General features: G+C 67.7%; 49 protein-coding genes and 4 tRNA genes (1 of these 53 running past the window's edge). 27 read left to right on the plus strand and 26 right to left on the minus strand.

All coding sequences use genetic code 11. The annotated features are described in order from the left end of the window. Positions 1–280: 280 nt before the first annotated feature. Positions 281–643: a sterol carrier family protein gene (locus AB0M45_RS06755; protein WP_364324108.1), complete on the plus strand. Its 363-nt coding sequence runs from the start codon at positions 281–283 to the stop codon at positions 641–643. Between the two features lie 17 nt (positions 644–660). Here AB0M45_RS06755 and AB0M45_RS06760 read toward each other — a convergent pair whose 3' ends face one another. Beyond that, positions 661–1,929 (minus strand): ABC transporter permease, encoded by a 1,269-nt coding sequence (locus AB0M45_RS06760; RefSeq protein ID WP_364324110.1) that lies wholly within the window; start codon positions 1,927–1,929, stop codon positions 661–663. Between the two features lie 216 nt (positions 1,930–2,145). Here AB0M45_RS06760 and purF point away from each other — a divergent pair, with 216 nt between their 5' ends. Continuing rightward, positions 2,146–3,738, plus strand: a complete 1,593-nt coding sequence (purF, locus tag AB0M45_RS06765; protein WP_364323701.1) for an amidophosphoribosyltransferase — start codon at positions 2,146–2,148, stop codon at positions 3,736–3,738. A 251-nt stretch (positions 3,739–3,989) separates the two neighbouring features. Here purF and AB0M45_RS06770 read toward each other — a convergent pair whose 3' ends face one another. Genes AB0M45_RS06770 through AB0M45_RS06790 form a run of 5 tightly spaced genes read right to left on the minus strand, consistent with a single transcriptional unit; the run spans position 3,990 to position 5,870 of the window. Next, positions 3,990–4,379: a hypothetical protein gene (locus tag AB0M45_RS06770; RefSeq protein ID WP_364323703.1), complete on the minus strand. Its 390-nt coding sequence runs from the start codon at positions 4,377–4,379 to the stop codon at positions 3,990–3,992. Continuing rightward, the gene (locus AB0M45_RS06775) at positions 4,376–4,954 is read right to left on the minus strand and encodes a hypothetical protein (protein WP_364323705.1); all 579 of its coding nucleotides are present in this window, start codon (positions 4,952–4,954) and stop codon (positions 4,376–4,378) included. Before AB0M45_RS06775 ends, AB0M45_RS06770 begins: the two co-directional genes overlap by 4 nt. A gap of 12 nt (positions 4,955–4,966) precedes the next feature. After that, positions 4,967–5,176 (minus strand): hypothetical protein, encoded by a 210-nt coding sequence (locus tag AB0M45_RS06780; protein ID WP_364323707.1) that lies wholly within the window; start codon positions 5,174–5,176, stop codon positions 4,967–4,969. A gap of 5 nt (positions 5,177–5,181) precedes the next feature. Further along, entirely contained in the window at positions 5,182–5,682 is a 501-nt protein-coding gene (locus tag AB0M45_RS06785; RefSeq protein ID WP_364323709.1) for a DNA-directed RNA polymerase subunit beta, read from the minus strand. 5 nt (positions 5,683–5,687) lie between these two features. Continuing rightward, on the minus strand, positions 5,688–5,870 hold the full coding sequence (locus AB0M45_RS06790) for a hypothetical protein (protein WP_364323711.1): 183 nt from the start codon (positions 5,868–5,870) through the stop codon (positions 5,688–5,690). A 683-nt stretch (positions 5,871–6,553) separates the two neighbouring features. On the opposite strand from AB0M45_RS06790, the gene AB0M45_RS06795 reads away from it, so the two are divergent. The 5 genes from AB0M45_RS06795 (at position 6,554) to purM (ending at position 13,141) form a co-directional block, all read left to right on the plus strand. Further along, entirely contained in the window at positions 6,554–8,086 is a 1,533-nt protein-coding gene (locus tag AB0M45_RS06795; RefSeq protein WP_364324112.1) for an ABC transporter substrate-binding protein, read from the plus strand. Between the two features lie 119 nt (positions 8,087–8,205). Further along, positions 8,206–9,216 (plus strand): ABC transporter permease, encoded by a 1,011-nt coding sequence (locus tag AB0M45_RS06800; RefSeq protein ID WP_364324114.1) that lies wholly within the window; start codon positions 8,206–8,208, stop codon positions 9,214–9,216. Positions 9,217–9,299: 83 nt separating this feature from the next. Then, a complete protein-coding gene (locus AB0M45_RS06805) occupies positions 9,300–10,250 on the plus strand; it encodes an ABC transporter permease (protein ID WP_364324116.1) in 951 nt (316 codons plus the stop codon). After that, positions 10,243–11,934 carry an ABC transporter ATP-binding protein gene (locus AB0M45_RS06810; protein ID WP_364323713.1) on the plus strand — a complete coding sequence of 564 codons (1,692 nt, stop codon included), beginning with the start codon at positions 10,243–10,245 and terminating at the stop codon, positions 11,932–11,934. Before AB0M45_RS06805 ends, AB0M45_RS06810 begins: the two co-directional genes overlap by 8 nt. A 130-nt stretch (positions 11,935–12,064) precedes the next feature. Next, complete coding sequence (purM, locus tag AB0M45_RS06815) at positions 12,065–13,141, plus strand: phosphoribosylformylglycinamidine cyclo-ligase (protein ID WP_364323715.1); 1,077 nt, start codon at positions 12,065–12,067, stop codon at positions 13,139–13,141. A 149-nt stretch (positions 13,142–13,290) separates the two neighbouring features. On the opposite strand, the gene AB0M45_RS06820 is transcribed toward purM, so the two are convergent. The 4 genes from AB0M45_RS06820 to AB0M45_RS06835 form a co-directional block, all read right to left on the minus strand. Further along, on the minus strand, positions 13,291–13,503 hold the full coding sequence (locus AB0M45_RS06820) for a DUF3073 domain-containing protein (RefSeq protein WP_039794982.1): 213 nt from the start codon (positions 13,501–13,503) through the stop codon (positions 13,291–13,293). 174 nt (positions 13,504–13,677) lie between these two features. Continuing rightward, complete coding sequence (locus AB0M45_RS06825) at positions 13,678–14,631, minus strand: asparaginase (protein ID WP_364323718.1); 954 nt, start codon at positions 14,629–14,631, stop codon at positions 13,678–13,680. After that, the gene (locus AB0M45_RS06830; protein ID WP_364323720.1) at positions 14,628–15,416 is read right to left on the minus strand and encodes an MOSC domain-containing protein; all 789 of its coding nucleotides are present in this window, start codon (positions 15,414–15,416) and stop codon (positions 14,628–14,630) included. Before AB0M45_RS06830 ends, AB0M45_RS06825 begins: the two co-directional genes overlap by 4 nt. A gap of 101 nt (positions 15,417–15,517) precedes the next feature. Then, the gene (locus AB0M45_RS06835; protein ID WP_364323722.1) at positions 15,518–16,633 is read right to left on the minus strand and encodes a folate-binding protein; all 1,116 of its coding nucleotides are present in this window, start codon (positions 16,631–16,633) and stop codon (positions 15,518–15,520) included. 305 nt (positions 16,634–16,938) lie between these two features. Between AB0M45_RS06835 and AB0M45_RS06840 the strand changes: the two genes are divergently transcribed. The 5 genes from AB0M45_RS06840 (at position 16,939) to cydC (ending at position 24,736) form a co-directional block, all read left to right on the plus strand. Then, entirely contained in the window at positions 16,939–17,859 is a 921-nt protein-coding gene (locus AB0M45_RS06840) for an aminodeoxychorismate lyase (RefSeq protein ID WP_364323724.1), read from the plus strand. A 349-nt stretch (positions 17,860–18,208) separates the two neighbouring features. Continuing rightward, the gene (locus AB0M45_RS06845; RefSeq protein WP_364323726.1) at positions 18,209–19,702 is read left to right on the plus strand and encodes a cytochrome ubiquinol oxidase subunit I; all 1,494 of its coding nucleotides are present in this window, start codon (positions 18,209–18,211) and stop codon (positions 19,700–19,702) included. Positions 19,703–19,711: 9 nt separating this feature from the next. Then, positions 19,712–20,743, plus strand: coding sequence for a cytochrome d ubiquinol oxidase subunit II (gene cydB / locus AB0M45_RS06850; RefSeq protein ID WP_364323728.1), 1,032 nt, complete (start codon positions 19,712–19,714; stop codon positions 20,741–20,743). 4 nt (positions 20,744–20,747) lie between these two features. After that, positions 20,748–22,796, plus strand: coding sequence for an ATP-binding cassette domain-containing protein (locus AB0M45_RS06855; RefSeq protein WP_364323730.1), 2,049 nt, complete (start codon positions 20,748–20,750; stop codon positions 22,794–22,796). Continuing rightward, on the plus strand, positions 22,793–24,736 hold the full coding sequence (gene cydC / locus AB0M45_RS06860; RefSeq protein ID WP_364323732.1) for a thiol reductant ABC exporter subunit CydC: 1,944 nt from the start codon (positions 22,793–22,795) through the stop codon (positions 24,734–24,736). Before AB0M45_RS06855 ends, cydC begins: the two co-directional genes overlap by 4 nt. A 394-nt stretch (positions 24,737–25,130) precedes the next feature. Here cydC and AB0M45_RS06865 read toward each other — a convergent pair whose 3' ends face one another. The 6 genes from AB0M45_RS06865 to AB0M45_RS06890 all read right to left on the minus strand — a co-directional run bounded on the left by AB0M45_RS06865 (position 25,131) and on the right by AB0M45_RS06890 (position 29,319). Then, complete coding sequence (locus tag AB0M45_RS06865) at positions 25,131–25,838, minus strand: FABP family protein (protein ID WP_364323734.1); 708 nt, start codon at positions 25,836–25,838, stop codon at positions 25,131–25,133. A 188-nt stretch (positions 25,839–26,026) separates the two neighbouring features. Continuing rightward, positions 26,027–26,332 (minus strand): DUF1416 domain-containing protein, encoded by a 306-nt coding sequence (locus AB0M45_RS06870; RefSeq protein ID WP_040773727.1) that lies wholly within the window; start codon positions 26,330–26,332, stop codon positions 26,027–26,029. Positions 26,333–26,337: 5 nt separating this feature from the next. Beyond that, the gene (locus AB0M45_RS06875) at positions 26,338–27,171 is read right to left on the minus strand and encodes a sulfurtransferase (RefSeq protein ID WP_364323737.1); all 834 of its coding nucleotides are present in this window, start codon (positions 27,169–27,171) and stop codon (positions 26,338–26,340) included. Positions 27,172–27,201: 30 nt separating this feature from the next. Then, positions 27,202–27,765 carry a DUF4395 domain-containing protein gene (locus AB0M45_RS06880; RefSeq protein ID WP_364323739.1) on the minus strand — a complete coding sequence of 188 codons (564 nt, stop codon included), beginning with the start codon at positions 27,763–27,765 and terminating at the stop codon, positions 27,202–27,204. Between the two features lie 313 nt (positions 27,766–28,078). Continuing rightward, positions 28,079–28,522: a thioredoxin family protein gene (locus AB0M45_RS06885; protein WP_364323741.1), complete on the minus strand. Its 444-nt coding sequence runs from the start codon at positions 28,520–28,522 to the stop codon at positions 28,079–28,081. Continuing rightward, positions 28,519–29,319: an LmeA family phospholipid-binding protein gene (locus AB0M45_RS06890; RefSeq protein WP_364323743.1), complete on the minus strand. Its 801-nt coding sequence runs from the start codon at positions 29,317–29,319 to the stop codon at positions 28,519–28,521. The genes AB0M45_RS06885 and AB0M45_RS06890 overlap by 4 nt, the downstream gene beginning before the upstream one ends. 294 nt (positions 29,320–29,613) lie before the next feature. On the opposite strand from AB0M45_RS06890, the gene AB0M45_RS06895 reads away from it, so the two are divergent. The 6 genes from AB0M45_RS06895 to pstB all read left to right on the plus strand — a co-directional run bounded on the left by AB0M45_RS06895 (position 29,614) and on the right by pstB (position 35,549). Beyond that, positions 29,614–30,378: a response regulator transcription factor gene (locus tag AB0M45_RS06895; RefSeq protein ID WP_364323745.1), complete on the plus strand. Its 765-nt coding sequence runs from the start codon at positions 29,614–29,616 to the stop codon at positions 30,376–30,378. Positions 30,379–30,516: 138 nt separating this feature from the next. Then, positions 30,517–31,437: a mycothiol synthase gene (gene mshD / locus AB0M45_RS06900; protein ID WP_364323747.1), complete on the plus strand. Its 921-nt coding sequence runs from the start codon at positions 30,517–30,519 to the stop codon at positions 31,435–31,437. Positions 31,438–31,678: 241 nt separating this feature from the next. Next, positions 31,679–32,791 carry a phosphate ABC transporter substrate-binding protein PstS gene (gene pstS / locus AB0M45_RS06905; protein WP_364323749.1) on the plus strand — a complete coding sequence of 371 codons (1,113 nt, stop codon included), beginning with the start codon at positions 31,679–31,681 and terminating at the stop codon, positions 32,789–32,791. Between the two features lie 88 nt (positions 32,792–32,879). After that, a complete protein-coding gene (gene pstC, locus AB0M45_RS06910; protein ID WP_364324118.1) occupies positions 32,880–33,848 on the plus strand; it encodes a phosphate ABC transporter permease subunit PstC in 969 nt (322 codons plus the stop codon). After that, a complete protein-coding gene (gene pstA, locus AB0M45_RS06915; protein WP_364323751.1) occupies positions 33,848–34,750 on the plus strand; it encodes a phosphate ABC transporter permease PstA in 903 nt (300 codons plus the stop codon). The genes pstC and pstA overlap by 1 nt, the downstream gene beginning before the upstream one ends. Positions 34,751–34,772: 22 nt before the next feature. Next, positions 34,773–35,549 carry a phosphate ABC transporter ATP-binding protein PstB gene (gene pstB, locus AB0M45_RS06920; RefSeq protein WP_364323753.1) on the plus strand — a complete coding sequence of 259 codons (777 nt, stop codon included), beginning with the start codon at positions 34,773–34,775 and terminating at the stop codon, positions 35,547–35,549. 268 nt (positions 35,550–35,817) lie between these two features. Here the strand turns inward: pstB and phoU are convergent, their stop codons facing one another. From phoU to AB0M45_RS06955, 7 genes are all read right to left on the minus strand, one after another. After that, a complete protein-coding gene (gene phoU / locus AB0M45_RS06925; protein WP_364323755.1) occupies positions 35,818–36,480 on the minus strand; it encodes a phosphate signaling complex protein PhoU in 663 nt (220 codons plus the stop codon). Between the two features lie 11 nt (positions 36,481–36,491). Further along, positions 36,492–36,971 carry a hypothetical protein gene (locus AB0M45_RS06930; protein WP_364323757.1) on the minus strand — a complete coding sequence of 160 codons (480 nt, stop codon included), beginning with the start codon at positions 36,969–36,971 and terminating at the stop codon, positions 36,492–36,494. Between the two features lie 210 nt (positions 36,972–37,181). Beyond that, entirely contained in the window at positions 37,182–38,945 is a 1,764-nt protein-coding gene (locus AB0M45_RS06935) for an LCP family protein (RefSeq protein ID WP_364323759.1), read from the minus strand. A gap of 773 nt (positions 38,946–39,718) precedes the next feature. Beyond that, positions 39,719–40,861 (minus strand): tRNA dihydrouridine synthase DusB, encoded by a 1,143-nt coding sequence (dusB, locus tag AB0M45_RS06940; RefSeq protein WP_364324120.1) that lies wholly within the window; start codon positions 40,859–40,861, stop codon positions 39,719–39,721. A 173-nt stretch (positions 40,862–41,034) separates the two neighbouring features. After that, complete coding sequence (locus AB0M45_RS06945; RefSeq protein WP_364323761.1) at positions 41,035–42,006, minus strand: acyl-ACP desaturase; 972 nt, start codon at positions 42,004–42,006, stop codon at positions 41,035–41,037. Between the two features lie 907 nt (positions 42,007–42,913). Continuing rightward, positions 42,914–42,986: transfer RNA gene (locus AB0M45_RS06950), tRNA-Lys, on the minus strand. Between the two features lie 189 nt (positions 42,987–43,175). Further along, positions 43,176–43,577 carry a hypothetical protein gene (locus AB0M45_RS06955; protein WP_364323763.1) on the minus strand — a complete coding sequence of 134 codons (402 nt, stop codon included), beginning with the start codon at positions 43,575–43,577 and terminating at the stop codon, positions 43,176–43,178. A 262-nt stretch (positions 43,578–43,839) separates the two neighbouring features. Between AB0M45_RS06955 and AB0M45_RS06960 the strand changes: the two genes are divergently transcribed. From AB0M45_RS06960 to AB0M45_RS06990, 7 genes are all read left to right on the plus strand, one after another. Further along, on the plus strand, positions 43,840–44,505 hold the full coding sequence (locus AB0M45_RS06960) for a TetR/AcrR family transcriptional regulator (protein WP_040773768.1): 666 nt from the start codon (positions 43,840–43,842) through the stop codon (positions 44,503–44,505). Between the two features lie 94 nt (positions 44,506–44,599). After that, positions 44,600–44,672 (plus strand) — tRNA-Glu (locus AB0M45_RS06965). 29 nt (positions 44,673–44,701) lie between these two features. After that, positions 44,702–44,775, plus strand: a tRNA-Asp gene (locus tag AB0M45_RS06970). A gap of 57 nt (positions 44,776–44,832) precedes the next feature. Further along, positions 44,833–44,906 (plus strand) — tRNA-Phe (locus tag AB0M45_RS06975). 412 nt (positions 44,907–45,318) lie between these two features. Next, complete coding sequence (locus AB0M45_RS06980; RefSeq protein WP_364323766.1) at positions 45,319–45,996, plus strand: GAP family protein; 678 nt, start codon at positions 45,319–45,321, stop codon at positions 45,994–45,996. A gap of 94 nt (positions 45,997–46,090) precedes the next feature. Next, a complete protein-coding gene (locus AB0M45_RS06985) occupies positions 46,091–46,273 on the plus strand; it encodes a hypothetical protein (protein WP_364323768.1) in 183 nt (60 codons plus the stop codon). A gap of 307 nt (positions 46,274–46,580) precedes the next feature. Beyond that, a complete protein-coding gene (locus AB0M45_RS06990; protein WP_364323770.1) occupies positions 46,581–47,300 on the plus strand; it encodes a polyprenol monophosphomannose synthase in 720 nt (239 codons plus the stop codon). A gap of 93 nt (positions 47,301–47,393) precedes the next feature. Here AB0M45_RS06990 and AB0M45_RS06995 read toward each other — a convergent pair whose 3' ends face one another. Both AB0M45_RS06995 and AB0M45_RS07000 read right to left on the minus strand, forming a co-directional pair. Then, positions 47,394–48,812, minus strand: coding sequence for an HAD-IB family hydrolase (locus AB0M45_RS06995; protein ID WP_364323772.1), 1,419 nt, complete (start codon positions 48,810–48,812; stop codon positions 47,394–47,396). Next, positions 48,809–51,277, minus strand: a complete 2,469-nt coding sequence (locus AB0M45_RS07000; RefSeq protein ID WP_364323774.1) for a glycerol-3-phosphate 1-O-acyltransferase — start codon at positions 51,275–51,277, stop codon at positions 48,809–48,811. The genes AB0M45_RS06995 and AB0M45_RS07000 overlap by 4 nt, the downstream gene beginning before the upstream one ends. Positions 51,278–51,665: 388 nt before the next feature. Between AB0M45_RS07000 and AB0M45_RS07005 the strand changes: the two genes are divergently transcribed. Continuing rightward, positions 51,666–52,976, plus strand: a complete 1,311-nt coding sequence (locus tag AB0M45_RS07005) for a salicylate synthase (RefSeq protein WP_364323776.1) — start codon at positions 51,666–51,668, stop codon at positions 52,974–52,976. Between the two features lie 65 nt (positions 52,977–53,041). Here AB0M45_RS07005 and AB0M45_RS07010 read toward each other — a convergent pair whose 3' ends face one another. Next, positions 53,042–54,661 (minus strand): AMP-binding protein, encoded by a 1,620-nt coding sequence (locus AB0M45_RS07010; RefSeq protein ID WP_364323778.1) that lies wholly within the window; start codon positions 54,659–54,661, stop codon positions 53,042–53,044. A gap of 133 nt (positions 54,662–54,794) precedes the next feature. On the opposite strand from AB0M45_RS07010, the gene AB0M45_RS07015 reads away from it, so the two are divergent. After that, on the plus strand, positions 54,795–57,671 hold the 5' portion of the coding sequence (locus AB0M45_RS07015; protein WP_364323780.1) for an amino acid adenylation domain-containing protein. 666 nt of this gene lie beyond the right edge of the window; the window shows 2,877 of its 3,543 coding nt (coding positions 1–2,877); it begins with the start codon at positions 54,795–54,797; its stop codon lies beyond the right edge, outside the window.

Consider the following 57,671-nt stretch of genomic DNA (forward strand, 5'->3'; position numbering starts at 1 on the left):
CGGGAAGAAGCAGCGGGGCAGGGGGCCGAGCCTCCTTGGCCATCGAGTGCAGCCGCGATGAAAACCATCCCTGCCCCGCTCGCACACCCCGATCAATCCGGACGACCGGAGGCACAAGAAGAAGGTAGGGCCGCGTGACCGTTTCGCCTACAGTCGCCCGGATCTTGCGCATCTTTCCCAGAGTGTGGTGCCGGGCAACTGTGCTGAGTGCTGGCCTCGGGTGTCGGGAGCGGAAAGTAAGGTCTGCTGCGTGGCGCGAGGGGCGGTTGATCCAGCGGAGATGCGGGCGGCGGTGGCGGCGGTGAGCGAGTGGCTGCGCGACGAGTCGGCGGGCGCGCCGGCGCGGACCGAACTCGCGGCGGCGGTGCGAACCACGGCGCGTTCGCTGGCGGCCTCGGCGCCGGGGCACTCGGTGGAGGTCCGGGTACCGCCATTCGTCGCGGTTCAGTGCATCGAGGGCCCTCGGCACACCAGGGGCACCCCGCCGAACGTGGTGGAGACCGATCCGCGCACTTGGCTGTTGCTGGCCACCGGCCTGCTCGACTTCGACGCCGCGGTCGACTCGGGTGCGGTCAGCGCATCCGGCACCCGCGCGGCCGAAATAGGTCACTGGCTGCCGATCGCCCGCGCCGCGACCGACTGACGTCCGCCGCGGGCCGCTCACGCTCGGACGCGGTTGCGCCGCTCCAGCCCCTTGCGGTCGTAGAAGCGGGTGACCACCGCGCCGAACACCAGCCCGATCGCGAGCCCGAGCACCGCCATCCACACCCCGCGGGTGAGCCCGGCGTCGAAGTTCGCGTCGAAGTACAGAATCGACCGCACGCCGAGGAACACCTGGTGCATGGGCTCGAACGAGGCCAGCCAGCCGAAGTACCGCGGCGTCGCCTCGATCGGCACGGTGCCGCCGGAGGACGGCAGGCCGAGGATGACGAACAGGATCAGGTTCACCAGCAGCCCCGCCGACCCGATCGCCGCCAGCATGGACAGCCCGGTCACGCCCACCGCGGTCATGGCCAGCACGCTGTAGAGGAACAGCGCGAGCGGATTGCCGATGGGCATGTCCAGCAGCGTGCCGACGATCAGGAACACCCCGGCGACGATGTTCGCCGCCAGCACGAACACGCCCCACTTGATCAGCAGCGTCGTGAACCGCGAGATCGGCGTCGGCGGATAGTGCACATACCACGGCCCGTACTCGGTGGGCACGAAACCGAGCTGAGCGTCGATCATGGTGTGGATGACCATCGCGCCGATCACTCCGGCCAGCAGCAACAGCAGCGCGTAGAAGAACGCGGTGAGGCCTTGACCGCTGCCGTCGGGCAACGGGTGGTACTGCTGCACGACCACCTGGACCGGCGAGGCGAGCGCGACCCTGGTCGCGCCGGACAGTTCGGGTGCGGGCGGGCCGCCGGGCCGCGGCGCCAGCTGCGCGCTGACCTGATCGGTCAGCTGCCTGCCGACCTGCTTGTTCACCTCGGTCAGCGCCTGGTCACCGATCCGGAGCACGATCTGGGTGCCGAACGCGCCCGTGCGTGGGTTCGTCTGCAGCGTGATGATGGGACGCTGGATGTCACCCGGTATGACGCTGCCCACACCGAGAATGCCGAGAACCTTGCTGAAATCGCTCGGGATGACGATCGCGCCGTAGACCTGCCCGGACTGCATCTGCCGCTCCGCCTCGCTGATGCTGATCACCCGCAGGTCGACCTTGTCGGACGGCACGCGTTGCACCAGCGCTTCGGTGATCTGATTGCCGAAGTTCACCTGCCTGCGCTCGTCCCCGCTGCCGATGACGTCCCCGACGTCCTGGTTGACCAGGGCGACGGGGAAATCGTGCAGGTTCTTCTCCGGATCGACGACGTAGTCGAGGTACATGATGCCCAGCAGCGCGGTCAGCAGGGGCAGCACGGCGAGGGGGAGCAGCACCATACGAGGCCAAGGCCTGCGATCCTGGGGCGTGTCCGACCCCGGCTTGCGCGCGTCATCCGTAGTCGTCACGTTGCGCACGGTAACAGCTGACGGTGGCGAAAATCCGTAGCTTCGGTCATCCCCAATTGCTGCTCGGATGCGGTGGCGGTGCGAAGGCACGGGCGTGCACCCGTAGAATGAAATCTGCCCCCAGCCCGCCCGAACAGGGAGCAAACGGTGACCAACGCCGAACTGCCGGTCGACAGCACTTCCGCCACCTCGTTTTCCGCCCCCGACGCCGACGAGAACGAGCCGCGCGAGGAGTGCGGTGTCTTCGGAGTCTGGGCGCCGAGCGAGGAAGTGGCCAAGCTCACGTACTACGGCCTGTACGCGTTGCAGCACCGTGGGCAAGAGGCGGCGGGCATCGCGGTGTCGGACGGCTCACAGATCCTCGTCTTCAAGGATCTCGGTCTGGTCAGCCAGGTATTCGACGAGCAGACCCTGGCCGCCATGCCCGGTCACATCGCCGTCGGCCACTGTCGCTACTCCACCACCGGCGGAGTGACCTGGGAGAACGCCCAGCCCATCTTCCGTACCACCGCGGTCGGTTCCGGACTAGCCTTGGGGCACAACGGAAATCTCGTCAATACCGCCGAATTGGCCGGTCGTGCACGGGAACTCGGTCTGCTCGGCGCTTCGGTCCGCGGTGGCCGTCCGCAGCCCGCCGCGGCGACTTCCGACTCCGACGTGGTCACGGCCCTGCTCGCGCACGCCGCGGCCGATTCCAGCATCGAGCAGGCCGCGATGGAGCTGCTGCCCACGCTGAAGGGCGCGTTCTGCCTGACCTTCATGGACGAGCACACCCTCTACGCGGCGCGCGACCCGCACGGCGTGCGCCCGCTGTGCCTGGGCAGGCTGGAGCGTGGCTGGGTCGTTGCCAGTGAGACCGCCGCGCTGGACATCGTCGGCGCCGCGTTCGTCCGGGAGATCGAGCCCGGCGAACTGCTGGCGATCGACGCCGACGGCGTGCGTTCGATGCGCTTCGCCAACCCAGAGCCCAAGGGCTGCGTCTTCGAGTACGTGTATCTGGCCCGGCCGGACAGCACTATCGCGGGCCGGTCGGTGCACGCGACCCGGGTGGAGATCGGCCGCCGCCTGGCGAAGGAGCATCCGGTCGAGGCGGATCTGGTGATCCCGGTCCCCGAATCGGGCACGCCGGCCGCCGTCGGTTACGCGCAGGGGTCGGGGGTGCCCTACGGCCAAGGCCTGATGAAGAACGCCTATGTGGGGCGCACGTTCATCCAGCCGAGCCAGACCATCCGCCAGCTGGGCATCCGGCTGAAGCTCAACCCGCTGCGCGAGGTCATCCGCGGCAAGCGCCTGATCGTCGTGGATGACTCGATCGTGCGCGGCAACACCCAGCGCGCACTGGTCCGCATGCTGCGCGAGGCGGGCGCGCTGGAGATCCACGTGCGGATCGCCTCGCCGCCGGTGAAATGGCCGTGCTTCTACGGCATCGACTTCGCCTCCCGCGCGGAACTGATCGCCAACGGCGCCGGTACCGAGGACGATGTCGCGGACATGGTCGAGGGGGTGCGCCGGTCGATCGGCGCCGACAGCCTCGGCTACATCTCCATCGAGGGCATGATCGCCGCGACCGAGCAGCCGCGCTCCCGGCTGTGCTCGGCGTGCTTCGACGGCGACTATCCGATCCCGCTGCCCACCGAGGCGGCCATCGGGAAGAACGTGCTCGAGGGCATGCTGACCGGCCAGTCCGAGTCGGTGCTGTTGAGCGAGAACGCGAATGCGAGCGCGCTGAGCCGTCCGTGAACGGGGACGGTCGCTGAGCAGCTCCTCGGCATGCCGTGCTGAACCGCTCTCGAGCGGCGGCGCGGTGGTTTCGTGCTGGTGCACGCAACAAGGCGCGGATCACATCGGCAACCGGGAGAACCGCAGCACCGCAGGAGAATTCGTCGCCCACTATTCGCCGCAGTATCGCCTGCGGCGGACGGTAGGGATCAGGGGTGCAAACCCGGGACTGACGAAGCCCCACCCGTAGCGGATTCGGGTGGAGCTTCTGATCAGGCCGCGAGCGGTCCGGCTGACACTCGCCGGCCGTCGCGGGTGTTCACAGTGACGTGCGGCATGTCGCTGCCGTACGCGCGGATTACCGCGAACGCCAAACCGTCCTCCCCGATCGGTGCGACATGTTCCTCGAGCGAGGAAGCCACCGACAGGGAAACCGCATCGTGGGCAGCGAGACCGAGGACCGCGAACCAGCCCTCACCGGATCGGTCGGCAGTTGCGGACCGGAACCTGGTTCCGAGTCGCTGCAACGGCTCCCAGTTCGGGGTGTGTTCGTGCCGGGGTTCGGTGGGCCGGGCTGCGCCGAACGTGGTTCCGTGCGTCGCCCAATGGTCGCCGTCGGGGTGGACGAACACGATGTAGCGGCCGTGGCTGCCGTCGATCACGACAGCAGCGATGTCGTCGCGGATGACGGCGCTGACCGGGGTGCGATCCCGGTCAGCATCCGCGAGGGCATCGAGGGCCACGGTGACCGCTGGATGGTCCAGAGTGTCCATTGGTCATTCCCTTCCCGTGGTGTCAGCAGATCGCCGAGATGGTCGAGCTGTTGTCGCTGCCGCGGTCCCAGTTTGCCGTTGAACGCGTTCACGATCACCTGTGTATGGAACCCGTACAGGACTCCGGCACTCGAGCAGGACGCGGAGTACAGCGTTTCGACATCCGGGTCGGTCGAGGTGTCCGTGCGTTCGGCCTGCACGTACCGTTTCCCGTGGGAGGCATCGTAACGCCACAGCTTGGTCGTGACGCTGCGCAGCGAGGGCCGACCGGTGCAGTGCACCTTGAACCCGTACGAGATCGATGCGATCGAGTTGTGGCCGTTCTTGCGGGGTTCGATGGCGTGCGGGAAGCACACCACCTCGTCCTTGGAGGTGGGGACAGGTTCGGCGTGGGCGACGGTGGCGGTGCCCAACATCAGGCTGCCGGTGAGCAGGGCAGTGCGGATGGCGGTGGCGATGGCCATTGTTTCCTCCCGTTAGTCGATTTTCGATCGTTCGTGCTCGTAGCGGACCTGTTCCCACAGCGAGCGCGGCATGAGGTCGACGCACTCACCCAGCGTTGGCGGGATGCGGAATCGGATGCTCGAACCGTCCGCGCGTTGCACCAGCAGCACACGGATCACCTCCGCCTCCACCCGCCACACCACGGTCTCGCCGTTCAGTTCCGTAATGCGCCGCTCGGCCATGCGGGTTACCTCCGCCGCCCTGGTCGCGCACGCACGCCGGCACGGATGGCCTCGATTGCCGCCAGCCCGGACGGCCGGTAGGAATCGCGTGGGGCCTGCGCCCACAGCCGAAACCCCACAGCCCCAGCATCATCGGCAGGGGAGGGCAGCGCGATCTGCGCTCCGATCGGAGACAAGGTCGCGTTGAGCCGGAACAACTCGGTGAACAGCGGCATCTCATCGCGGACGTCCGGCCTGATCAGGAATGTCCATCGCTTCGACCGTGGATGCGAGATGATCGGCCCAGCCGGTGCGGCCTGGTTCAGATGGTTCTTCACCAGCGCGCCGAGCTGCGCGGGCACGGTGATCGCGCCGACGCTGCCGGATAGCACGAAGATTCGGCCCATCTGCGGGTCTATCCGTGCGGGCAGCCCGCACACCCGCTGGTAGAACTGGCACCGGGACACCGGAGTGTCCGCCAGGACCACGGTGTCATCGTCCGCCAGATCTGTTGTCCTGTCCGTCATTCGAGTCACCACCGATCACGTGGCAGCCGCTTCCGGTCGATACCGGTGGTGTCGCCGATGGTGATCAGGTAGTCGCGTGGGATGCCGAGCCGGTCGTCCAGCACCTCGGTGCCGACCCACTTGCACCCGCCGGGAATGTTGCGATCGTGCGGCCCGATCCGGCCGTCCTCGAAAGGGGCGAGCCGCAAGCAATGCTGGGTATCAGGACACCGCACACGCGATAGCGGCCCATTCGGCGTTTCATCGCTTGTCGCCCACTGCCCGACCCCCGACAGCCGGACTGCGCTGACCCGTTGAGTTAGGCGCTTATCGGATTCGGCAACCCGATCGTCCTCAGCATGTACGTGGCGCGGCAACGCCGTGAAATCATCACCGATACCGTCGTCGTCCCGACCCACAGTCAAACCCCTCCCTGCTCGCCAATTGGAAAGGCGCCCGGCGCAGGGGATTTCACCCGCCAGTTGGGGTGAAGACGCTGGCGGTGGGTGTCGGCCGGTGCTTCGGTCGGTGACCCATGGGTACAGTTTTGGACTGTCGCGCACTGCGATGTGGCGTACTCGAGACATCGCCTCTCGCGGTCTCTGGCAATTCTGGACGTACGACCGGTTTTTTCCGCCGCGTCATCGACGCGACGCATAACCCCTGCTGACGACGCGGCTATTTTTCTTCGAAAACGTAACGTGCCGAAAATGCTTCGTAGGTACGGTGCCGATCAGATCGGAAGTTCACCCGTGTCCGTACCGGGCCTGCGATCCAGGGGAACGCGGTGCGGCGCTCGAGAAGTGGGGCCGTGATGAGGAATTCGAGGAGTGGGCGGCGGACCGGGGCGCGAACCATCGCGGCCGTCGGCCTAGTGGCGTTGGCCGCATCAATGGTGGCGGGCTGCGGTTCCGGAAGAACCGGTGACGGTGGCGGCGCAGGATTGGTGGCGGGCACCACCGACAAGATCTTCTCGCTCGACCCGGCGGCCGCCTATGACAACGGGTCGCTGGTCGCCGAGACGCAGATCTACCAGTACCTGCTCAACTTCGCTCCCAGCGACGCGACCCCACGGCCGGACGCGGCGCAGAAGTGCGAGTTCACCGCGCCGACGGTGTACACGTGCACCCTGAAAGAGGGCCTGAAGTTCGCCAATGGCAACCCGTTGACCGCGACCAGCGTCAAGTTCTCCTTCGACCGGATGCTGCGGATCAACGATCCGAACGGCCCCGCGTCGCTGCTCGGCAACCTGGAGAAGACCGACGTCGTCGACCCGCGCACCGTCGCGTTCACGCTGAAGGTCGCCAACGACCAGACCTTCCCGGCGATTCTGCCCACCCAGGCCGGACCGATCGTCGACGAGAAGGTGTACGCGCCCGACACGGTGATGGCGGACGATGAGGTGGTACGGGCCAAGGGCTACTCCGGCCCGTACACCATCGCGAGCTACGACAAGAACAAGCTGGTGGAGTACCAGGCGTTCGCCGACTACAACGGCATTCTCGGCACCCCGAAAACCAAGACGGTGTCGACCAAGTACTACGCCACCGCCGACAATATGAAGCTGGACCTGCAGAACGGGTCGCTCGACGTCGGATACCGGTCCTTCACGCCCACCGACGTCGAATCATTGCGGGGCGACAACAAGGTCACCGTGCATGAGGGTCCCGGTGGCGAGCTGCGCTACATCGTGTTCAACCTGAACACCATGCCGGGTGGTACGCCGGAGCAGAAGCTGGCCGTCCGCAAGGCCGTCGCCGCCACCGTCGACCGGGCCGCGCTCGCCGACGGCGTCTACAAGAACACCTATCTGCCCGCGTATTCGTCCGTGCCGCACGGCATGCCGGGCGCGGCGGAGCCGTTCAAGGACATCTACGGTGCCAAGCCGAACAAGGATCGGGCCGCGAAGTTCCTCGCCGACGCCGGTGTCGCGACGCCGGTCGAGCTGAACCTGCAATACAACCCGGACCACTACGGCTCCAGCAGCTCCGAGGAATACGCGGCGATCAAGTCGCAGCTGGAAGCCACCGGCCTGTTCCTGGTCAACCTGCAATCCACCGAGTGGGTCACCTACCAGCGGGAACGTGCGCGCGACGCGTACCCGCTCTACCAGTTCGGTTGGTTCCCGGATTTCCCGGACCCGGACAACTACCTCAGCCCGTTCTTCGGGCCGAACAACTTCCTGCAGTCGCATTTCGAGGACCCGGGCATCTCCGCGCAGCTGATCGCCGAGGCGACCCAGCCGGACAAGGACAAGCGGATGGAGCAGATCAGGCAGGTACAGCGTGACCTGGCGCAGAACTTCCTGCCGATCGTTCCGCTGTTGTCCGGCAAGCAGATCGCGGTCTCGGCCAATGACGTGCAGGGCGTCGAGCAGACGCTCGACTCGTCGTTCAAGTTCCGCTATACGGTGCTGAGCAAGTGAGTTCCGGCGACACTGCCGGGCCCGGGACGACAACAGCGCCGGATACGGCGCAGGCCCGGGTCCGGCGCTTCGGGTTGCCGCGAACCGTCAAGGGCGGCGATGACTCTCGGTACCTTGCGCTGCTGCGCTATCTGGGCGTGCGCCTGCTGCTGATTCCGGTGACCGCGTTGATCCTCGTGACGGTTGTGTTCTTCCTGATGCGCGTGGTCGGCGACCCGATCAGCGCCGCGATGGGCGGGCGCATGACGCAGGAGCAGATCGAGGCGCGAAAGGAGGCGGCCGGGTTGAACCGGCCGATCCTGGCCCAGTACTGGGATTACCTCTCCGGGCTCATGCGGGGGGACCTCGGTCGCTCCCAGGACAACCGGGAGATCAGCGAGGTCGTCGTCACCTATGGCGCCGCATCGCTGGAACTGGTGTGCTGGGCGCTGGTCGTCGCGTTTGCGATCGGTGTACCGCTCGGCAGACATGCCGCTACTCACCGGGATTCGGCCGCCGACACCGGGCTGCGGTTGCTGGCCATCCTGTTCTACGCCGCGCCGGTGTTCTTCGTCGGCTTGCTGCTGAAGCTGGTGTTCGCGGTGGAGCTGGGCTGGTTGCCGGTGGCGGGCCGGGCCAGTACCAACGTCGAACTCCAGCTCCAGCATGTTTCGCCCAAGACCAACATCATGGTGATCGACGCGATCCTCTACGGCGATAACGAATATCTGGTCGACGTGCTGAAACACGCCGTGCTGCCGGCGATCGCGCTCGGCTTGCTGACCGCGGGCATCTTCCTGCGGCTGGTGCGGATCAACCTGATCCAGACGCTGCGCGCGGACTACGTGGACGCCGCACGGGCGCGCGGCCTGTCCCGCCGGGTCGTGACCGGACGACATGCCTTCCGCAACGCGATGATCCCGATCGTCACGGTGATGGGCATGCAGATCGCCATGATGCTCGGCGCCTCGGTGCTCACCGAGACGACGTTCGAATGGAAAGGGCTCGGCTACCAGCTCGCGTCGTATCTGTCGGCGCGGGATTTCATCGCCGTGCAGGGCATCGTCGCGTTCATCGCGCTCATCGTGGCGGTGATGAGTTTCGTGGTGGACGTCCTGGTGGCGCTGATCGATCCGAGGGTGAGGTTCTGATGACCGCTCCGGAACTGCTGAACGAACCGGTGCTCGCGCCGCCGGTGCCGCGCCGGGGCGTGCCCGGCCTGCGGCTGTTCTCGATGACCGCGGGATTGCAGCGCGCGACGCTCATCCTCGGGCTCGGCCTGGTCGGCGTCTTCGTGCTCGCCGCGCTCTTCGCCCCGCTGATCGCGCCGTACGGATTCGCCCAGAGCGCCGCCGACGGCGTCGATTTCGCCCGTCAGCAGGCGCCGTCGGCCGAGCACTGGTTCGGCACCTCGGTGCGTGGGGAAGACGTGTTCTCCAGGGTGATCTACGGTGCGCGCACCGCACTGTGGGTGATCGCGATCTCGCTGGTGCTTTCCCTGCTGATCGGTGTGCCGCTCGGGTTGCTGTCCGGCTATATCGGCCGCTGGCCGGACCGGGTGCTCGTGCTGTTCATGGACGCGATGTACGCCTTCCCGACGCTGCTGCTGGCGATCGTGGTGTCCATCGTGGTCGCGGGTGGCCGCTCGACAAGTCTGGGCGGTGTGCTGTCCGCCGCGGTGGCGATCACGGCGGTGTTCGTGCCGCAATACTTCCGGGTGGTGCGCAATGCCACGGTGGCGGTGAAGCAGGAGCCGTACGTCGACGCCGCGCGGGTGACCGGCGCGTCGACGTCGCGAATCCTGTTCCGGCACATCCTCGCCAACGTCACCCAGTCGCTGCCGGTGATCGTCACGTTGAACGGATCGGAGGCCATCCTCACCCTGGCCGGCCTGGGTTTCCTCGGTTTCGGCATCGAACCGACCCAAGCAGCGGAGTGGGGCTTCGACCTGAACAAGGCGCTGCCGGACGTATCCAACGGCATCTGGTGGACCGGCATCTTCCCTGGTGTCGCCATCGTGCTCGTCGTGCTCGGCATGACGCTGGTCGGTGAGAGCCTCAACGAAGTGCTCAACCCGATCCTGCGCACCCGTCGGGCCGCCGCACCGAGTGCCGCCGCCGAGCAGCCCGAAACCGTTCCGGGCGCGCACGACGGAGTCGGCGGGAAGGACACCACCAATGCCTGAGTCATCCACGGCGGAGCGAGACCGCCCTGCCCTGTCGATCGAATCGCTGTCGGTCACCTTCGCCACCGACGCGGGGCCCGTGCACGCGGCCACCGACGTGTCCTACGAGGTCTATCCCGGCGAAGTACTGGCCATCGTCGGCGAATCCGGCTCCGGGAAGTCGGTGAGCTCGCGGACCGCGATGGGGTTGTTGCCGCAGACCGCCTCGGTACGCGGCCTTGTCACCCTGGGAACCGAACGGATCACCGGGATGAGCGAGCGGCAGCTCACCGCTGTGCGTGGCGGCGCGATCTCGATGGTGTTCCAGGAGCCGGGTCTGGCGCTCGACCCGTTGTTCACGGTGGGCTTCCAGATCGGCGAGGCGCTGCGGGCACACACCGATCTGGGCAAGAAGGCCGCCAAGGCGCGCGCGGTGGAGTTGTTGCGGACGGTCGGGTTGCCCGATCCGGAACACCGGGTGGACTACTACCCGCACCAGCTCTCCGGCGGGCAGAAGCAACGTGTGATGATCGCCATCGCCATCGCCTGCGAGCCCAAGGTGATCATCGCCGACGAGCCGACCACCGCGCTCGACGTCACGGTGCAGGCCGAGATCCTGGCACTGCTGCGTGACTTGCGCGACCGGATCGGCAGCGCGATCGTCCTGATCACCCACAACATGGGCGTTGTCGCCGATATCGCCGACCGCGTGGTGGTGATGCGCGACGGCGCGGTGGTCGAGGAAGCGCCGGTGGACGAGCTGTTCACGAGCCCCAAGGCGGAGTACACCCGCTCCTTGCTGGCCGCGGTCCCGCATCTGGGCACCGAACAGATAGACCACGGCCCCGCCGAACCCGCTCGAGCCGAGGGCGAGCCGGTGCTCGAGGTCCGCGATCTGGTGGTCGAGTTCCCCGGGCCGTTCGGTCGCCCGAGATTCCGCGCGGTGGACGAGGTCAGCCTGCGCATCGGACCGGGCGAGACGCTCGGCTTGGTCGGCGAGTCCGGGTCGGGCAAGTCGACCATCGGACGCTGCGTCGCGGCGCTGCAACGGCCGACCTCCGGGGTGGTGCGGGTGCGCGGGCAGGACATCGCGGGCCTGTCGCAGCGTAAGCTGCGACCGATCCGGCGACGCTTCGGATTCGTGTTCCAGGATCCGGCCAGCTCGCTGAACCCGCGGCTCACCATCGGCGACTGCGTAGCCGAACCGCTGATCGTGCACAAGGCCGGCAGTTCGGCGCAGATCCGCGCCAGGGTGCGCGGACTGCTCGACGACGTGCGGCTGCCCGCGGGCGCCGAACACCGGTACTCGCACGAGCTGTCCGGTGGGCAACGTCAGCGTGCGAGCCTGGCCCGCGCGCTGGTACTCGACCCCGACCTGCTCGTCGCCGACGAGCCGACCAGCGCGCTGGACGTCTCGGTGCAGGCGGCGGTGCTGGAACTGTTCGGGCAACTCCAGCGCGAATGCGGCTGGGCGTGCCTGTTCATCAGCCACGATCTCGCTGTGGTCGATCAGCTCGCCGACCGAATCGTGGTGCTGCGCAACGGAGCGGTGGTCGAGCAGGGCGACCGGGACCACATCCTGCGGGCTCCGCGGGAGGACTACACGCGGCGTCTGGTGGCCGCGGTACCGGTGCCCGACCCGGCGCGGCAGCGTCGCCGCCGGACACGGATGGCCGGACTGTTCGACGGGAACGAGTCGGACTGATGGTCCGTATTACGGTTCGCGCTGCCCTATTGTCAAGAGGGCGAGCCAACACCGGTGCGGGGTCGTTATCCCGCTCCGGTAGCGTGAGCAGGCATCTATCCGCCGATTCGGTTTGGAGCTTTCCCCGAAAATGACTGAACAGACCCCAAGTGGTGGTGCTTCGTACGCCGCGGCAGGCGTGGACATCGAGGCAGGTGATCGCGCCGTCGAGTTGTTCGGGCCATTGGCGAAGAAGGCGACCCGGCCCGAGGTTCAAGGCGGCCTCGGCGGCTTCGCCGGGCTGTTCGCGCTGAAGGGTGGGTATCGGGAACCGCTGCTGGCCGCCTCCACCGACGGCGTCGGCACCAAGATCGCGGTGGCGCAGGCGATGGACAAGCACGACACCGTCGGCCTCGACCTGGTCGCGATGGTCGTCGACGACCTCGTGGTCTGCGGTGCGGAGCCGCTGTTCCTGCAGGACTACATCGCGATCGGAAAGGTCGTTCCGGAGAAGGTCGCCGAACTCGTCTCCGGTATCGCCGAAGGGTGCGTGCGCGCGGGATGCGCGCTGCTGGGCGGTGAGACGGCCGAGCATCCCGGCCTGATGGACCCCGACGATTACGACCTGTCCGCGACCGGCGTCGGCGTGGTCGAGGCCGACGCGGTGCTCGGGCCGGATCGGGTCCGTCCCGGCGACGTGGTGATCGCCATGGGCTCCTCGGGCCTGCACTCCAACGGCTACAGTCTGGCCCGCAAGGTGCTGCTCGACATCGACCGCATGTCGCTCACCGGGCATGTCGAGGAATTCGGCCGCACCCTCGGCGAGGAACTGCTCGAGCCAACCAGGATCTACGCCAAGGATTGCCTCGCGCTGATCGCCGAGACCGACGTGCGCACGTTCGCCCACGTCACCGGCGGCGGTTTGGCGGCCAACCTGGCCAGGGTGCTGCCCGCCGGCATGGTCGCCGACCTGGATCGCGGAACCTGGAATCCGGCACCGGTGTTCAAGATGATCGCCCAGCGCGGCCGGGTGGATCGGGCCGAGATGGAGAAGACGTTCAACATGGGCATCGGCATGGTCGCCGTCGTCGCCCCGGAGGACGTCGACCGCGCGCTGGCCGTGCTGACCGCGCGGCACATCGAGTGCTGGACGCTCGGCACGGTCAAGAAGGCCAAGGACGCCGACGCGGTGCGCGCCGTGCTGGTCGGTGAGCATCCGCGATTCTGATATCGGCGGAAGACACACCAGAGTCCCGCATCCTCATCCGATGCGGGACTCTGGTGTATTGCAAGCCTTTTCGGCGCCAGTCCCGTCAACCCGCGACAACGCTCGAAGGGGGAGGCCCGTCGGCCTCCCCCTTCAAGACGTAATCCGAGTCAGCGGCGCCAGTCGTCGTAGTCGTCGTCCTCATCCCAGCGGGACAAGGAGTCGTCCGCGTCGTGCTCATCGGACAGCACACCACCACTCCGCTGGGAGTTGGGGCTTCCCGAAAGCTCGCGCTGAAGGCTCGCGAAGTCGGTCGTGGGCGAGCTGTATTTCAGCTCGCGTGCGACCTTGGTCTGCTTTGCCTTAGCCCGGCCACGGCCCATGGCTGACCCCCTCGCGTCACAGCGGGGCGGCCTGGGGTTTGGTGGCGGCCCCGTTCGAATTAATACTCTTCCTGACAGACACTTTAGCGTGTGTCTGCCGGTCTCGCTTCCAGGAGTGGGTGAAGAACTCCGGAACTGGTGCCGTTTGCCCGCTTGTCGCCCCGCGAGAAATCGCTACACGACCCCGGGTATCGCGCGGATCACACCGACTCGGGCGCCGCCGCCGAGCACAGCGGGTGCCGCGAGTTCCGCATGCGCATCGGTCCATTCGATCCCCATCCGATGCAGAATGGCCAGCGTCAGCGGCATCCGGGCGCGGTCGTGACCGTCGTCGATCTTGTACGCGAAGGACGATCCATCCGGCAGCGCACCCGCGTGCACACCGTCCGCGCCGATCTTGCACAACAGTCCCGGGGTTGCCCGCATAGCGAGCAGGTCGGGGCCGTTCGTGCCGGAAATCACTCGCGGATGTGCGCGGACGGCGTCGGCGACCCGGCGTTCCGGGGTGCCGGGTTCGGCGGTCGCCATGGCCGCGAACACCTTGGCCAGGTTCACCAGCGACACCGGGATGATCGGCAATCCGCAGCCATCGATGCCGAGATCGGATTCCGGCTCGCCGGTCAGATCGGCCACCGTGGCGACCACCGCGCGTTGCAATGGATGCGCCTGGTCCAGGTAGCCCTCGGTGGGCCAGCCATTGATCGCGCAGGTCGCGAGCATCGCCGCGTGCTTGCCGGAGCAGTTCATGTAGATCGGGCGCGGCTGCTGTCCGTCGGAGAGCACCGCCGCGCGGGCGCGCTCCTCGAACGGCAGGTCGGGTGGGCACGCGAGGGATGCCTCGGAGAACCCGAACCGGTCGAGCAGCCTGCGCACCAGCGCGATGTGGTCCGGCTCGCCGTAGTGCGACGCGGTGGCGATGGCCAGCTCGGCGTCGTCGATCGGCTGGAAACCGTTGCGGAGCAGGGTGATCGCCTGCATCGGTTTATTCGTCGAGCGCGGGAAGATCGGCAGGTGCACCTCGCCCAGCGCCAGGGTGGGTTCGCCCTCGGCGTCGAGCACCACCACCGAGCCGCGGTGCACACACTCGCGGAAGCCCGAGCGGACGACTTCGACCAGTTCCACGCTCACGACTCCGCCTCGCTGGCGCTCGGCTCCGTCGTGCGCGAGGGCGCGCTGTGTTCTCGGTTCGCTCGCTGACGCTCGCTCACGACTCCGCTCCGATGCTCGGTTCTTCTATGCCGTCCTTGCGCGCCGGCAGCGCGTGCGGCGTTGGTCTGCCTGCGCGCGTGCCGTTCGATCTGCATCCGCACGTCGTCGGAGATGGTCGGCTCGTCGGCCAGCAGGATCGCGAGCAGGTCGAGATCGGCACCGGTGAACACGTCGCGGACGGTGATGCCGTGCTCGGGGACGTGCACCACCGTGACCCGATCGCCGGCGCCGATCGTGCCTTCGGTGAGCACTCGCAGGTAGGCGCCGGTGTCACTGCGCAGCGCGAACCGCTTCACCCACTGCAGCTCGCCGCTCCAGTGCTGGAACGTGGCGCACGGTACCCGCGGCGCGCTCACTTCCAACAGGGTGTCGCCGATCGACCAGCGCGAGCCGATCACCGCGTCGCTGACCGGAAGACCGGCGACGCGCAGGTTTTCGCCGAACCAGCCCGCGGCCAGCTCGCGGCCGAGTTCCGTGCCCCAGCGGCGGGCGTCCTCATCGGCGTACGCATAAACGGCCTGGTGCACGCCACCGTGGTGCTTGGTGTCGCAGACGTGGTCGCCCGCCAAACCGAGAAAACGCACCCCGACCCGGCCGGCTACCGGCCTTTTGTCGATCGCCGTGCGACCGACTCGCCCCGGTACCTCGAGGTCGGCGTGCACGACGCAGGTGGCGAGGACCTCTCCGGAGTCACCGATGCGCATGGACAGCGCTCCTCTCGTCATGGATAGGGAGCTCGGCGCTGAGGGGGATGGGTACGCCGGCGGGGGAAGGCCCCTGGCCGACCGGTCGTTCGTCAACGGGTTCAGCGCCCGCGGAGCCGGTCGACCGCGATCCGGCCGGCCTGCGGCGCGTCGTCGGCAGGCACCGAATCGGGATCGATGGCCGCCGCGACCGGGCCCGCGACGAGTGCGGTGTCGGCCGGAACCGTGCGCTTGATGAGAGCCAGCGCGACGGGGCCGAGTTCGTAGTGATCGACGACCGTACCGAGCCTGCCTACCGCGCGGCCGCCCGCGGTGACGTCGTCGCCGGTGGCCGGACGTTCGTCGGCCGAGCCATCCAGATGCAACAGCAGCAGGTGCCGCGGCGGTTTGCCGAGGTTGTGCACCCTGGCGACGGTCTCCTGGCCGCGGTAGCAGCCCTTGTCGAGATGGACGGCGCCGTGTTCGGCGACGCCGCCGATCCAGTGGGCCTCATGGGGGATGGTCCGTTCGTCGGTATCCAGTCCGATCCGCGGACGAACGGCCGCGACGCGCAGTGCCTCGAACGTCCACATCCCGGCGGGCGCCGCTCCGGCCGCGGTGAGCTGGGCCCACCGGTCGGCCAGCTGGTCGCGTGGGATGACCAGATCGAAGGAGTCCGCCGTCGGCCACGGCATCCGGCGCAGGAAGCCACCGCCGGGCAGCGGCGTCGCCTGGTACGCGCCAGGAAGGGCGGCGATGCCGAGCGCGTCCGTCAGCTCGGCGACCCGTGGCCCGAACAGGCTCAGCACCGCGTGGTCGGTCGCATCGACCGGGTGCGCGTCGGCCCAGAACACCATCTTCTGCAGGAACGCGAGCAGGTCGGCCCCGCGCTCGCCTTCGGTGTCGATCCAGACCGTGCCGTCCAGTTCGGTGAGCACGAAGTGATGCAGCACCCGGCCGTTCAGATCCAGGTCGAGATTCTCCGCGGACTGCCCGTCACCGAGGGCGGCGACATGCTGACTGGAGATGGTGTGCAACCAGGTGAGGCGCTCGGCGCCGGTGATGCGCAGGACGAAGCGGTGCGATCGGTCGACGATCGCGGCGCGGTCCACCGCGGCGCGCTGTTCGCCGAACGGATCGCCGTAGTGCCAAGCGACGGCGGCGTCGGGCGAACCCGCCGCTCCCGGCACGGCTCCCGACACACTGAGGATGGGGCTGGGCGCAACGACCACGGACACCTTCTCCACTCTAGGCGGCTGCCTCGCCTTCGCTCACCCCGGCGCGGGCTAACGGCGGACTTCGTCCGGCTGCGCTCTTTCTGCGGTTGCCTCTGCCTGGGCTCACCCCGGCGCGGGCCGAGCGCGGACTTCTCCGGCTGCGCCTTCTCTGCGTGGCGTACACCGGGCTGCCGAGCCGGAACTGGGCATAGCGAATCGGCATTTTGCGAGTATTGCGACCGATGCCGCCAGGAACATTGACAAAAGGTCTTGCGAAAGCGGCCGTGACATAGGCATTGTCCGCCCCTACCGCCTACGCTCGACGCATGGTGGATCGAGTTCTGGTAACACTCGATGGCGTGGTCCGCGATGCGGACGCGCCGTTGTTGTTTGCGGACGATATTGGCGTATTGCGCGGCGACGGTGTCTTCGAAACGGTTCTAGTGCGCGCAGGAGTCGCGTGCGCGATCGAATTTCATCTAGGCAGGTTACGTCGCTCCGCGCAGGCGTTGGATCTGCCCGAGCCGGAGCTGGGGAAATGGCGGGAAGCGGTCGAGACTGCTGCCAAGGAGTGGGGCAGCGAGCGCGAAGGGATCATGCGGCTGGTGCTCACCCGCGGCCGCGACTCCGAACTGTCCGGCGCGCCCGACAAGGTGAAGACCGGTGATCTCGCCGCCGCCGTGCCGGTGCCGACGGCCTTCGTTCTGGTGGTGCCGGTGCCCGAGCGCGTCGAGAAGGCTCGCACCGAAGGCGTCGCGGTGGTGAGCTTGTCGCGCGGTATCTCGATCGACTTGGCGCAGGCGGCGCCGTGGCAGCTACTCGGGGCCAAGACGCTGTCCTACGCCACCAATATGGCCGCGCTCCGGTTCGCCGCGCGGATGGGCGCGGACGACGTGATCTTCACCAGCACCGAGAACCGGGTGCTGGAGGGTCCGCGGTCCACCGTCGTGATCGCGCGCGACAAGCAGTTGATCACCCCGCCCGCCAAGAACGGCGTGCTGCCCGGCGTCACCCAGCGCGCGCTGTTCGGCGAGGCCGAGAAGGCCGGCTGGCAGTGCCGCTACGACTCGCTGTTCACCGCCGATCTGCTCACCTGCGACAGCATCTGGATGCTGTCGAGCATCTCGCTGGCGGCGCGGGTGAACTCGCTGGACGGTCTGCGGATGTCCGCGCCGGACAACGCCGGGGAGATCATCGAACTGGTGAATCGAGGCATCGAGCGGGCAGGCGCCATCGGTGACTGGTAAGCGCTCCTGCGCCTCTCCAGGTCTTCAGGCCGTACTAGTCGGGGACTGCGGGAGCGTTCAGGTCCTGCGGTGGGGTGCCGCTCGAGTTGTGGGCGTACCCGGTGAATTACCCCTGTGCTGACGAGTTCAGTTGTCGCGTCAGCGAGACGCCGACCCGTGGTGCAGCTTCGCTGATCGGTGCCACCCCCGTGATCTCCGTCCTACTCGGGCGGGCACGGGGTGGCGGTGAGCACGGGAAAGCGGCGATTCGGGCGGAAAGGCCCGGGATAGCGTGGTCTAGGACTCATTGTTGCGGCGTGCCTCCGGCGTAGTCTTACTACGACACGTCGTAGATACGTAGGAGGTCGGCTTGAGTGCCCTGGACATCTCCCGATGGCAATTCGGCATCACGACGGTCTATCACTTTCTCCTGGTGCCGCTGACCATCGGTCTCGCGCCGCTGGTCGCCGCCATGCAGACGGCATGGGCGATCACCGGCAAGCAGCACTGGCTGCGGCTGACCAAGTTCTTCGGCAAGCTGTTCCTGATCAACTTCGCGCTCGGTGTCGCGACCGGCATCGTGCAGGAGTTCCAGTTCGGCATGAACTGGAGCGAGTACTCCCGGTTCGTCGGTGACGTGTTCGGCGCCCCGCTCGCCCTGGAGGGTCTGGTCGCCTTCTTCATGGAGTCGACGTTCCTCGGCCTGTGGATCTTCGGCTGGACCCGATTGCCGAAACTGCTTCACCTCGGCGCCATCTGGATGGTCGCCATCGGCGTGAACGCCTCGGCGTACTTCATCGTCGCGGCCAACTCGTTCATGCAGCATCCGGTCGGCGCCAAGTACAACCCGGAAACCGGGCGCGCCGAGCTGGAAAGCATCGTCGCGGTGCTCACCAACAACACGACGCTGGCCGCCTTTCCGCACGTGGTCGCCGGATCGTTCCTCACCGCGGGCACATTCGTGGCGGGCATCGCGGGCTGGTGGATGGTCCGCAACGCTCGAACCCGCGACGAAGTGAAACTCGCCGAGGCGCGCACCATGTGGCGACCCGCCGCGCGGGCGGGCATCGCCGTGCTGATCGTGTCGCTGGCCGCGCTGGTCTACACCGGTGACGTTCAGGGCAAGCTGATGTTCGAGCAGCAGCCGATGAAGATGGCGTCGGCGGAATCGCTCTGCCACACCGCCACCGACCCCCACTTCTCCGTGCTCACCGTCGGCACGCACAACAACTGCGACAGCGTCATACACGTGCTCGAGGTGCCGTACGTGCTGCCGTGGCTGGCCGAGGGCTCGTTCAGCGGGGTGACCCTCGATGGCGTCGTAGACCTGCAGAAGGCCTACAACGAACACTTCGGCGTCGGCGATTACCGGCCGAACCTGTTCGTCACCTACTGGTCGTTCCGCGCCATGATCGGCCTGGCCGCGGGCTCGGCGCTGCTCGCCCTGGCGGGGCTGTGGCTCACCCGCCGCGGCCGGGTGCCGGACCAGCAATGGTTCTCCTGGCTGAGCCTGCTCGCCATCCCGACACCGTTCCTGGCCAACAGCGCCGGATGGGTGTTCACCGAGATGGGGCGCCAGCCGTGGGTGGTGGTGCCGAATCCCACCGGGGACCCGAACCTGCGCCTCACCGTGCAGCAGGGCGTCTCGAACCATTCGCCCGGCGTCGTGCTGTTCTCGCTGATCACCTTCACGCTGCTGTACGGCGCGCTCGCGGTGGTGTGGTTCTACCTGATGCGCAGGTATGTGATCCATGGGCCTGATCCCGTCGCGCCGGCGCAGGGCGAGTCGCGCGACACCGACGAGACCTCCGGCGGCCGCCGCGCCGAAGAACCTGCCGTCGAACAACTTTCGTTCGCGTACTAGGAGCCGGCGATGAGTTTGCAAGAGTTCTGGTTCGTCCTGATCGGTGTGCTGTTCACGGGCTATTTCGTGCTGGAGGGCTTCGACTTCGGCGTCGGGATGCTGATGCCGATCCTGGGCAAGGGGTCCGATACGCGACGGCGCGTGGTGCTCAACACGATCGGGCCGGTGTGGGATGCCAATGAGGTCTGGCTGATCACCGCGGGCGCCGCGATGTTCGCGGCGTTCCCGGAGTGGTACGCCAGCCTGTTCTCCGGCTTCTACCTCGCGTTGCTGCTGGTGCTCGTCGCGTTGATCCTGCGCATCTGCGCCATCGAGTACCGCGGCAAGATCGATGACCCGCGCTGGCGCGCCCGCTGCGACATCGGCATCGGTATCGGTTCCTGGATTCCGGCGCTGGCCTGGGGCTGGGTGTTCGCGAACGTGGTGCACGGGGTTCCGCTGGACGAGAAGAAGCAGTTCGCCGGCTCGGTGGCCGACCTGTTCGGGCCGTACGCTCTGCTCGGCGCAGTGGCCACCGGGCTGCTGTTCGCGCTGCACGGCGCGATGTTCCTGGTGCTCAAGACCGGCGGCGAGGTGCGCGCCGCCGCACGGCGCGCCGCCCGCCTGCTGCTGCCCCCGGCCGTGGTCGTGGTCGGTGGATTCGGGTTGTGGACCCAGCTGTCCTACGGGACCGGGTGGACCTGGATTCCCTTGGCGCTGGCGGTGCTCGGGCTGCTCATCGCGGCAGCGGCCGATTTCGCCCAGCGCGACGGGTGGGCGTTCACCGGCACCACGGTGACCGTGGCGGCGGCGACCGCGTTGCTGTTCGGGTCGCTGTTCCCGAATGTGCTGCCCTCGACGATCGACGCGGCTTTCGACCTGACCATCCACAACGCGTCCTCGACGCCCTACACCTTGAAGGTGATGAGCTGGGCAGCGGCGTTTATCGCGCCGGTCGTGGTGGTGTACCAGGGGTGGACGTACTGGGTTTTCCGCAAGCGGATCACCGTCGAGCAGATTCCCGCTCCGGTGGGCCTGCCCTTGGGCTCCGTGCAGGATTGACGCCATGGCCCGTCCACCGATCGATCCACGCCTGTGGCGGTACGCCCGCTCGGCGCGTAGCTACCTGGTGCTGAGTGTCGCGCTCTCGCTGCTGATCACCGGTGCGATCGTGCTGGCGGCGGTGCTGATCGGACGGGTGCTGGCCGGGGTCGTCACCGACCCGGACCGGCGCACTCTCGGCGCGTGGACGATCGAACTGACCGTCCTCGCGCTCGTGCTCGCGGTCCGGGCGCTGGCTACCTGGTTCCAGTCCAGGCTGGCCCACCGGGCGGGCGCGAGCGTGGTGGCGGAACTGGAAACGGCGGTGCTCGCGGCGGGCGCGCGGCTGTCCCCGCGCGAACTCGAGGCGCGCCGAACCGAGCTGGCCGTGGTGGTCGGCGCCGGGCTGTCCGGGCTGCGCGGCTATCTGGTCGGCTACCTGCCCGCGCTGCTGCTGGCGGCACTGGTTCCGCCGATCGTGCTCGCGGTGATCGCGATGCACGATCTGACCTCCGGTGTGATCGTGGTGATCACCTTGCCGCTGATCCCGGTCTTCATGATCCTCATCGGACTGCTGACCCAGGGGCGCGCTGAAGCCACGCTCGCGGCCACCACCCGGCTGTCGGATCAGTTGCTCGACCTGTTCGCGGGCATGCCGACATTGCGGGCGCTCGGCCGGGAGACCGGCGCGGCCGAAGCCGCCCCCGAGCCTTCCCGACACGCGCGGCAGGTCGCCGCCGACTCCGGTCCGCTGGTCGGAGCTGCCGGACGTGTGCACACCATGCAGCACCGCGTGCGAGATCTCGGTGACGCGTTGCGGCTGCGAACCATGCGCGCCCTGCGTATCGCCTTTCTGTCTTCGATGGTGCTGGAGTTGCTCGCGACGCTGAGCGTGGCGCTGATCGCGGTCTCGATCGGGCTGCGCCTGGTGTTCGGCGAGATGAGCCTGTATGCGGGGCTGGTCGCCTTGATCTTGGCGCCCGAGGTCTACCTGCCGCTGCGCATGGTCGGCGAGCGTTTCCACGCCGCCCAGGACGGCATGGCGGCCGCGGACAAGGCATTCGCGATACTCGAATCGGTGCCCGCAGAGCGGGGCCACCGAACGAGTGCCATCGAACACGCTGCTTCGTCGGGAGCATCCGGCGCAGGACAGCGCGATACACCGCGACGTGGGATGGCATCGGGCGTGCGCGTGCGCGATCGCGAGGAACTCAGCGGTCCCGGCATGCGCACTGCGGAGCGGGACAACCGGGCGGTTAGGTCGAACGCCGTGCGCGATACGGCAGCCCACGAGTCCGATGTCGCCGATCGTGTTCCTGCGCTTCGAGTTTCGTCTGGGGCGGAGACGGCACAGTGCGGTACTTTCGGCGATACCGCAGGCCGTGGACTGGTCGAGGTGAGCGACCTCTCGGTGCGCGCGCGGGACGGGTTCGCGCCCGCAGGGCTGTCGGCAACGTTTTCGCCCGGCTCCCTCACTGTGCTCGCCGGGCCCAACGGAAGCGGGAAATCGACGGCGGTGCAGGCCATCCTCGGCTTGATCACGCCCGATCGGGGTGTGGTGACCGTCGACGGGAACGATCTGCATGAGCTGGATTCGGAGCGATGGTGGGCGCGCGTGGCGTGGCTGCCGCAGCGGCCGGTGCTCGTTCCCGGCACACTGCGGGACAACCTCGAACTGCTCGGCGCCCAGACGGTGGACCGCTCCGCGCGGGGACCTGCCCGGGTTGTCGACGACCTCGAGGCGGCGTGCGTCGCCACCGGTTTCGATGCCGTGCTCGCCGAGCTGCCGGACGGATGGGACACCATGGTGGGACCCGGCGGTGTCGGATTGTCCCTGGGCCAGCGCCAACGGCTCGCGCTGACCAGGGTGCTGGCCGCCGACCGCCCGGTCCTGCTGCTGGATGAGCCCACGGCGCATCTGGACGCCACCGCGGAGGCCGCCGTACTGGCCGCGCTGCAAGTACGCGCTCGCGCGGGCGCCACGGTGGTGGTCATCGGGCACCGTCCGACCGTGCTGGCCGCGGCCGACCGTGTCGTCCAGGTTGGCGCCGAGCAGGCCGAGGTCGTCCGATGAGCACGCGGAATATCGGTGGCACCACGCTGCTGGAAGATCTGCGCCGGATGTGGGCGCTGCTCGAGTTGTCCCGCTGGCGGGTGGCGGTGGCGATCGCCTGGGGTGTGCTCGCGTTGGGGAGCGGGCTCGGTCTCGCCGCACTGGCCGCGTGGTTGATCGCGCGCGCCTGGCAGATGCCGCCGGTGCTGGACCTGAGCATCGCCGTGGTCGCGGTTCGCGCCCTCGGTATTTCGCGGGGCCTGTCCCGGTACATGGAACGCCTGGCCACGCACGATGTCGCCCTGCGCGCCATGACGACGGCCCGCACGACGGTCTATCGAACGCTGGCCCGCTCGGACTTCTGGCTGCGTCGGCCGGAGCCGTCGAACAGTGGTGCCGACGGGTTCGGCGCTGGCAGCGGTTCCACTGCGCCGCGCCGAGGTGATCTGCTCGTCCGGGTCGGCAGCGACATCGATGATCTCGGGGCGGTCGTGGTGCGGGTATTCGTGCCCGTCACGGTCGCCGTCGTACTCTCGCTGGCCGCCGTTGGCCTGCTGGCCACGATCTCGCTGGGTGCCGCCGCGATCCTGGCGGGCGCGCTCGCGGTGTCCGGTGTCGTCGCTCCGTGGCTGTCGGCCAAGGCGGCGCGTGCGGCCGAGCGCGCCGTGCGCGCCGATCGCGCCGAGTTCACCGCGCGGTCCCTCACGGTCCTCGACCACGCGGCCGAGCTACGCGTCGCCGGGCGGCTCGATGCCGCACTCGACATGGCGGCGGACTCCGCACGCCGAGCCGTCGCCGCGGAGGACACCGCGGCCTCGCACAGCGCTTGGTCGGCGGCTGCCACGCCGCTGTCGATCGGCGCCAGCGTGCTCGGAGCTTTGCTGATCGGCATCACCCTCTACGGCCCCGACGGCGCGACAACGGGTGCGATGACGCCGATGGCGCTCACCGTGCTGGTCCTGCTGCCCCTGTCGGCTTTCGAGGCGGTCGGTCCGCTACCCGCTGCGGCGCAGGCACTCACGACCGCCCGCGCGGCCCTGTATCGCCTGGCCGGATTCGAAGGCGATCCGGCGACCATGGCCGCGCCGAATCCCGGCACATCGCCGACAACCCGCCCCGCCACAACGAGGGTTACTCGAACCGGCGATGACGCAATCGCCGCTGCGCACCCTCGCGGGGACGATTCGGCGACGGCGACTCGACCGCTCGACGATGGACCGGCGGCCGTGGAGGTCGATGAAGCGGCAGCACTCCGCACGGGTGAGCCGATGGCAGGGCGCTGGATCGGGTTGGCCGGTTCTGGCCGTGCGACAGGCACCCGCGTACCGGAGCTGCCGGAGGGGCGACGGATCGCGGTGGTCGGGCCGAGCGGTGCCGGGAAGACGACGCTGCTGATGGCATGGGCGGGCCTGTTCGGCACGCCGCGCCCCGGCGTCACCTTCTTCGCCGAGGACGCGCACCTGTTCGGCACCTCGGTGCTGGAGAATCTGCGGGTCGCCCGCGGCGATATCACCGAGGCGGAAGCCGAGCAAGCCTTGCGGACAGCTGGTCTCGGTGCCTGGCTGGACGGTCTGCCACAGGGAGTGCACACCGATCTGGTCGGGGGAGCGGCGGCCGTGTCGGGCGGTCAGCGCCGCCGCATCCTCCTCGCGCGTGCCCTGGTGTCATCCGCTCGTGTGTTGCTGCTCGACGAACCGACTGAGCACTTGGAGGCCGAGTCCGGGGCGCGGCTGCTGCGCGCCCTGCTGGATGTCGACAGCGGCCTCGTCGAACCGGATCGCGTCGTGGTCGTCGTCACGCACCAACTGCCGCTGGATCATCGGGCCGACGCGGTGCTACATATCGATGCATCAGGGCAGCTGACAACCGATTTCGCGGCCAACGGCGCGCGGCGCGGTGCCCACGGGCGGCAGCGGCTGGACGTTTCCGCCCACGGAGAAATTCCGTTGCCGACCCGCTGATGCCTCGCTAGATTCGTTCGTACACGAGGAAGGAGGTGGTTCGAAGAATGGATATTTCTAGGACACGTGAGGTGGCTGTCCGCTAGCGCCACCGCTGCAGGTGGATTTCGCCCGCGCGAGCGCTGAGCGAATTCCAGGCAGTCACCCGGCCCCCGAGCCCCGGTCTGTCCGACCGGACCCGTGCGTATGAAACCGCACCGGTTACGGCTCGGGGGCTGTTCTGTTCCGCCTCTCCGAGTATTCAGGCCGTACCAGTGGGTGCCACTCGGGTTGGTGACAGGTCCTGCGTTGGGTGCAGCGTGAGTTCTGGGCGTACCCGGTGAGTTACCCATGTGCTTACGAAATCAGTTGTCGCGTCGGCAGGAAGCGACGGCAGTATTGTCGCCTCCGCAGCTCAACCGATGTAGCGCTGAAGGCGGGCCGAGAGGCGGGGTTCGAGGGGGCCGTCGGCGACGACGCGTTCTTCGACGTAGGCCAAGTCGCCGCCTTCGACGATGCCGTAGAGGCGCTTGGCGCCGCCGACGACGACGCCGGACTGGCTGCGGATCACCACATCGGTGGCCAGCTCCCAGGACGACTGGGTCAGCGCCTGTCCGTAGAACAGCTCTACGATGCCGCTGCTGTGGGTGAGCAACAGCTCGATGACCTCGTCGTTGCCGTCGATGCCGACTCGCCAGAAGCCGCTTTCGCGCAGATCGGGGCCGCCGTAATTGCCTTCGGCGTCGATGACCCAGGACTTGGATTCCCAGGAGAGGAAGTCGCCGCCGTCATGTGAGACGACGATCTGCTGGCCGAACCGGTAGTCGCCGCGCTCGGGATCGTTGCCCTCGCCCTCGCCGCGCCAGACGCCGACCAGCGGCAGCAGTGCGAGCATCGAGGCGCTCAGATCCGGCCCGAGCCGCAGATTGGCGGTCTCCTCGGGCAGCGGCAGATCCGGCAGGACCGGGATATTGCGGGCGCTGGTCGATTTCGCCCGTTCGGCGGCGTCGGCCACGGCTTGGTCGCCGCTGCGGCGAGCAGCGGTGTCGGCCGGAGCGCTGCCGTTCAGTTGTTCACTCGCTCGCTCGGCCGGATCGGAACCTTCGCTCGCGAGTTCGCTCATGATTCGGTGAACAGCCGGTAGAAGACGTACAGGCCGAACCAGCCGATCAGCACGGCCACAGCCACCAGCAGAATCTCGAAGAAGAGGACCACGTTTTGGAGTCTAACGACACCCGCACCGCCACACGCAAACGGCCCCGGTGCTTCCCTGGAAGGAAAGCGCCGGGGCCGTTCAGCGAGTGCGGTGCCCTACTTGGCGACCGCGACGTCGACGGCGTGGATGCCCGCGCCCTCGGGGCGCACCTCGGCGGAGCCGTTGCCCGCCGAGGACAGCGCGCGGACGGTCCACGCGCCGGGAGCCGCGAAGAACCGGAAGTCGCCGGTGCCCGAGGCGACGACCTCGGCGGTGAAATCACCGTTGCCGTCGAGCAGGCGCACGAACGCGCCGCCCACCGGCTGGCCGTCGGTGCTCAGGACGCGGCCGGTGATGACCGTCTCCTTCTCCACATCGACGCCGGCCGGGATGGCCTGACCCTGTGTCGGTGCTGCACACATATTGATTACTCTCCCAACTCGATCGGTGCGCCGACGAGGGAGCCGTACTCGGTCCAGCTCCCGTCGTAGTTCTTGACATTCTGGTGGCCGAGCAGTTCCTGCAGGACGAACCAGGTGTGCGAGGAACGCTCACCGATCCGGCAGTACGCGATGGTCTCCTTCTCGCCGTCCAGCCCGGCCTCTTGGTAGATCTCGGCCAGTTCGGCGTCGGACTTGAAGGTGCCATCCTCGTTCGCGGCCTTGCTCCACGGCACGTTGATGGCGCCGGGGATGTGGCCCGGACGCTGGCTCTGCTCCTGCGGCAGGTGCGCGGGAGCGAGGATCTTGCCGGTGAACTCGTCAGGCGAACGCACGTCGACCAGGTTCTTGGTGCCGATGGCCGCGATGACCTCGTCGCGGAAGGCGCGAATCGACAGGTCCGGCGCGGCGGCCTTGTACTGGGTGGCGGGCCGGTTCACCGGCGCGGTGGACAGCGGGCGGCCGTCCAGCTCCCACTTCTTGCGGCCACCGTCGAGCAGCTTGACGTTGTTGTGGCCGTACAGCTTGAAGTACCAGTAGGCGTACGCGGCGAACCAGTTGTTGTTGCCGCCGTACAGGATGACCTCGTCGTCGTTCGAGATGCCGCGCGCCGAGAGCAGGTCGGAGAACTGCTCCTGGTTCACGAAGTCGCGACGAACCTGATCCTGCAGGTCCTTCTTCCAGTCGAGCCGGACGGCACCCTCGATGTGCCCACCGTCGTAGGCGGAGGTGTCCTCGTCGACCTCGACGAAGACCACGCCGGGGGCGTTGAGGTTCTCTTCGGCCCAGTCAACGGAGACCAGGACATCGGAGCGAGCCATTGTTTTCCTTTCAGAGATGACTTGCAGGGTTCAGTTCGATGCCGGGGATCCGGCGGGGTGCGCGTCAGGCCCGGACGCCCGCGTGCCCACGGAGGGCTCGCGAACACCGCTGTCCGGACCAGTCCGGCGGAGACGGGCGACCAGCGGATAGATCTGGCAGCCCAGGCAGATCCCGAACGCCGCGTTCAGGAACGCCGCGAACAGGGCGAAGCCGGCGAATACGGCGCCGACGACTGTGGAGCCGAGCGCGAAGCCCAGCAAACTGGCGGCCGCGAAGACGAGGCCGAGCAACTGTGCGAACCGCAGCGGAGCCACCGGCTCCGTGACGCCGGTCGGCGTGAGCCGCGGCGCCACGAACGCGGCATAGATCCGGCCGTAGGGGTGCCGGCGTGGACCATAGGCGGCGCCGATGGCGAAGGCGATCGCCTGCAGGGCGATCAGCACTGCCGCGGCGACCGCCGAGAACGCGGCGGCGAGCAGGACCAGAACGAGGATTCCGGTGGTGACCCACGCGGTGAAGCGGGGTCCGCGGACGTCGACCTGATCGGTGGAAGTGGGTGCGATTCCGGAACTATTTCGGATCTCGGTGGACATTGTGCGTACTCCTGCGCTGAATAAGTCTGATAACTGGAAAATTGCCAGTTCGCCGGGGGATCCGGGGATCACTCGCGCGGCGGGCAGCGGTCGGCGTCAGGGAATTGGGGAGGCCGACCGATCAGCGGCACAGGCAGCAACAACCACCGAGCCGACACAGATCCACTGTGCGGCGTCGGGTGAGCATCAGCTCGTGGTTGGCAAGCACGGAAAGGAGTTTACCCAATTCGGCGGGGGAATTGGACCCGGGGGGCGTCACATCCGTCTAGAGGCCTTGTCCGCGCAGCTCAGGCGGGCGCGTCTGCGTTCGGCCTCAGGCGGCCGCGGTGAGTGGCTCCAGCGCGGAGTGCAGATCCGTGGCCTTCGGCACGCCGGAGATGCGGAACCGTTCCCTGCCCTCGACATCGAAGACGAAAGTCGTCGGCAGCGAGAGCACGTTCAACTCGCGCGCGAGCGCGGGCTCGGCGTCGATATCCACCTCGATGTCCTGCGGCGGTTGCGCCGATCCCTTCAACTGGTCCGTGACACCGGCGACCACCCGGCGAACAGCGGCGCACGGGCCGCACCACTCGGCGGAGAAATGCAGCACCGCGGGACCGGCACCGGTCACACCGACGGCCGCGAGCAGCTCGGCGCGCGCCGATTCGGACAAGTCGATGGCGTTCCCCGCGCGCACCTTGCCGTGGCGGCGGCGCAGCAGGACGCCCACGGCCAGCGCGGCGAGCAGTACCACTGCCAGGATGGTGAATGGGATCATGGTCGGTGCAATCGGTCGAGGTCGATCGTGACGTTCACGCCCTTGCCCTCCACGACGATCTGGCCGCCCTGGGCGGAGACCTTGGTGGGCCGGACACCGAACGGCAACTCCTTGGTGTCGATGGTACGGGTGAACCTCGCGAGCACGGCAGGGCGATCGGCTTCGGTGATCACCGCCACCGGCATGGTCTCGGTGCCGGGGCTGCCACGGTAGAAGCCGGTCGCCACGATCTTCACCTGGTCGCCGTCGAGGAATAGATCGGCCTGCACGCTGACTTTTTCGCCGCCGTACTGCGCGCCGGGGGTCTCCGGCAAAGTGCCGGTGAGCACCAGCGCGCCCGTGGTGGTCATGCCGGAGCCCCCCGACCCGCCGGTCCCGTCGGACTTGTCCGCTGGACGCGAGTGCACCTGCAGGTCGGGAATGGTGAACAGTCTGCCGAGTTCGGTGGGCTCCACCCGCAGCCTGCTGTCCACCCGCTCCACGGGGACGCCGCGCAGACTGCCGTCGACAAGTGCGCCCAGCGGCAGCCGCACCCCGGTCAGCGTCGCCTCCAGTGCGGTCTCGCCGGGGATGTCGTCGCGGTTGGCCCTCGCTCGGATCTCGATGTTGTCGTAGCGGCTGTCCCACGCCTGGCCGAGGAATGGGAAACCGTGAATCGTCACCTCGGGGTCCGCGGTGAGATCGGCGCCGTCCCGCAGCGCCCGTGACACGCGGTACTCCGAATAGGCGGCGGTGCTGAAGTCGACGACGATCGCGAATCCGGCCAGGCACAGCAGGCCGATGATCAGCTTCCGCATGCTCCCCCGTCTCTCCGGGTCTCGGGCCGCGCCGGTCGGGCGCCGCGCGGCACGCGTTCGAATTCCGCGCCGGGCAACTCGCGGGTGGTGGGCCTGCCCGACGTGTAACCCATGGACGCACCCTATCGGTTGGCCCGAACCCGGCTCCGGCGTGTCCTCCGGTCCGGTGCCGGACCCCGGAATGCGTGGTCATCCAGGGTTACGCGCTAATCTTGCATCCGATTACCTGTGATTAGCGACGTGGCTACGGCGGCGCTGCCGCATTCGCGACGCTACGAGATGGGAGGAGGGCCTGTGGAGCTGCTCCTGCTTACCTCCGACCCCAACCCCGAGTCGGTGTTGCCATCGCTGGCGTTGCTCGCGCACAACGTGCGCCCCGCGCCGACAGAAGTGGCCTCGCTGCTCGAAGCGGGCACCGCGGATGTCGCCCTGGTGGACGCGCGGACCGACCTGGCCGCCGCCCGTGGGCTGTGCCGCCTGCTCGGCAGTACCGGCTCGTCCGTGCCGGTTGTCGCGGTGCTAACCGAGGGCGGTCTGGTCGCGGTGAACGCCGACTGGGGACTCGACGACATCCTGCTGCCCGGCACCGGACCGGCTGAACTCGACGCCAGGCTGCGGCTGCTGGTCGGGCGCAACGGCGGCGTGGCCAGCCCGGAGAACAGCGGCAAGATCACCCTCGGCGAGCTGGTGATCGACGAGGGCACCTATACCGCGCGGCTGCGCGGACGCCCGCTCGACCTCACCTACAAGGAGTTCGAGCTGCTGAAGTACCTTGCGCAGCACGCGGGACGGGTGTTCACCCGCGCGCAGTTGCTGCAGGAGGTGTGGGGTTACGACTTCTTCGGCGGCACCCGCACAGTCGACGTGCACGTCCGGCGGTTGCGCGCCAAACTCGGCAGCGAGTACGAGTCCCTGATCGGCACCGTCCGGAACGTGGGCTACAAGGCGGTGCGTCCGTCGCGGGCTGCGGGCAAGGGCGAACCGGTGAACTTCCCGGAAGATGAGAACGAGGGCACCGACGATTCACCGTTCGCGCCGATCAACGGTTCCACGCCCTGAGTCCTCGCGGCTGGTGGCCGCGTTCTCTCCGCTAGCCCTCGTATCGCGATCGGCCGATATCGAAATGCGGCTGGCTCCCATGACGTTGCCAGAAGCGGAACTCCGCACGGGGTCCGATGGCTCGAAGAACGGAGGCCGATGAGCGGCGCGACGACCCTGTGGATCGATCGTCCGGACGAGGACACGGCACGGGCGATCACCGATCTGCTCGCGCGGGCCACGGCTGCCGACGGCGTCGCGCCGATCTCGGAGCAGGCGGTGCTGTCGGTGACCTCTGGCGACCACACCGCTGCGCGGCATCTGCTCGCACGGCGCGGCGGTGTGATCGTCGGATACGCGAACCTCGTTCCCGCGCATGGCGAACACCCGGCGATGGCGGAGGTCGCGGTCGACCCGCTGGCCCGCGGTCAGGGAGCAGGTACCGATCTGGTCACGGCCGCGCTCGCGGCAGGCGGTCCAGGGGCGCGGGTGTGGGCACATGGTGATCGGCCCGCAGCCAAATCCCTCGCCGCCGGTCTCGGGCTACGTACGGTGCGTGAGCTGTGGCAGATGCGGCGGCCGCTGGCTACATCGGAGCTACCCGAACTGGCCGTGCCGGACGACATCGTGCTGCGCAGCTACGCCGGTCCCGCCGACGACGCGGAGTTGCTGCGGGTGAACAAGGCCGCCTTCGCTTGGCATCCCGAACAGGGTGGTTGGACCGAACGCGATATCGAGATCCGCCGCGCCGAGCCCTGGTTCGACGCGAACGGCCTGTTCCTGGCCTTCGATGCCGCGGCGCCCGGCCGCCTGCTCGGATTCCATTGGACCAAGGTGCATTACGGGCAGCGCCCGCCGCTCGGCGAGGTCTATGTGGTCGGCATCGACCCGGCGGCGCAGGGGCGGGGGCTCGGCCGTCTGCTCACGCTGGCCGGATTGCGCCACCTGCGCGACCGCGGTCTAGCCGAAGTGTTGCTGTATACCGAGGCCGACAACGCCGCCGCGGTGCGCACCTATACCCGTCTCGGATTCGCTACCGCCCATGTCGACGTCGCCTACGCGGCGGCCGAGGCTGAATAGCAGGCGGCGGACTCGGTGTCCTCGAGTAAAACTGGGGCAAACGTCACATATACCGGGTGTAATCGCGCCGGGCTGTTCACCCTCCGTTCACCCAGGTCGGTCCAACTGTCAACCACATGACCCTACGTTGAGTGAGGGCAGCACACTGCTGCCTGGTGCGCAAGTTCCCCGCGAACAGCACCACATCACCCGTCCGGGCCGGTGAGGGACCGGACGAGTAGGACGCCATTCCGGAGGAATAGTGAATTTCAAGCGCAGCAGCGCCCTCGTTGGTGTGCTGGCCGCTGGCGCCATGACCCTGGCCGCCTGTGGCAGCGACGACAACACCGCGACCGACTCGAGCAACGTTGCCAAGGTGGATGTGGCCTGTGGCGGCAAGGAAGCTCTCAAGGCCAGCGGCTCCTCGGCGCAGAAGAACGCGATGGAGCGCTTCATCGCCGCCTACGAGAAGAACTGCGACGGCGCCACGCTCAACTACACCTCGAGCGGTTCCGGCGCGGGTGTGAGCGAGTTCCTCGGTAACCAGACCGATTTCGGTGGCTCCGACTCGCCGCTGAACCCGAAGAAGGACGAGCCGAAGAAGGCCGCCGACCGCTGCGCCTCGCCCGCGTGGAACCTCCCCACCGTGTTCGGCCCGGTCGCCATCACCTACAACATCGACGGCGTGACCGACCTCGCGCTGGATGGCCCGACCGCCGCCAAGATCTTCAACGGCGCGGTGACCACTTGGGACGCCCCCGAGATCAAGGCGCTGAACCCGAACGCCAAGCTGCCGTCCGAGCCGATCGCGGTGATCTTCCGCAGCGACGAGTCGGGCACCACGGACAACTTCCAGCTCTACCTGGACGCCGCTTCCGACGGCGCCTGGGGCAAGGGCGCGGGCAAGGCGTTCGTCGGTGGCGTCGGCGCGGGCTCGAAGGGCAACGAGGGAACCTCGGCCGCAGTGAAGACGACCAAGAACTCGATCACCTACAACGAGTGGTCCTTCGCGAAGGCGCAGAACCTCTCGATCGCCCGCGTCATCACCTCGGCGAGCAAGGACCCGGTAACCCTGAACGTCGAGTCGGCGGGCAAGGCGATCGAGTCGGCGAAGATCTCGGGTCAGGGCAACGACCTGGTCATCGACACCTCCTCGTTCTACAAGCCGACCGCGGCGGGCGCGTACCCGATCGTGATGCCGACCTACGAGATCGTGTGCTCGAAGTACGCCGACGCCAACACGGCCAAGGCGGTCAAGGCCTTCCTCACCTCGGCGGTCACCAACGGCCAGCAGGGTCTGGACGAGGCCGGGTACATCCCGATCCCGGAGCAGTTCAAGACCAAGCTGACCACCGCCATCAACGCCATCTCCTGATAGCGAACCCATGACCGTGCACGACGAAGTTGCCGCCGCTGGACAGTCGGATTCGACCGTCCGGCGGGCGGGCGGAGATACTGCGCTCATGCCGAGTAAGCCGAGCACCGAACCGGCCGGAGCCGGGCGCCGTCACAGTCCGCGTGCGGAGATCATCTTCCGCTCGCTGGCCACGACGGCAGGTGCGATCATCGTTGCCTCCATCGCGTTGATCGCGCTGTTCCTGTTGATTCGGGCGGTGCCTTCGGTACTGGCGAACGACGCGAACTTCTTCACCAGCGCCGAGTTCAACACCTCCGACGCCGACAACCTACGGTTCGGCATCCGGGATCTGTTCATGGTGACGGTGCTGAGTTCGATCTTCGCCTTGGTGCTGGCCGTTCCGATCGGCATCGGCATCGCGCTGTTTCTCACGCACTACGCGCCGAAGTCATTGGCGCGGCCGTTCTCGGTGCTCGTCGATCTCCTGGCGGCGGTGCCTTCGATCGTGTTCGGTCTGTGGGGAATTCTGGTCCTCGCTCCGCAGCTGGAGCCGGTGCAGACCTTCCTCAACGACAACCTGGGCTGGCTGTTCCTGTTCTCGGACGGCAATATCCCGCTGGCCAGCGGTGGCACGATCTTCACCGCGGGCGTCGTGCTCGCGGTGATGATCCTGCCGATCATCACGTCGGTCAGTCGCGAGGTGTTCAACCTCACCCCCCGCGCGCACATCGAAGCGGCCCAGGCGCTCGGTGCGACGAAGTGGGAGGTCGTCCGGATGACCGTGCTGCCCTACGGGCGCAGCGGCATGATCGCCGGAGCCATGCTCGGCCTCGGCCGCGCGCTCGGCGAGACCATCGCCGTGCTGATCGTGCTGAAGACGGCAGCGCAGCCGGGAAGCTGGTCGGTGTTCGACGGCGGCTACACCTTCGCCTCCAAAATCGCCTCGGCGGCGGCGGAATTCAGTGAGCCGCTGCCGACCGGCGCGTACATCGCGGCAGGCTTCGTGCTGTTCGCGCTGACCTTCGTCGTGAACGCGCTGGCGCGTCTGGCCGCCGGCGGAAGGGTGAACGGGTGATGACCACGTCGACATTGGACCGGCCGGTCAAAGCCCCCACCTTCCGGCATGTGAGCCTGAGCCGGCGGGTGCGCAACAATCTCGCCACCGGATTGGTCTGGCTGGCCTTCGGCATCGCGCTGGTGCCGCTGGGCTGGGTGCTGTTCATGGTGGTCACCAAGGGTTTCAACGCCGTGGTCAAGGCGAACTGGTGGCAGAACTCGCTGAAGGGCGTGCTGCCCAATCAGTTCGCGGGCGGCGTCTACCACGCGATCTACGGGACCATCGTGCAATCGCTGGTCGCCACGGTCATCGCGGTGCCGCTCGGCATCATGGCCGCGGTGTATCTGGTCGAGTACGGTCGCGGAGCCCTGGCCAAGACCACGACGTTCATGGTCGACATCCTGGCGGGCGTGCCGTCGATCGTCGCGGCGCTGTTCATCTTCGCACTGTGGATCGCGACGCTCGGGTTCCCGCAGAGTTCGTTCGCTGTGTCGCTGGCGTTGGTGCTGCTGATGTTGCCGGTGGTCGTTCGCAGCACCGAGGAAATGCTCAAACTGGTGCCCGACGAGCTACGCGAAGCGTCCTACGCCCTCGGCGTCCCCAAGTGGAAGACGATTGTCCGCATCGTGGTTCCGACCGCGCTGCCCGGCATGATCAGCGGCATCCTGCTGGCCATCGCCAGGGTGATGGGTGAAACCGCTCCGGTGCTGGTGCTGGTCGGCTACAGCAAGTCGATCAACATGAACATCTTCGACGGTAATATGGCGTCGCTGCCGTTGTTGATCTACCAGGAGCTGGCCAACCCCGAAGCCGCAGGACGGGCGCGGGTCTGGGGTGCGGCATTGACTCTCATTCTCATCATTGCCCTCCTGTACCTGGCAGCGGCGGTCGTCAACCGGCTGCTCACGCGGAACCGATAGAAGCGGAACGGATTACCGAAAAATGGCCAAGCGGATCGACGTCAAAGATCTGAACATCTACTACGGCAAGTTCCACGCCGTGTCCGAGGTTTCGCTGACCGTGCTGCCGCGCAGCGTGACCGCCTTCATCGGTCCCTCCGGCTGTGGCAAGTCCACCGTGCTGCGTTCGCTCAACCGCATGCACGAGGTAACCCCGAACGCCCGGGTCGAGGGCGCGGTGCTGCTGGACGGCGAGGACATCTACGGCACCCAGGTCGACCCGGTCGGCGTGCGCCGCACCATCGGCATGGTCTTCCAGCGGCCGAATCCGTTCCCCACCATGTCCATCCGGGACAACGTGGTCGCGGGGCTCAGGCTGCAGGGCCTGCGCAACAAGAAGGAGCTCGACGAGGTCGCCGAGCGGTCGCTGAAGGGCGCCAACCTGTGGAACGAGGTGAAGGACCGCCTGGACAAGCCGGGCGGCGGTCTCTCCGGCGGTCAGCAACAGCGTCTGTGCATCGCGCGTGCCATCGCGGTGTCACCCGACGTGCTGCTGATGGACGAGCCCTGCTCGGCGCTGGACCCGATCTCCACCCTGGCGATCGAGGATCTGATCACCGAGCTGAAGAAGGAATTCACCATCGTCATTGTCACGCACAACATGCAGCAGGCCGCGCGCGTGAGTGACCAGACCGGCTTCTTCAACCTCGAGGCCCAGGGTAAGCCTGGCAAGCTGATCGAGATCGACGACACCGAAAAGATCTTCTCCAACCCCTCGCAGAAGGCCACGGAGGACTACATCTCGGGTCGCTTCGGCTGATTCCGGCCACCGAACGCATCCCGGTCGACGCGGCATAGCACGGCGAAAGTCCTGGGTAACATGGCTACCCAGGACTTTCGTGTGCTTGCCGTCATCGAGACGGAAACCTTGTAGCCACTCGCCGTGGCGCGGTGTTCCCGGTAGGGAAACGCCGCAGGCGTGATCGGGCGGAATCGGGTATCCGAGCGCCGCCATGGGCGCTGGGTTCGGCTACCCGAGTCTTAACCGACCTGACGAATGGCGGGTTCCGGTCGCGCAAGACTCTTGGTTACGACTCGGCATCCGGGTCAGGGGGAAGCACGCCGGTGACCAGGAAGATGACCCGGCGGCCGATTTCGACGGCGTGGTCGGCGAAGCGCTCGTAGTAGCGGCCGAGCAGCGTGACATCGACGGCGGCGGCGACGCCGTACCTCCAGTCCCGGTCCATGAGCAGCGTGAAGAGGTGCCGGTGGAGGTCGTCCATCGCCTCGTCGTCCACGTTCAGTTGCGCGGCGCGCTCGGGGTCGCGGGTCTCCAGCACTTCCCTGGCGCCCGCCCCCATGTTCACCGCGATGCGGCCCATCTCGGCGAAGTAGCCGTTGACCGCCTCGGGCAGCGCGTGATTCGGGTGGCGCCTGCGCGCGACCTTCGCCACGTGTAGCGCGAGCGCGCCCATCCGGTTCACGTCCCCGACGATCTGGATCGTGCTCACCACCTGCCGCAGATCGCCCGCAACCGGGGCCTGTAGCGCGAGCAGGGCGAACGCCTTCTCTTCGGCGTCCTGGATCAGCTCGTGGATCCGGTCGTACTCACTGATCACCTGCTCGGCCAGAGCGAGGTCGGCCTGGAGTAACGACTGGGTCGCCCGCTCCATGGCCGAGCCGGCCAGGCCGGCCATCTCGCCCAACAAGTTGGCGAGCTCGGCCATTTGCTCGTTGTAGATGACACGCATGAAAACTGACACTAGTTCGCCGCGCTGACCAAGTCACGAACAGGGAGTGAATGACCGGTGCGAACAGTTAGCGTGTGTGTTGCCGCAGGCGGAAACCTCGCCGCGTCCGCGTGGCCGATCTTGGTCTCGCTGCGGCTGCGCACCGCGGAAATGTGACCCGCATCGCACAGCAAGCGTGACTGCCGACCGGCGTGTCGGCGGCTACCGCCGGATCGCCGCTCCTTGCAGATGTCGTCGGCGGCGTGCATGTGCTCCAGGTCGGACGGCAGAGCGACCTCGGTCTTCTCCGTGGAGGCAGCCACGTTCGTGATCTCGTCGCCGAAAGGAACGGGCGGGCGGATCGTGCCGGTGTACTCCTTGCCGAGGACCACCTGGACGATGCTGCCGAGCTCGCCCGCTTTCTCCCTGGCTCCGGGAATCGCGGTGGCCACGGTCGCGGCCTCGGCCTCATATCCGGGCGCGTACCTGACCCTGGTGGTAGCGGACAGCAAACCCCTAGTTCGGCGCGTTGACCAAGTCACGAACACCGAGTGAATGACCGGTGCGAACTGTTAGCGCGCGTGTTGCCGCAGGCGGATCGCTCGCTCCGGTCGCGTCGCCGATCTCGGTCTCGAGTATCCGCGAACCCAGAAAATGTGATCCGCGTCGCACAGCGGGCGCGGCCGTGCCCAGCATGCCGGATGGCTCTATTGGGCCAGCTGCTACTTGCAGATCTCTTCGGCCGCGTTGACGTGTTCCAGGTCCGAGGGCAGTACGGTCGGCGTCGAATCCTTCGAGGTGCTGGTCGCAACGTTGGTGATCGTGTCGCCGACCGGCGTCGGTGCCTTCACGGTGACGCCGTTCGTCGAGTCCGCTCCAATGACGACCTCGACGATGCCGCCGAGATCGTCGGCGGCCTCGATGGTCGCGCCGGGGATCGCGGTGGCCACCGTGGCGGCCTCGGCTTCCAGGCCCGCGGCGTAGCGGACCTTCGTCGTCGCGGAGTTGCCGTTGGCGTAATTACCGGTGTTGTAGATCGTGAAGCCCTGGTTGCCGAGCTTGGTGGCGGCCGTGCGCGCCAGACCCTCGTATCCGGAGCCGTTGGACACCAGCAACGAGACGGTGGAGGGATCCACCGCCGTGTATTTCGTCGGTGCCGGCGTGGCCGGGGTAGGAGCGGGTGTGTCCTTCGGGACGGTCGGCTTCTCTCCCGGCAGCGGCTGATCGTCGCGGATCGCCTTGAAGATCGCCTTGATGTCGGATTCGCGGGGGATCTCGTTGCCGTAAGAGGTGGTGCCCGCGGTCGGGACGGTGATGAAGGTAACCGTGCCCGCATCGATCTTCTGCAGCGAGCGGCCCAGCATCAGCAGATCCTCGGGCCTGGTCTTTTCGTCGACCACGGTGTGATCGGTGAAATCTTTGATGAAACCGTTCAGTTTGCCCAGATCGAAGAGCACGTTGCTCGCCAGTGCACCGCGCAGCAGCGAAGCGAGGAAGCGTTGCTGCCGGTTGATCCGGTCGTAGTCGCTGCGTTCCTCGCCGTAGACGTGCCTGGCCCGCACATAGTTCAGTGCGGTCTCGCCGTTGATGCGCTGCTTACCCGGCTTCTCGAGGATGGTGCCGAGTACCTCGTCGACGAGCGGTTTGGTCGCGCAGACCTCGACGCCATCGATCTTATTGACCATTGTCTCGAAGCCGGCGAAGTCGATGCCGATGAAGTGATTGATCGACGCGCCGGTGAGACGCTGGATCGTGGAGACGAGGCACGGCGGGCCGCCGAGATTGTAGACGGCGTTGAGCTTGTCGCCTATGGCAGACGGGTACTTCTCGCCGGAGCTTCTGCTTTTCTCATTGTCCCACCCGGTGCATTGCGGCCTGGTCACGTCCAGGTCGCGCGGGAAGGAGACTACGACGACCCGACTTCGGTTCTTCGGGATGTGGACGAGCATGGTGGTGTCGGCGCGGGAGCCCTCGGCGTCGTCCAGTGTGCCTGCGCCGAGGTTGCCGTTGGCGCCTGCGCGCGTGTCGGTACCGACGAGCAGGTAATTCTCGTCGCCGAGCTGGGCATTGGAATCGACGATGTCCTGTGAGTTCTCGTCGAGGGCGGAGACCTGGGTGAAGCTGTCCGTGGTCGACTGCATGTAGCTCCAGCCGCCGCCGGTCGTCAACAGAACCAGGACGGCGACCACCGCCATCGCGACTCGGCCGATGGTCCGCAGGCGTTTGTTCCTGCGCTCGCGGGCGGCCGCCAGGCGGGATTGCGCGGGTGTGCCCACCGGCTTCGGTTGGGCTTTGCCTTCCTTGGTCGGCCAGCCCGCGCCCTTGCGCTTGGCGCGGGTCTGCTCGGTGAGCGGGGGAAGAACGTCGGTGATTTCTTCGGCCGGCTCCGGCTCGGGGCGGGCTGGGGGACCGGAGCGCTCGGCTGGACGACGGTTCGCGGCGCGCGAGGCAGGGGTGGCGTGTTCACCCGCGATGTCCTGGACCACCGGAGAACTGCCGGTGGGTCGTGCCGCGGGCGTGTCGGGGGCGCGGCGGGGGCCTGCCGCAGCGCCGCGGCCATTGGCGGCGTCCGGGGGGCGGCGGGCGGGCTCTGGGGAGCGTCGGGGAGCGTCCTGGCGTGGCGCGGGCTCGGCGCGATGGCCTCGTCCCGGTGCGGGCCCCGCATCCGGTAGTTCGGGCTCGGCGCGGCGACTCCGCCCTAGTTGGCCGCTTGCGTCCGGTAGCCCCGGCTCGGGACGGCGGCCCCGTCCGGATGGGGGACCGGCGTCTGGTGGCACGGGTTCGGCGCGGCGGCCCCGTCCTGGTGCGGGGCCCGCGTCCGGTACTGCCGGTTCGGCGCGGCGGCCACGATTCGGCGCGTCACCGTCCTGTGGCGCGGCCGCCCTGCGGCCCCTTCGCCCGGCACGCTCGTTGTCGACCCGCTGGACGAGATCCTGGACCGTGAGCGGTGCGGAACCCTGGTCGGGAGTGGCGTCGGTGTGCCGCGAGCGCCGGGACGTCCGTGTGGCGTCTCGTTCGGGGTAATCCGCCGCGGGATACCGCTCCCACGGGGCACGACCTCCGGGCCGTGGCGAACGCCCGTGCCGATCGTCACCCACCAACGAACCTCGCTTTTCGTCTTGCTTTCCGCCTCAGCCGTACTCCACCGGCAGCACCGATTCCGCAATGATAACGATTCCGCCACAGCCAGCCACCCGAGTGCGAAACCGGCGAGGTCACAGCGGTGTTTGGCAGCGCGGTTCGCTGCGGGATTGCCCGATCATCCGCCGCTGTGCATCACATCGGCGGCTTGCGGCACCGCTGGATCGTCGGGGTCGTCGAGCCAGCCGTGCGGCAATGCGACCTTTCCCGGTGAACCTTGGCGCCCGCGTGGGCCTTCGGCGTCCTTGGGGAAGGGTGCGGTCGGGTCGAGTTGTCCGACAAGGTCTTCCAGTTGGGTGAGGCTGCCGACGGTCGCGAACGCGCGACGGAGGTCGGCGCCGACCGGGAATCCCATCAGATACCAGGCCATGTGCTTGCGCAGGTCGCGCATGGCTTTGTCCTCGCCGAGATGCTCCGACAGGAGCGTGCCGTGCCGATACAGCACGGCGCCGACCCGGCCCAGATCGGGGGCCGCGGGCAGCGGCTCGCCGCGGAGTGCGGCTTGCAGTTCGGCGAACAGCCACGGCCGGCCCAGACAGCCACGACCGACCACCACGCCATCACAGCCCGTTTCGTCCATCATGCGAACGGCGTCGGCGGCCGAGAAGATGTCGCCATTGCCGAGCACCGGGATGGTCGTGACCGCCTCCTTGAGCCGGGCGATCGCGGTCCAGTCGGCCTGGCCGGAGTAGCGCTGCGCCGCCGTGCGCGCGTGCAGGGCCACCGCCCGCGCGCCTTCGGCTTCCGCGATGCGTCCCGCGTCCAGGTAGGTGAGGTGGTCGTCGTCGATGCCGATGCGAAACTTCACGGTCACCGGCACGCCCGCGGGTTCGGCCGCGTCCACCATGGCGCGCACGATGCGGCGAAACAGCGTCCGCTTATAGGGCAGCGCCGCACCGCCGCCGAGCCGGGTGACCTTGGGCACCGGGCAGCCCAGGTTGAGGTCGATGTGGTCGGCCCAGCCTTCGCCGACGATGATCCGCACCGCCTCGCCGAGCGTCGCCGGATCCACACCGTAGAGCTGCATCGAGCGCGGGTACTCGTCGGCGTCGAAGGACATCATGTGCAGCGTCTTCTCGTTACGCTCCACCACGGCGCGCGCGGTGATCATCTCGCACACGTAGATCGAGGTCGGGCTGCCGAATTCCCGGCACAACTTGCGGAAGGCCAGATTCGTGATGCCCGCCATCGGCGCCAGCACGACCGGCGGATCGACCGGATACGGCCCGATCCGCAGAGCTGCCTTCGCCTCGGTAGTCATCGTCACGCCGACCAGTGTCTCATTTCCGCACGTAACTCGGCTGCTACGGGTCGCCGGGTCGGGAAGACGAGTGTCCTGAGGAGGACTGTCACCGGCTCGAACCAGACGTTCGGACGACGCCGGAAAGCGCCGCCGTCCGAGTCCCGGACGGCGGCGCGGTTGCGTCAGCGTGGTCAGCCGACCGTGCTGCCCGCCATCTCGCGCTCGCGCTTGGCGGCTTCGCGGGCGAGCATGCGGTCGCGCTGCTCCTCGAACTTGATCACGTCTTTGGCCAGCTTATCCAGGAACAGGCCGAGCCGCTCGCGGACCGCTTCGCCGCGCGCGGTGAAGTCGGTGCGTTCGAAGATGTTCCACTTCTTCAGCACCGGCTGGACGACTTCCTCCAGGTGCTGGCGCAGGTCATAGATGCCGTGCTTGGCCATCAGTACACCGTTGCGGCGGAAGTTGGGCATGCCGGCGCCGGGCATCTGGAAGTTCTCCAGGATCAGTGTGATGGCCTCGATGGCCTGGTCGGGCGCGAGGTCGAGGGCGGCGCCGCACATGTTGCGATAGAAGATCATGTGCAGGTTCTCGTCGGCGGCGACGCGCTGCAGCATGCGGTCGGCGATCGGGTCGTCACAGACCTTGCCGGTGTTGCGGTGGCTGACCCGGGTGGCCAGCTCCTGGAAGGTGACATACGCGACGGAGTGCAGGAATCCGGCGTCGGCTTCGGCTGGGGAGGCGAAGCCGTTGGTCATGTGGATCATTCGAGCTTCTTCGAGGGCGACCGGATCGACGCCGCGCGTGACGACCAAGTAGTCGCGCATGACGATGCCGTGGCGGTTCTCTTCGGCGGTCCAGCGGCCCACCCAGGTGCCCCAGGCGCCATCCTGGGAGAAGTTCTCGGCGATCTCCCGGTGGTAGGAGGGCAGGTTGTCCTCGGTGAGCAGGTTGGTGATCATGGCCGCCTTCGCGACCTCATTGAGGCGGGACTGCTCGGGATCCCAATCGATGCCACCGAGTGCCGCGAAATTGCGGCCGTCGTCCCACGGGACGTAGTCGTGCGGGTGCCATTCCTTTGCCAGAGAAAGGTGCCGGTTGACGTTTTCTTCGGCAACCGGCTCCAACTCCGTCAGAAGCTCGAGTTGAGTCAGATCCCTTGCCATGTATGAACCCTTCAGTGTGTGCGTCCGGTCGTGCTGGTCATCCCAAGGTAGACCGATACCGATGCGGCCATACCTTACGGCACCGTAGGTGTGATGCGAAACGCATCCTTTGGACGATCGATGCCCTGGTGATACTCGTCATATGACGTCTTAGCCGTTCAGTGATCCACACGAGTGTATGGGGTCAGCCCGCACTGAGGGGACTATCGGCGCGCTGTTCGTGGCGTTAGCTCGAGTGCGGTAACGCACAATCCACCGGAATCACAATGCCCCGCCGCCGCGGACCGAGGTGGGCCGTGCACGATCAGGTCCGCGTGCTCCCGAGTGTGATCGGCGGCGAAGTGGCGTCCTCGCCTGCCGTCCATTGCTTCCGGACCGGCAGTGCGTGCGCACCCTCGCGATCCAGCGCTACGGACCAACCGGACCGCTCTCGGCGTCTCGGCCCGAAGTGTCGGAGACAATCGGTAGCGCACGGCTGAACGAGCCGAGTTCTCGATCATGCGAACGGTTCTCTCCTCAACAGGCCTGACCATCCGTTTGCTTCTGCAGGGCCCGCGGCCCGCCACGGACGGTCAGCGAACCATTTGTGCCTTTCCTCACAATCGGACCGGTCGCCACTCGTCGCAAATCCTCATAGCTCAGGCATCCGCATGGCTCAGGTATCCGCGGTCGGCGGTTCGGCGTTGTGCCGGTGGCCCGCGATGGGGTGTGGTGCCATCGGCATCCGAACGGGCATTCCCGGCAGGGCGGTCGGCGCGGCTGGGGCCAGGCGGCGGCAGACTCGCTGGTGCACGGTGACAAGAGCTGGAGTCGGCATCGGCGTGTCCCTATTAGTAAGGGACAACGAGCGGAGAACTCCCCAGAAAACCAGGTCGGGCGCCCGGATGACCCGGACGCCCGACGCGTGTGCCCCCAGTAGGGCTCGAACCTACGACCTGCGGATTAAAAGTCCGTAGCTCTACCAACTGAGCTATAGGGGCGCGGAGGACCAGTGTAGTGCGATCGGGGGCCGATGCCCCAATCGGGGGAGTTCGTGTCGGTGGGGTGTGGTGGATGGGTCGGGTCGGCGGGCCGTGCGGGTGCGTCGCGCGATGCCGCGGGCGGGGTAACGCGGCGCGCGCAGGCGACGATGCAGGCGGTAAAACATTTGCCACCCAGCTTTGTTCATCTTACCCAGATCTGGATATCATCCAATCATGTTGGCTGACAATGTCTTTGGATTTGCAGGGGTGAAGCGCCCCAGCCCGGCAAGGCTCGCGGACCGGGTTGGCCGGTGCGGCGTCCGGGACGATCGGTCGCTCGGTCTGCCGGTCGGCTCGGGTGAACATCGCTGGGCCGCTGGCGAATTCACGCAGCCGCCGGACGATGCGGTTCGGTTGCGGAATATTTGCTGTAACAGAAAGCGGAATCGGATGGCGGCCTGACTCTTCGGTTTGCCGCGTGTCGCATCGAGATTCCGGGTACGGTGACGCCTTGGTGAATTCCGAAAGAATCGCCGACTCGGTCGGCTCGACGGAATTCAGCTTGTCGTTGCTGTGTCCGAAGGCGTCGCGGTCGGCTCGGTCGGCCACGGCTCGGCGGAACTCGATGCCGCAGGAGGAGGCAGATCCGAGACGAAGAAATGCCCGGATGCGCACCCCCTGCGGCGCACCCGGGCAGGAAAACTATACCAGCCGGTGCGTTTCAGGTTTTCCGCGAGTTTTCGTACCGAAGGTTTGAAATCGGGCGAAAACCCGGTTTGCAGTAATGATAAAACTCATGAATTCGTGCCAAGGGACCGTTCCTTTGGGAGTGGCTGCTTGGCGGCGAGTAGGCTTCGGAGGCGTTTCGAGCATGGCACGGCAGCAAGAGCGGGCCCGCCGGACACGGGCGGCGATTATCAGGTCCGCCGCCGTTGAGTTCGGGAAGAGCGGCTATGCCGCTGCATCGCTCAACCGCATACTGGAAGGGTCGCGTGCCACCAAGGGCGCCATGTACTTCCATTTCGATTCCAAGGAAGACCTCGCGCGCGCGGTGCTGGAGACCGCCGTGGAGCGCTACCGCGCCTCCGCTGAGCGCTGGCTCGCGCGAGCGGATCTCAGCCCGCTGGACATCCTGCACGGGATGGTCGACGAGATCGCGTTGCGGCTGGAGCACGACATCATCGTGCAAGCCGAGTATCGCCTGATCATCGAGCCGGATTTCTACCGCGACGTGCAAGCGGGCGGCGGGCGCATCCTCGGCCGCACGACCAGGGTGCTCACGGTGCGCGCCATCGACCACGGGCAGCTGCGCGCCGACGCCGACCCGGACCGGTTCACCCGCACGCTGGCGGCGGCGCTGGCCGGTCAGCGATACATGGTGGACCTGCTCGGCGGTCAGGTCGATCTGCGGTCCCGTTTCGAGGAGGCGCTCGAGGTGGTGGTCGAGGCGATGGCCACCCTGGAGTGGCTGCAGAAGTTCCGCAGCGACGGCTGGCGTGCGCAGGCCCGGTTGGAGGAGCTCGGTTTGGGGCTCTGACCAGCCGATTTGGGATTCGAGTCCGGTCTGTCATAAGCTATCCCAGCTCCCAACGGACAGCCGTTGAAAGCCGGTCCGGAGAAATCCGGGACGAGCCCCCTTCGTCTAGCGGCCTAGGACGCCGCCCTTTCAAGGCGGTAGCGCGGGTTCGAATCCCGTAGGGGGTACGATCTGCGGATCGTTGGTAGCACAGTATGGCCCTGTGGCGCAGTTGGTTAGCGCGCCGCCCTGTCACGGCGGAGGTCGCGGGTTCGAGTCCCGTCAGGGTCGCAGTTGAACGCCGGATATTCCGGCGTTCGGCGTACGGCATTCACTTCGGGTGCCTGCGGCCAGGTAGCTCAGTTGGTACGAGCGTCCGCCTGAAAAGCGGAAGGTCGCCGGTTCGATCCCGGCCCTGGCCACTCCGCTCATAGCAGGCCCATGCCCATGGAGGGCATGGGCCGTTTTCGCTTCGTCATGTCTTGTGGGGGTGCAACCCGCACGCCCCGCCCGGCGGGCTTCGCCCCCGGACCCCCTTGCGCGGTGGTTACGTTGCGCGGGTCGGTCCAGTTCGAGTGTTGTGTGGGTGCGTTGCGGGGGTCCCGTTCGACGGTTTCTGCCAGGCCAATCGAATACCGCGATGGGGACACCGCTCAGCAGGTTTGGTTATCGGAGCGCGCGGCTTGCCGCGCGGGTGGATCATGCGGCCGGGGCGTGCGTCGATCGAGCTGACCGACTCGCTCGTTGCGGGTGTGGCGAATTACACAGTGCCGCAAAGGCCTTCATGACCGGGGCGTCGGTTGTCCACCGCGGCGCGGGTAGGCTGGCGCCGCCATGTCGATCCTTCTCCTCGCGCTTGCGGGGTTCGCCTTCCTCGATTCGCTGGACGTGCTGCTCATCGGCGTCACCACGGCCGTCGTCTATGACAGCAGGCTGGTTCGGCGCTCGCCGCTGGCCGGCGGTCTGAGTTTGCTTGCGGGCGTCTTCGCCGTCACCACCGCCTTCGGGATCTGCACGGTCCTGGGAATCGGCTTTCTGAGCGACCTGGTCGACTTCGAGCTCACCTCCGGGGTGCGGTATTGGGGCGAACTCGCTGTCGGCGCGGTGCTGATCGCACTGGCGGGCATTCGGATGACCGGAACGGCTGACCCGAAACGGGGGACGGCATTGCGACGGCAACCCTGGTTACTGGCCGTGATCGGGGTGGCGATCGGTATCGCGCAGGCGCCGACGGCGGTTCCTTATCTGGCTGGACTCGCGATGATCTCCGCACGCGATCCGCTACCTACCTGGTGGCCGCTGATCATCATCGCCTATTGCGCGCTGGCATTGCTTCCGCCGTTGCTGATTCTCGGCCTCGCCATGCGGCGCACCATCGCAGCGCGCCGTGTGTATCGAAAGGTCGTTCGCATTCTCACCACATATGGACCGACTTCGGTGCGCATACTCTTCGTCGCGTTCGGTGCGGTTCTGATATGCGACTCACTCATCCATTACCGAAGTCTTTGGTAGAGCTCGGCCGCGAATTGCGGTCGCGGGCGCACCGCTACGGATGGGCGAACACGAAATCGGGATGCGGTCGGGTCCTGGGTGGGATGCTGGAGGTATGGCTGAGCGCTGGTATTACTGCTTGAAGCATAAACGAGCTGAACAAGGACGGCAGTGCTGGTTCCGCGATCGAATGGGGCCTTATCCGGACCGGGCGACGGCGGAGCGCGCGCTGGAAATCGCGCATGCCCGCAATGAGCGCGAGGACGCCCGGGATCGCACCTGGCGCGAGGGGGAGTGAGGTGCGCGGCGTCGGACGTTTGCCTGTGCAGCAATGGATTTCGATCAGTTGCGGTGGATGGCCCGCCGCGCTGCATCGCATGCGGTGAATCCTCCGTTGCTCCGTCGGCACGGCGGGGGAGAGTGTTCCCCGGTCCCGCGAAGTTGATCTTGAGGTGCAGGTCGGAGGGCCGAACCGTGTCGCGCCGGGTGCGGCCGCTCAGCCCGCGGTCGGGGGTATCGAGTACGGTTCTCCAGAACTCGACGAATGCTCGGTGGTCCTGGCGTGGGCTGCGAGCGGAAACCAGGATCAGCAGGGAGGGCGACCCTTGAGGGTTACCGTTGTTGTGCCGACCTACAACGAGCGGGAGAATCTACCGGTTGCGGTGGAGCGGCTGACCACGCTGCCCGTGCCCGACCTGCACGTGCTCGTGGTGGACGACAGCTCGCCGGACGGCACCGGTGAGGTGGCGGACAAGCTGGCCGCAGAGCTGCCGAACGTGGTCGGTGTGCTGCACCGGACCGAGAAGGACGGGCTCGGGCGCGCGTACGTCGCGGGCATCACGCGCGCGCTGGACGAGGGCGCGGACGTGGTGATCCAGATGGACGCCGACCTCTCGCATCCCGCCGAAGTCATCCCGGCCATGCTGGAGAAGCTGACGACCACCGATGCGGGCGTGGTGCTCGGTTCCCGCTACGTCCCGGGCGGCTCGACCGCCGCCGAGTGGAAGTGGTACCGCAAGGCGCTTTCGGCCTGGGCCAACTTCTACGTCAACCTGATTCTGCGCTTGGGCGTCAAGGACGCCACCGCGGGCTTCAAGGCATGGAAGGCCGACACCCTGCGCGCCATCGACGTCGCCTCGATCCGCAGCAACGGGTACTCCTTCCAGGTCGAGATGAACTATCGCACGATCAAGAAGGGCGTCACGATCGCCGAGGTTCCGATCCGGTTCGAGGAACGCACCCTTGGCGCCTCCAAGATGAGCCTCAAAGTGCAGCTCGAGTCGGCACTGATGCCGTGGAAGCTGCTGTTGGGCCGCACGCTCTGAGCACGACCCATATCCTCAACCCGAAGACGAGCACCGGCGCCGACACCGCGTACATGGCCGACAGGCCGGAGCCGCCAGCGCACACCTGCATGATCACTCGGGCCAGTCCAGGAGCGTGTCGATGAACAGCTGTCGCACCCGCTCTACGTTCTCGTCCAGGTCGTCGGGGTCCCATCCGCTGACATCGATGGGCTCGAGGATCGCGACGTCCACGGTCCCGGGCCGGGCCACCATCGCGTTGCGCCAGCAGATCTCGCCTGCGTTGCGGATCACGACCGGGATCACCGGCACCCCGGCCTGGAGCGCGATGTGGAATGCGCCTTTCTTGAACGGACCGACCTCGGGGGTGTAGGAGCGAGTTCCCTCGGGGGACATTGCGATCGACAGTCCGTTCCGCAGGGTTTCCACAACCGGTCGTAGCGCCGCCTTCGCCAGCGCGGTGTTCGAGCGATCGATGAACGTCACCCCGGCGAAGCGCATGAGGGGACCGAACACCGGGTTCTTGGTGAGTTCCTTCTTCCCGATGCCGGTCACGCCGCCGCCGAGCACTTTTGGCACGATGATGATGTCGAACTGGCTTTGGTGATTGAACAGGAAGACGGCCGGTCGTGGTGATTTCGCGTGCTCGGCACCGGTGACCCGGAGGTGCACCCCGGCTATGCGCAGCGTATTGCGCGCCGCCTGCGCCATCAGTGCGTCGGCCATCTGCTGGCGGTCTTTGGTCGGAGCCTTCGACGCGACGCCGAAGAGCGCCCCGCCGAGCAGTCCGGCGAAGCCGGCCGCGGTGCGGGCGTAGTCGCTCGCGCGCGGCGAGTGGCGCGGCCGGAAGTTCAGCTTCGCCCAGCGATGCCGGTCGGCGATTTCGGCCAATGCGTCATCGGGGTTCACCGCCACCGGATGGCCGACCAGCGACAGCAGCGGTAGGTCGGCGATGGCGTCGGCGTAGGCATAGCTGCGTTCGAGGTCCACTCCCTGTGCGGCGGCGAATTCGGTGACCGCGTCGGCCTTGCCGTTGCGCCACAGTGTCTTTCCGTCGGGGTAGCCGGTCAGCACGCCGTCGTCGGCGGCCATCGGCGTGTAGCGGACGTGCGCTATGCCCAGCTGCGTCGCCGCGGGCAGCACCTGGAACCTGGTCAGCGAGCTGACCAGCAGCACCGTGTGCCCGGCTGCCCGGTGGGTCCGGATCAACTGCCACGCTTCGGGATACAGGTGTCCGTAGCTGCTCCGCCGGAACAGCTGCCTGCCCAGCTCGTCCAGGTCTGCTTCGGACCGTCCGGCCAGCACTTCGGTGAGCTGCCGCAGGAACCGCGCGTACTCGCCCTCGGTCATGCCGTTGCGGATGCCGCCGAGCAGCACGTCCTCGGGCTTGCGGCGGCCCAGCGGCAGGTGTCCTCGCCCCGGGCCGTCGATGACCGTGCCGGCGAAGTCGAAGACCGCGGCGACGGTGGGGCCCTGCGGTCCGGAGCGGATGGTGGCGACCGCGGCGTCGAGGTCGGCGGGGCGAGTGCTCACCGCAGTTCCATGTTGGACGGGTCCAGCGCGGCGGCTTGCGCGATGCGGACACCGATGGTGCGTAGGCGATCGGCGAATTCCGTTCTGCGCTGGGTCAATTCCGTGCGACGCTCCGAGTCGTCGGGCACTGTCTCCACGAGGTCGTAGTTGTCGGCGAGCTTCAAGGCGCTGGTGAACAACTCGGTGGAGACCGACTCCGGGCTGTGTAACCGCTGCTGCAGCATCATCTGCTTGCCGACGGCCACGCATTCGGCGATGAACTCCTTGCGGTCGATCTCGTCGCCCGGGTCCCGGTCGGCCAGCCGTTCCGCCACCACGAGTTGCGCGTCGAAGAAGGAGCGCAGCACCCGGTGGGCCATCATGAATCCGGAGGCGGTGAGCTTCCCCAGGATGTCGGAGCTTCGCGTGTCGCGGCGGGTGTGGTTGTACCAGTCCGGGTCCACCAGGAGCATCTCCGCGACCATCTGGTCGGCGAACTCACTGCGCTCGGGGAAGAAGAACTCGAACTTGAGCAGGTCACGCAGGCGGAACGCTTCGCCCCAGCCGGTCTTCAGCGCGTCGTCGTCCTCGCCGATGTCGACCCCGGCGAGGATGGACAGCTCGAGAATCGCGCGGTTGACGAACCAGTGCACGGCGCTGTTGCGGTAGAACGCGGCCTCGAGGTGCGCGCCCGATTCGATCGAGTACACCGGTTCCAGCCCGCCCCGGTACACCGTGACGACCTTGGCCAGCGATAGCTGCTCGAGCACGACGGCCAGGCCCTGCTCGTCGCGCAGAGCGTCGACTTCGCCGCCGGGCAGGTCGCGCTTGTCGATGTAGCCGAGCACCGGCGCGAGCACGGTACGCACCTCGCCGAGGGTGAGGGCGCGCCCGTCCACGCCCAGCAGCGCCAGAGTGACCAGCGCGTTGACCGTGATCGGCGTGACCGCGTTGATCCCGACCGCGACCTCGAACGCCAGCCGCTGCACGGCCTTGCGTTCCAGCTCGGTGACTTCCGGTGGTTCGTGGTCGCCGACGATCCCGGCTTGGATGCGGCTCGGCGGGATCGGCTCGATCCGGTGCAGTGGGATGGTCAGCGGCGGGGTGGTGAGCGGGTCACCGTGCGCCGCGAGCCGGTCGCGGGCGGACAGCGGCTCGCCGAAGCGCACATACACGTGCCCGGCGGAGTGTTGCTGGCTGCGGATGTAGCGCGCGAGCCAGGCCAGCCCCTCGGGCTTCTTGGTGCCGCCGACCTGCTCGGTGGCGATGGCGCCGAGTTCGTTGAGCCGCTCGTAAGTGATCGAGACCGGCACCAGCATGACATCGTCGACGCGATTCGTCCGTACCGCCGCGGCAAGATAGTTCAGCAAACCGTAGCGCGGCGGGCGCAGCTTGCCGGTGCGGGTACGGCCGCCCTCGAAGTACCACTCCAGGTTGAAGCGCTTGGCCAGCAGGTAGGCGAAGTACTCCTCGACGACGGCCTTGTAGACCTCGTCGTCGCCGAAACTGCGCCGGATGAACACCGCTCCGGTGCGCCGGGCGATCGGGCCGATCGGCCAGAAGCTGAGATTCGCGCCGCCGATCACATGGTTCGGCGGAAAGTCGTTGCGGGCCAGTACGTCCCCGAGCACGAACGCGTCGACGTATGAACGGTGTGAAGGCAGGAACACCAGCGGGAAGCGGCGGTTCAGATCGCGCAGCCCGGCGAGGCCGGACTCGTCGCAGTCCACCTTCCAGGTCGAGGCGTGCACCGGCCGCATGGCCTGGGTGAACAGATCGGAGACCAGCCTGCTCTGTGCGGCGACGAGTTCGCCAAGTGACTTCTCCGCGCGGCGGTACACCTCATGCGGACTCGCCCCGATCTGGTCGGCGATCAGTTCCAGCCTGCGCAGGAAGTCGGGGGAGTCGAGGATTTCCTCGGTGACCAGCCGGGGAACCTTGTACCGGTCGCCGATGATGGTGCGTTCGGCACGTTCGAGCGCCACTACCGCCGCGCGCACGATGGCGCGGGCGAACGGCTCGGCGGTGCCCTTGTCGAGCAGCGCCGCCGCCTCCGGATTGTTCGCCCGCAGCTCGCTGAGCCGGGCGGGCGCGCCGGTCAGCACGACGTATCGGTCCGGCGACTTACCGAGCAGCCTGCGCTGCGCCAACCGGTTGGGTTGGCGGGGATTGGTCAGGATGGCCAGGTCGCCGAAGGTGACGCGCCGCACCCCGTCGCGTTCCGGTGGCAGCCACAGCACCCGGATCGGCACCACCAGCGGATCGTCGCGCCTGCTGACCAGCTGGGCGGCGACGGCGCCCGCGTCCAGGTCCAGCTGGGTGACCGGGGCGTCGGTGCCGAACTGCGCGCCGATCCCGCCGTCGGCCAGCCAGGTGCCGACGAGTTCGCGTTCCACCCCCGATGCGGCGTCGATCAGGGCCACCACCGACTTCGGTGCGGTCCCGGGTCGGGCGGTCGCGGGTGAATCGCCGCGGTGATCGATCATCGATGTTCTTCCCTCCGCAGGTGACGCTCTCCCCTATTCAATCCCGCCGGGTCGATTCCGCGCAGGCAGTCGGCGCGGCGAGTTCGGGGTGCATGGTCCGAGCATTCTGCGTGTACGGGCGGCCTCGGGGCTCCCCAGTCGCGGTGAGCACAACAGCTCGCGGCGGACGCAGTCGCCGGTTGTCGGCCATCACGACGGCGTTCCTGTTGTGGCCCAGCGAATTACACCGTGTCCGTTGAGTGGAAGCCTTCGCGAGCTTGTGTTCGGCGGGGCGGTCAACGGGTTGATCGGCCGGTTCTGCTGTGGCCGTGAGCACACCGGTGCAGATCATGGAGGTAATGCTAACCTTACCTTCGCAAGTTAGGTCAGGGTAACCTTTGGAGGATCGTTGTCGACCACGGAACGCCTGCGGGTTGAGTATGTGACCGATCCGGCGGCAGCGATGTCCCAGCTGGCAGCGTCGGATCGGTTCGGCGAGTACGTGATGTACGAGCGTCCGGGGGAATGGGTGTTCGCCGCCGATCCGGTCGGCAGTGTCGAACTCGATGTGCGGGAGCTGCGGGTCACATGGGAGGGGCAGAGCACGACCAGCCGCTGGGAAGGCAGCCCGGCCGGGGTGATCGACCGCGCGCTCGGCGCGTTGCCCCTCGAAGGGCGGAACGCCTACGGCTGGATCGGATTCGAGTTCTGCGCCTGGGCGCTCGACGCGACCGAGTACCTCGACCCGCGTACCGCGCTGGCACACCTGATGATTCCGCGCATCGAGGTGCGCGTGGGCGAATTCGGTGTCCGGGTATCCGGTGCCACCCCTGCCGAGACCGGCGACATCCATGATCTGATCGCGCAGTCGCAGAGCGCCGAACTCCCGCGGGCGCACCCGACCGACATCGGCATCGACCCCACCGGCTACCGGGATCGCGTGGCCGAGGCGGTAGGCGAGATCCAGGCGGGGCGGTACCAGAAGGTCATCCTGTCCAGGAAGGTCGACCTGCCGTTCCCGGTCGATGTTCCGGCCAGCTATCGGCTCGGGCGCGCGCACAACACTCCGGCGCGATCGTTCCTGTTGCGGCTCGGCGGTTTGGAGGCGGCGGGCTTCAGCCCGGAACTGGTCGCCTCCGTGGACGACGAGCGCGTGGTGACCACCGAGCCGCTGGCGGGCACCCGCGCCTTCGGTCGCGGGGCGGCGGCCGACCTGGCCGCACGAGCGGATCTGGTCACCGATCCGAAGGAGATCGTGGAGCACGCGATTTCGGTGCAGACCTCGTTCGCGGAGATCGCGGCGGTGGCCGATCCCGGCACGCCGGCGGTGTCGGATTTCATGGCCGTGCGTGAGCGCGGCAGCGTGCAACACCTGGCCTCCACCGTGCGCGGGCGGCTGGCCACCGACCGGTCCAGCTGGGACGCGCTGGAAATGCTGTTCCCGTCGGTCACCGCCTCCGGTATTCCCAAGCGCGAGGGTGTCGACTCGGTGTTCCGGCTCGATCACGATCCCCGCGGTCTGTATTCCGGTGCGGTGCTGACCATTTCGCCGTCTGGTGCGATGGAGGCGACACTCGTGCTGCGTGCGGTGTACCAGAACACCGAGGGCGCCTGGCTGCGTGCGGGCGCTGGGATCGTCGCTCAGTCTCGGCCGGAGCGGGAGTTCGAGGAGACCTGCGAGAAGCTGGGCAGCATCGCGCCCTACGTGGTCAAGGCCTGAGCGGCCGAGCGAACGGGCAGCACACCGATACCGCGCTGCCCGTCCACTTTTCGGCCGGGTGCTGCTCAGCCCTCGGCGCGCAGCGCTTTCTTGTCGATCTTGCCGACCGCGGTGATCGGCAGCTTGTCGCTGCGGCGCAGCATGTCCGGCAGTTTGTAGGTGGCGAGCCCGCGGGCGGCGAGGAAGGTCTTGATCTCGGCCAGGGTGGGCATCTCGCCGTCGACGACGAGAACGGCGCAGACCTTTTCGCCCAGCGCGGGGTCGGGCAGTCCCACGGCGGCGGCATGCCGGACCGTGGGGTGGGCGAGCAGGTGCTCCTCGAGTTCGTCACAGGAGATGTTCTCGCCGCCGCGGTTGATCACGTCTTTGATCCGCCCGGAGACCACGAGATGACCGCTGGGCAGCCGGCGCACCAGGTCGCCGCTGCGGTAGAAGCCGTCCGGGGTGAACGCGCGCGCGTTGTGCTCGGGCGCCCGGTAGTAGCCACGTATCGTGTACGGGCCCCGGGTCAGCAACTCGCCTTCCTCGCCGGGCGCGACTTCGTTGCCGTCGCCGTCCACCACGCGGATCTCGTCGGCGGGTGACAGCGGCCTGCCCTGGGTGGTGTGCAGCAACTCGACCGGATCGTCGAGCCGCGTGTAGTTGAGCAGACCTTCGGCCATCCCGAACACCTGTTGCAGGGTCGCGCCCAGCGCGGGAGTCACCTCCTTCGCGTTGACCTCGGCCAGCCTGGCGCCGCCCACCTGCAGCAGACGCAGTGAGCTCAGGTCGGCCGCTTCCCATTCGGTGGCGGCGCACCAGAGCTGGGCCAGCGGCGGCACCACCGCCGTGACCGTGACGCCATGCCCCTCGATGGCGGCGAACGCGTTCTCCGGGCTCGGATCGCTGACGAAGGCCACCGCGCCGCCGACGCCGACGGTGCCGAGAATGCCGGGGCAGGCCAGCGGAAAATTGTGTGCGGCGGGCAGTGTCGCGAGGTATACGTCGTTTTCGGTCAGTTCGCATACCGCGGCGCTGGCGGTCGCGTTATAGACGTAGTCGTCATGCGTGCGGGCGATCAGCTTCGGCAGTCCCGTGGTACCGCCGGAGACCAGCATCAGCGCGATATCGCCCGGATCGATCTCGGGCAGCTCGCCGCCCTCCCGCGGAATCGAGTTCAGGTCCGTGAAGGGTCCCGGCTCGCCGAGCACCAGGACGTGGCGCAGCGAGGGCACCGCGTCCCGCACGGTCGTGGCCAGTTCGCGGTAGTCGAAATCGCCGGCCCGGTCGGCGACGATGTAGCCGACCGCCTCGGAAAGCCCGGCCAGATGCTCGATCTCGGCGCGCCGGTGCGCTGGCAGGCTCAGCACGGGGATGATCCCGGCCCGCAACAGCCCGAAGAGCACGGTCAGGAACTCCGGCACGTTCGGCAGCTGGACCACCACCCGGTCGCCGGGTGCGATGCCCAGCGCGAGCAACCCGTGGGCCATCCGGTCCGCCGCGGCGTCGATCTCGGCGTACGTACGAGGGCCCCCGGCGTCGAGTAGCGCGGGGCGCTGCGGATGCTGTCGTGCGGTCGCGCGCAGCAGTTCACCGAGCGGGCGCCCGGTCCAGTACCCGGCGGCTCGATAGTCCGCGGCCGTGTGCGCGGGAAAAGGGACATAGCCGTCGCGATGCGGTGGCGACGCGATGGGTGTCGAAGTCACGGTCTGCCTCACAGAAAGTCGAGCCGAGGGTTACCTTATATAGGTTAGGCAACCCTATTTCAATGCGATAGGCTACCCGCCGAGCAGTCTCGATCCGCCGGTTTCGGCGGCGACCAAGGAGTGGCAGCGCCAGATGCAGTCAGCACAGCGACCGGGGGACGGGGCGGGGAACGCGAGAAACGTGGCAGCCGCGGGGCCGGTGGTGGGACGTGACGAAATCCGCGCGGCCATCGCGAACCAGCTGGACATCCCCGCCGACTCGATCGCCGACGACGCCGACCTGATCCAGCTGGGTTTGGACTCGATCCGGACGATGAAGCTGGCCGGCGGCTGGCGCAAGCGCGGCATCGACATCAATTTCGCGCTGCTGGCGGCGAATCCGACCGTGGACGGCTGGCACCATCTGCTCGGCGGCGCGGGCGAGCCGGAGGCTATCGAAGCGCTCAGCGAGCCGCGACCGGAACAGGCGGAGCAGGACGACGACGCGCCCTTCGCGCTCGCGCCGATGCAGCACGCCTATTGGATCGGCCGTTCCGAGTCGCAGGAGCTGGGCGGCGTCGCGGCGCACCTGTATGTCGAGTTCGACGGCGCCGGGGTGGATCCCGACCGCTTGCAGCGAGCGATCGAAGCGCTGGTGCGGCGGCACCCGATGCTGCGCAGCCGCTTCCGGCCGGACGGCACCCAGGAGACCATGGCCCATCCGGGCCGCCCGGTCTGGACGCTGACCGACCTGCGCGCACCGGCGCAGGCGCAGGACGCGTTGGAGTCGTTGCGTGATCGCAAGACGCACCAGCGAATGGCCGTCGAGGACGGTCAGGTCATCGATATCGCGCTGACCTTGCTCGCCGACGGGCGGACCCGGCTGCATCTGGATGTCGACATGCTGGCGGCCGACGCGATGAGCTATCGCATCCTGATCAGCGATCTGGCGCGCCTCTATCACGGTGAGTCGCTTCCGGAGCAGGAATACACCTTCCGGCGCTACCTCGCCGACCAGCCGAATGGACGCGGCGCCGAGCACGATCGCGACCGGGAATGGTGGCAACAGCGACTCCATGAGCTGCCCGGCGCACCGGAACTGCCACAGGCACAGAGCGTTTCGGGCACGAGCCGGACGGTGCGCTATCACCGATGGCTCGCCCCCGAAGCGAAAGCGCGGCTGTTCGAGACCGCGCACGCACGCGGCATCACTCCGGCCATGGCGCTGGCCTCCGTGTTCGCCGAAACCATCGGAGCGTGGTCGGCGCAACGGCGTTTTCTGCTGAATCTGCCGCTCTTCCACCGCGAACCGGCGCATCCGCAGGTCGACGGCGTGGTCGGCGACTTCACCTCCTCCGTGCTGCTCGAGGTCGACGTGACCGAGCCGGCCACCGTTACGGAGCGGGCCCGCGCCTTGCAGGCGAGTCTGCACGCCGCCGGTGCGCACGCCGCGTACTCCGGCTTGGAGGTGCTGCGCGATCTGGGCCGCCTGCGCGGCGAGCCGGTGCTCGCACCGATCGTCTACACCAGTGCGCTCAACCTCGGGGAATTGTTCGCCGACGTCGTCACCGAGACCTTCGGCGAGCCGGTGTGGATCATCTCGCAAGGCCCGCAGGTGCTGCTGGACGCGCAGATCACCGAGGTGCGCGGCGGACTGCTGCTGAACTGGGACGTGCGCGAAGCGGCGTTCCCGCCCGGTGTGATCGACGCGATGTTCGCGCGGTACATCGACGCGATCATGCGTCTGGCGGGCGACGGCGCCTCCCCCGAACGGGCAGCGGGCTGGGATGCCGAGGCGACGCTGCGGATTCCGGTCGAGCAGGCGGCCACCCGGGCGCGGGTCAACGCGACCTCGGGTCCGGTGAGCGGACGGTTGCTGCACAGCGGGTTCTTCGCGAACGCGGCGGCGGAACCCGATGCGCCCGCCCTGATCTGGGAGCCGGACGGCGCGATCTCCTACAGACAGTTGGCGGCGGAAGCGCTGGCAGTCGCGGGCGCCTTGCGCGAAGCCGGTGTCCTGCCGGGGGATTCGGTCGCCGTGCAGTTGCCGAAGGGGCCGGACCAGATCGTGGCCGTCCTCGGAGTGCTCGCCGCCGGGTCGGTGTATGTTCCGATCGGATTCGATCAGCCCGCGGCCAGGAGGGCGGAGATCCTGCGCACCGGTGACTGCGTCGCAGCGCTGACCGTCGAAGGCGCGGAGATTCCCGGGGTGCGGACCGTGGCCCTCGCCGCGGCGCGTCGTCATCCGGGACCGTTGCCGCGTCCGATCTTCGGTTCGCCCGAGAGCATCGCGTATGTGCTGTTCACCTCCGGCTCCACCGGCAAGCCGAAGGGCGTGCAGGTACCGCATCGGGCCGCCATGAACACCATCGACGACCTGAACGAGCGTTTCACCCTCGGCTCGGCGGACCGCTGCCTCGCGCTCTCGGCGCTCGAGTTCGACCTGTCGGTCTATGACATCTTCGGTCTACTCGGTGCGGGCGGCGCGGTGGTGACGGTCGACGAGGCGCAGCGCGGCGACCCCGCGCAGTGGGTGGAGTTGGTTCGCCACCATGGTGTTTCGCTGATCAACTGCGTGCCCAGCCTGCTCGACATGCTGCTCGCCACCGCGGCGGGCGCGCGGCTGGACTCGCTGCGCACCGTGCTGCTCGGCGGGGACTGGGTGGATATCGCCCTGCCGAGCCGATTGGCGGAGGTGGCGCCGGACTGCAGGTTCGTCGCGCTGGGCGGCGCCACCGAGACCGCGATCCATTCCACGATCTGCGAGGTGGTCGGCGCCGACGTTCCGGCGGACTGGGCCGCCGTGCCGTACGGCACTCCCCTGCGCAATGTGCGCTGCCGGGTGGTCGGCCCCACCGGCCACGACTGCCCCGACTGGGTGACCGGCGAGCTCTGGATCGGCGGTGACGGCGTCGCGGCGGGCTACCGCGGCGACCCAGAACGCACCGCCGAGCGGTTCGTCGTCCACGACGGCATGCGATGGTACCGCACCGGCGATCTGGCTCGGTACCTCCCGGACGGTTGCCTGGAG

This window comes from Nocardia sp. NPDC051787 (genome assembly GCF_040681325.1).
Taxonomy (GTDB): domain Bacteria; phylum Actinomycetota; class Actinomycetes; order Mycobacteriales; family Mycobacteriaceae; genus Nocardia.

Bases quoted from the DNA above. Each gene is read 5' to 3' on its own strand.
- AB0M45_RS06760 (WP_364324110.1), bottom strand. From the start codon at position 1,929: ATGGTGCTGCTCCCCCTCGCCGTGCTGCCCCTGCTGACCGCGCTGCTG.
- cydC (WP_364323732.1), top strand. From the start codon at position 22,793: ATGAGCACGCGGAATATCGGTGGCACCACGCTGCTGGAAGATCTGCGC.
- AB0M45_RS06870 (WP_040773727.1), bottom strand. From the start codon at position 26,332: ATGTGTGCAGCACCGACACAGGGTCAGGCCATCCCGGCCGGCGTCGAT.
- AB0M45_RS06775 (WP_364323705.1), bottom strand. From the start codon at position 4,954: ATGGCCATCGCCACCGCCATCCGCACTGCCCTGCTCACCGGCAGCCTG.
- AB0M45_RS06880 (WP_364323739.1), bottom strand. From the start codon at position 27,765: ATGTCCACCGAGATCCGAAATAGTTCCGGAATCGCACCCACTTCCACC.
- AB0M45_RS06810 (WP_364323713.1), top strand. From the start codon at position 10,243: ATGCCTGAGTCATCCACGGCGGAGCGAGACCGCCCTGCCCTGTCGATC.
- AB0M45_RS06840 (WP_364323724.1), top strand. From the start codon at position 16,939: ATGGTGGATCGAGTTCTGGTAACACTCGATGGCGTGGTCCGCGATGCG.
- AB0M45_RS06890 (WP_364323743.1), bottom strand. From the start codon at position 29,319: ATGCGGAAGCTGATCATCGGCCTGCTGTGCCTGGCCGGATTCGCGATC.
- AB0M45_RS06780 (WP_364323707.1), bottom strand. From the start codon at position 5,176: ATGGCCGAGCGGCGCATTACGGAACTGAACGGCGAGACCGTGGTGTGG.
- pstC (WP_364324118.1), top strand. From the start codon at position 32,880: ATGCCGAGTAAGCCGAGCACCGAACCGGCCGGAGCCGGGCGCCGTCAC.
- AB0M45_RS06960 (WP_040773768.1), top strand. From the start codon at position 43,840: ATGGCACGGCAGCAAGAGCGGGCCCGCCGGACACGGGCGGCGATTATC.
- AB0M45_RS06980 (WP_364323766.1), top strand. From the start codon at position 45,319: ATGTCGATCCTTCTCCTCGCGCTTGCGGGGTTCGCCTTCCTCGATTCG.
- AB0M45_RS06865 (WP_364323734.1), bottom strand. From the start codon at position 25,838: ATGAGCGAACTCGCGAGCGAAGGTTCCGATCCGGCCGAGCGAGCGAGT.
- AB0M45_RS06795 (WP_364324112.1), top strand. From the start codon at position 6,554: ATGGTGGCGGGCTGCGGTTCCGGAAGAACCGGTGACGGTGGCGGCGCA.
- pstA (WP_364323751.1), top strand. From the start codon at position 33,848: ATGACCACGTCGACATTGGACCGGCCGGTCAAAGCCCCCACCTTCCGG.
- AB0M45_RS06985 (WP_364323768.1), top strand. From the start codon at position 46,091: ATGGCTGAGCGCTGGTATTACTGCTTGAAGCATAAACGAGCTGAACAA.
- purM (WP_364323715.1), top strand. From the start codon at position 12,065: ATGACTGAACAGACCCCAAGTGGTGGTGCTTCGTACGCCGCGGCAGGC.
- mshD (WP_364323747.1), top strand. From the start codon at position 30,517: ATGAGCGGCGCGACGACCCTGTGGATCGATCGTCCGGACGAGGACACG.
- AB0M45_RS07000 (WP_364323774.1), bottom strand. From the start codon at position 51,277: ATGATCGATCACCGCGGCGATTCACCCGCGACCGCCCGACCCGGGACC.
- AB0M45_RS06885 (WP_364323741.1), bottom strand. From the start codon at position 28,522: ATGATCCCATTCACCATCCTGGCAGTGGTACTGCTCGCCGCGCTGGCC.
- AB0M45_RS06945 (WP_364323761.1), bottom strand. From the start codon at position 42,006: ATGGCAAGGGATCTGACTCAACTCGAGCTTCTGACGGAGTTGGAGCCG.
- AB0M45_RS06820 (WP_039794982.1), bottom strand. From the start codon at position 13,503: ATGGGCCGTGGCCGGGCTAAGGCAAAGCAGACCAAGGTCGCACGCGAG.
- AB0M45_RS06875 (WP_364323737.1), bottom strand. From the start codon at position 27,171: ATGGCTCGCTCCGATGTCCTGGTCTCCGTTGACTGGGCCGAAGAGAAC.
- AB0M45_RS06755 (WP_364324108.1), top strand. From the start codon at position 281: ATGCGGGCGGCGGTGGCGGCGGTGAGCGAGTGGCTGCGCGACGAGTCG.
- AB0M45_RS06855 (WP_364323730.1), top strand. From the start codon at position 20,748: ATGGCCCGTCCACCGATCGATCCACGCCTGTGGCGGTACGCCCGCTCG.
- phoU (WP_364323755.1), bottom strand. From the start codon at position 36,480: ATGCGTGTCATCTACAACGAGCAAATGGCCGAGCTCGCCAACTTGTTG.
- AB0M45_RS06830 (WP_364323720.1), bottom strand. From the start codon at position 15,416: ATGCGCATCGGTGACTCCGGAGAGGTCCTCGCCACCTGCGTCGTGCAC.
- AB0M45_RS06805 (WP_364324116.1), top strand. From the start codon at position 9,300: ATGACCGCGGGATTGCAGCGCGCGACGCTCATCCTCGGGCTCGGCCTG.
- pstB (WP_364323753.1), top strand. From the start codon at position 34,773: ATGGCCAAGCGGATCGACGTCAAAGATCTGAACATCTACTACGGCAAG.
- AB0M45_RS06785 (WP_364323709.1), bottom strand. From the start codon at position 5,682: ATGACGGACAGGACAACAGATCTGGCGGACGATGACACCGTGGTCCTG.
- cydB (WP_364323728.1), top strand. From the start codon at position 19,712: ATGAGTTTGCAAGAGTTCTGGTTCGTCCTGATCGGTGTGCTGTTCACG.
- dusB (WP_364324120.1), bottom strand. From the start codon at position 40,861: ATGACTACCGAGGCGAAGGCAGCTCTGCGGATCGGGCCGTATCCGGTC.